The following is a 57,671-nucleotide window of genomic DNA, read 5'->3' on the forward strand; positions in this document are numbered from 1 at the left end:
CACGAAAGGTACTGCTGTAAACCCGGATTCGCTTTGTATCACACAAACAGGCCCCAATTTATTCGTGAATGTAGACGCCATGAATATGACGTCGAAAAACTGGAAACCCAGTACCGACGTTACGCCTTATGTATGTAAATAAGTATTTATTAAAATTTTTTTAGGGAGATGAGGAAGTCTTGCTTATTAGTGGTGTGTTTAATTTTATGGATTGCCTTCACGCAGAGTTGCCAGCAACGCCCGGCACCTGCTGCTGTGGCCGCGATCTTCCAGTTCAAACCGCGTTTATCTGATTATGGTTTTTTCACCGGCGCGCTGAAAGCCTTGCAGCCACGCAAAGGTGTGGTGAATTATGAATTGTCGACACCGTTGTTCACCGATTATGCAGTGAAAGACCGCTTCGTGGTATTGCCCGATGGTAAAACTATCCAGTATACAGATCATGGCGCACTGGATTTTCCGGATTCCACTTTCATCGTGAAAAACTTTGCCTATACCAATACGGCGCATGAAAAAATCATGATTGAAACAAGATTGCTTTTCCGGGATCCGGCCGATCATCAGTGGAAAGTGATGAATTATCTCTGGAACAAGGAGCAACAGGACGCGGAGAAATGGATCCTGGGAAAAAAGGTACCGATAACCTTCCTGGACGACAATGGGAAAGAACATACTACACTGTACCAGGTGCCCAATACGAACGATTGTAAACGTTGTCATATCAATAACAGCGTGCTCACGCCTATTGGTCCGAAGGCGCGTAACCTGAATTTTACCCGCCCCGGGCAAACACAAAATCAGTTGCAGCAATGGGCGGCCAACGGTATGTTAACGGGCCTTCCTTCAGCGGATAAAGTACCCCTGCTGCCCGATTGGAAAGATAGTTTGCATTATACTGTCAATGAACGGGCCCGCGCTTACCTGGATGTAAACTGTGCGCATTGTCATACCAAAGGTGGGGATGCTTTTAATACCGGTTTGTTCCTGGAGTATGAACAAACCAAGCCCGATCATCTAGGATTAATGAAGTCGCCCGTATCTGCCGGCGGTGGCGCCGGTGGCCTGGATTACGACGTGATCCCCGGTGATCCTGCACATTCCATCCTGGCCTACCGGATGAACAGCGTGGAACCCGGTACGGCCATGCCGGAACTGGCGCGCACGGTGGTACATACAGAAGGAGTGGCGCTTATCCGCCAATGGATTAAAGAAATGAACCGGCCCGGTACAATGAAACCGTAAGCCCGGAGGCCGGGAGAAGTTGAATATTTGCTTTTTGAGATAAATTAAGCCGTGGTAGCCGGTTTTGCATTGCTCAGATCCCGATCTGAGCAATGCTTTTTTATGGGGTGATGCGCCGTCCTGATAGCTTTGCAGGTATCAATTTATTTATATGCAAAGGAAATTATTGTTGATGGGGATATGCCTGTTACTGGTCCCTTACCTGTATGCACAAACGAAAATGAGTGATCAGCTGGAGCAGCTGTTATCCCGCAAATGAAGAATGACCACCGCACCCGATTATTGGCAGGCGCCTTCTACCAGGGGCATGGTATCAAATTTCAGGGCCTCGTTTTGTGTGCTGAACACCGGTAGTCCCTGATGATCTATACTATCCGGTAATGCCTCAAAGGCTTCGTGGTCGGATATTTTGAAGATAACCGGCCGGGCGCTTTCTATGCCTTCACTGTAGAACACATATTTTCCACGGACAATCCCCTTACTGATGATGCCATTGAAGGTGCCTTTATTTTTATCTTTCTCAAAAAAATTATAGACGAGGGTGCCGGTGGCTACACTGTCGTGCATGGTAAGCCGGAGTTGGATGGTATCACGGCCCATTACCTTTTCATAGCAATGACTGGTCTTTTCCCTTTCTACCGGTAAAGAATCGGTTACTACAGCGGTTTGCTGCTGGCCTTGCTGATGGCAGGACGTAAAAATAGCTGCTCCCAGTGCCAGTAATAAGTAGGATGTTTTCATGACCTGAAAGTAAGAAAAAGGCTGCAATTGCATTTAACCTGGCCGCGTTTTTATTTCCCCGGAAAAGATTGTAATTATGTGGCATCCCGGTAACATCCGATTAATCAGTAACAACAATGAAAAAGAAATTATACCTGTTGACCATCCTTTTAGCCGGACTGGCAGGCGTTACATATGCGCAGAATGTATTGTCTTCCTGCCGGAAATGTATTGTCATCGCCGAGCAATCGCAACACCGTATCGTGATTGCTGATCTGAGTTCCGGGGCAGTTATCTGGGAGTGGAAGCCGGAGCACTCCAATGTGCAACCGGCGCATGTGAAGTGGTTCAGCAATCCCAGCGATGCCAAAATGGTGTATAACAACGAATATGTATTGATGAATGCCTCCGGTGGCGGCGTGGCACTGATCCGGGTGGCAGACAGGAAGGCCGTTTTTTATGCTTATGCCGGTGGCAATACGCACTCGGCCGAACTCTTACCGGATGGTAATATCGTGAGCGCCTCCAGCACCGGTAATTACCTAATGTTGTTTAAAACGGATACGATCCGTTATCCCGATAGCGTATATACGAAAAAAGTACCTATTGATTTCGGCCATAATGTAGTGTGGGATAAGGAGCAGCAGCTGCTCTGGTCTGCCGCCCGGAATCATATGCATGCGTTCAGGTACAATTTCAACTGCGAAACGCCCGATCTGTTGCCCGATACGGTTTTTGCTTTGCCCGGTACAGAAGCGCATGACCTGTTCCCCGTATATGGTGAAAATAACTTATGGCTGACAAACACCACACATGTATATAAATTTGATGTGGCCACCCGGCAACTCAAAGAAGCAGCGGTATTACAGGCGGATATAAAAAGTATTTCTTCAGCAGGGGCGGGACTTCCCACGATCCTGATCCGGCCAAAGGAGTCGTGGTGGACAGACGAAGTGCTGGATGCAACAGGCAGGCGCCTGTTTATACAAAAGGGCTGGAAGATCTATAAAGCCAGGTGGGTAATCCCGAATACCTTTAGCTATCCGGCAAACGACCAGTTGCATTTGTGCATGTAAAACGCGTTAATCTTCGTACTTTTGCGGCAATGCAAAAAGAAAAATACTCATTAGGTAATATACTTACCAATCTAAAGATCGATTCACTCAATGAAATGCAGCAGGCATCAGTGGACGCAAACAAGCATCACAATGATGTTATCCTGTTGTCGGCTACCGGTTCCGGTAAAACGCTGGCATTCCTGCTGCCCATTCTGGAAAATCTCGATCCTGCCAATAAGCATACACAGGCGCTGATCGTTGTTCCTTCCCGTGAACTGGCGCTGCAGATAGAAAAGGTGTTCAAATTAATGGGCACCGGCTATAAGATCACAGCCTGCTACGGCGGACATCTCAGAGAAACCGAAGAAAACAACCTGATTCAGCCACCAGCAGTGATTGTGGGTACTCCCGGCCGTCTTGGTGATCATATCCGCAGGGAAAATATCACCACCGCCGCCATAGAAACGCTGGTACTCGACGAATTTGATAAAACACTGGAACTCGGTTTCCAGGAGGAAGTGGCGTTCATTATTGAATCACTGCCGAACGTTAAAAAGCGTATCCTGACCTCCGCTACTGATTCCGTAGAAATACCGGAGTTCCTCGCGCTGGAAAAGCCCGAAAAACTGGACTTCCTGCCGGAAGAAGGTACACCCGCTGCCCGTTTAACGATCAAAGAAGTACTTTCTCCTGAAAATGACAAGGTAGATACCCTGTTCCGTCTGATCTGTTACCTGGGGAACCGCTCTACCATTGTGTTCTGCAATCACCGCGAAGCAGTGGAACGTACCAGTAAACTGCTCTCCGAGAAAAGTATCATCAATACCTTCTATCATGGCGCTATGGAACAACAGGAACGCGATGCGGCCCTCTGTAAGTTCCGTAACGGCTCTGTGAACGTACTGGTGACGACCGATCTCGCTGCCCGTGGACTGGATATCCCGAATATCCGTTACATCGTGCATTTCCACCTGCCGCATACAGAAGATAGCTGGACACACCGCAATGGCCGTACCGCCAGAATGGAAGCCAGTGGTACCGCTATCCTGATCCTTGCCCCGGATGAGAAACGTATGCCTTACCTCGCAGACGAAGTGATTGAAGACATTGAACTGCCAGCTACGTCTACCATTCCCGATAAACCAAAATGGACCACCATCTTTATCGGCGCAGGTAAAAAAGATAAGGTAAATAAAGTGGATATCGTTGGATTCCTGTCAAAGCAGGCCCGTTTAAAGCAGGAAGATATCGGCCTGATCGAGGTGAAAGACTTTTTCTCCTTTGTGGCAGTTGTGAAATCCAAAGTGCAGAATGCGCTGGAGATGATCAAGAATGAGAAGATCAAGAATAAGAAAGTGAAGATTGATATCGCGAGATAATCGCGGATGTTTTATATAATACCAGGAGGCCGTCACTTTACAGTGGCGGCTTTTTTAATGTCTCGCTCATAAAACACCTGTGGTTTCACAAAGGGGGCAGTATAAACGGCTGCAAGCAATTTTTGTTCTTTTTCTGATAGCAGCAGCGTAATTATCCTGTAATTAATCCGGTCAGTAGCGCCGCCGTAGGTGGTCCTGATAAAACGTGACCACGGCTTTTTCTTTGGATGAACGTCAAATACCCGTGGGGTGTCCTCAATGGAAATGACCTCGTATCCCATTGATAAGAGCGATTTTTTAAGGATCTTATCGATATCCGTGTGAATAAAATACAGTAAAACGAAAATAAGCGCACCAGCGATGAAGAGGTACAGGAGAAAATCGTAAAGGAAGGATAAGACAATGCTTGTCATTGCGCTTCTTTATAGTAAGATTGTGTTACTTCAATCACACCTATAATCTGATCATTAAACATATCCAGTTCTTCTGCCGGTACCCACAATTCATTATGAATCGCACCACCTACGTTTTCCACCTGGTAACGTTTCAAAAACTCACTACTCAGTGAAAACTTTGTTACAAAGCCTGAACCGTACGCAGGCACATTCCACTCCACAGAGATCTGAATCGCATATGCCTCGTTCATTACCGGGTAAAAAATCGGTTGATCAGGACGCCTCGGAGGAAACCTTTTCCAGCCGGATTGTTCGATCAGCACTAATTCCTCTGGTCCTACGGGACGGTATAAGGTAGTCAGCTCCATTCGTGATATTTGTTTATTTTTAAAAACGAATATAGGGAAACAATGATGAAAACCAAGCTCAACAAACCCGGTATCCCACAATATGTATTAAACGATTTCCGTCACCTGCACCGCCAGGAGGGCGATACGTCCGGTTTTGGATACAGTAACCTGGATGTGTCCAAAAGGATAGCGGGGATCGAGATCTATTCCAGTGAAGGCCTGCGCCCGGCGGTGGGACCACTGAAATCCGATTTTTACCGGGTTAGCATTACCCTGAGTGGGAGCGTGGATGTGCAGCTGGGATTGGAGCAATTCAAACACCGGCCCGGCACCCTGAGTTTTACGTTTCCCGGCCAGGTATTCAGTAAAAGCAATATTGCAGCGGATACCTTTGGTTATTATATTTTATTCAATGGAGATTTCCTGCAGGAACTTATTCCGGGAGATATGATTGCTACGGAGTTTCCATTTTTCGATTATGCAGGCGTACCCTTTATACAGCTGGAACCAGCACCCATTGCTGCGGTGGCGGATTTCTGCGGTAAGATTAATGAAGAACTGCAACAGCACCGGCCGGGTTGTGAAAAAGCTATCCGGATGTACTTGTACCTGTTGTTGCTGGAAGTAAAAAGAAGTTACCTGTCGCAACAGCTGCATTTAACAGCAACGGATACACGCAATACTTACCTCGTACCGCGTTTTAAAAAGTTGGTGAGCCAGCATTTTCTGTCAAAAAAACGCGTGGCCGATTATGCCGCACTACTGGGAGTTACACCGAATCATTTGAACAGAACTGTAAAGGAAATAACAGGGCATACTGCTTCGGATGCTATTTCACAAATGCTGGTGCAGGAAGCAAAAGCGATATTGCGGTATACAGATACGGCGGTATCAGAGATTTCCTTCCAGCTTAATTTCAGCGATCCGGCCGGCTTTAATCGCTTCTTCCGGGAACAAACCGGTCAGACGCCGCTGGCATTCCGCAAAAATGCATAATCGGGTTAATACAATGCATTATTCAGTTAACAACCCACCCACGCAGATGCCCCAACTTTGTGGGTATAAAAATAAACGATATGTCTACCTCATTGGAAAGTAAAAAAGTAATTATTGCCGGTGGTTCCTCAGGCATCGGCCTGGCTACTGCGGTGATACTGGCAAAAGAACAAGCGAATGTAACGATCACAGGCCGCTCTGCCGCGCGACTTGCAGACGCAGTAAAAAACAGGCCGGGCATTCATACCGCTTCGCTGGATAGCAACAACCGGAAAGACCTGGATGCATTTTTCGGCGCACAGGGAAATATCGATCACCTGGTCATTGCGCTCAGCGGCGCAAAAGGAGCAGGTAAGTTTGCGGAACTTTCGCTGAAGGATTTGCGGGAAGGTTTTGAAGGGAAATTCTGGCCACAGCTGAATACATTACAAGCTGCGTTGCCTTACATTAATAAAGGTGGCAGTATTACACTGGTAACGGCGATATCAGCTATATCAAAGGCGCCGGGTACCTCCGGTCTTGCTGCCATCAACGGCGCGCTGGAACTGATGATTCCTTCCATTGCTAAAGAGATACAACCCCTACGGATCAACGCGGTATCACCTGGCGTGGTAAATACACCCTGGTGGGATTTTCTGCCGGCAGATGCAAAAGCTGATACGTTCCATGAGTATGCCGCTCAAATACCAACGGGCAGGGTAGGAGAACCCGATGAGGTAGCAGATACGATCATTTTCCTGATGCGCAATGGGAATATAACGGGAACGATCATACGTTGTGATGGCGGCCTGAGTTTGTAATGTTGTTTATATCCGCAACGATCGCATGGTTTGTTGAAAGGTCAGTTGCAATAAATCATCCGTCAGCGAAAAAGGCAGACCGGACATATTAACATTGTCGATATGGAATTTCACCAGGGTATAAAAAGGACTGTAAGCCAATGCCCAGAACACTTCTACCGGCAATGACACGATCTCGCCTTTTTCGGTGGCGTTTATATAAAAACGTTTCATGGCCATTTTAAAAGCATTTTCTTCCGTACTACGCTGCTTTTTGATCAGCGGAGAATTACGGAATTGCTCATAAAAATGGTAATGCATGGGATACTGACGGATGTAATGAAACCGGTTTCTCCATTGCAGCCACATACCCGCTTCGAAATCCATATCGGGGTCAAACCCTTTCATCGTTTCCTGTACGAAGATCTCCACACCCGCTGTATACAACTGGTTCAGCAGGTCTTCCCGGCTTTTGAAATAGATATAGATGGTAGATACAGATATATTGGCCGCTTTGGCCAGTTTATGCATACTCAAACCATCAAAGCCTTCCTGAACAATCATTTCCATGGCTTTTTCCCGGATGGTCCATTCTTTATTTTCGTCTTTTGTACGCATATGACAAAGATAAAAGAATGATTGTTCTTTTAAAAGATCTGCCCGGATTTTTATTTAAAAGGTCGTTGGAAAGGCATTTTTATAGTCCGAAACAGCATTTACCGCCTATTTCAGTATCACATGGCGCAAATGATCTTCATGATCATCGGCCCATTGGCCTAATTTATCAATCACAGGGATTAACGTCTTACCAAGTTCGGTGAGACTGTATTCTACTTTTGGTGGTACAACAGGGTAAATTTTCTTAACAATCAGTTCGTGTGCTTCCAGTTCATTCAGCTGCATATTCAACACCCTGCGTGAGGCATCAGGGATTTTGCGTTGTAATTCACTCGGGCGTTTGTGGCCCTCGTTGATAAACCACAGCAAACGGATTTTCCATTTGCCGTAAAGTACTTCAGCAATCAGGTCAAGACCACAATTCAGATTTATCGGCATCTTTCTTTTATGCATAGGACAAATTTAAACCTATGCGCCCAAACAGGCAATATGGGATAAAATTCTCCCTATGCCATTCGGTTTTCCGTACTTGTGTAAACCGCCCATGCTACTGAACTTTGCCCTAAAATTTTTCAATAAATGGAACAGGGATTTAATTTTAGTAACGAGTTATCAGGAAAAATAGCTTTGGTAACCGGAGGCACAAAAGGAACCGGTAAATCCATTGCCCAAAGATTATTAAATGCGGGTGCCACCGTTATTATAACGGCGAGAAATGCACCTGAACAGGCAAACAGCCATCTGCATTTCATTGCGGCAGATCTGAGCCAGTCTGCAGGGACACAGGAAGTAGTGAGCAAAGTGCTGGAACAGTTTGGCAGATTGGATATCCTGGTCAACAACATGGGCGGATCAAAAACACCGGGCGGAGGTTTTGCTGTATTGAATGATGAAGACTGGGAAAGCACTTTTCAAACTAATTTATTGGCGCCTGTCCGGTTAGACAGGGGCTTTTTACCGCAAATGTTAGCACGTGGGAATGGCGTGATCATCCACATTGCTTCCATTCAGGCAAGATTACCATTGTTTGATGCGACTTTGCCTTATGCGGCAGCCAAAGCAGCACTGGTCAACTATAGTAAAAGTTTATCGAATGAAGTTTCGCCGAAAGGTGTAAGAGTTTTAACCGTTTCTCCAGGTTGGATTCAAACAGACGGGGCAACGGGTATGATGAAGGAAATTGCAGCACGTACAGGCATTGCCATTGAAGATGCCATACAACAGGTAATGGAGAGTTTAGGCGGAATACCTTACGGCAGGCCTGCACAGCCAGAAGAGGTGGCAGAATTGGTTGGTTTTTTGGTTTCTCCGAGAGCCAATTATCTGACAGGAACAACATTTGTAATTGACGGTGGAACGATCCCCACTATTTAGTCGCCTCAAAATAAAAGGAAGGTGATTATCTTCCATTACCCTGCTCCGGCTTTTAAACGGCATACATTGTTTAAAAGCCGGAGCAATAAGCAGGAGGCGACAGATTTCGCCGGGAAAGATTTATTTTAAATCGATCAGGGAACTTCCTGCCGGTAATTCATAAGGTTCCTTCCCTGCTTCAAAGATCCTGGCGCTCAGGGTGCCTTCGAGCGTCAGGGCGTCTCCATGGGCGTAGATCCAGCTGCCTTCGCGAAGGCCCAGCACGGGTGTAATATTTTGTGTATGATATTCTTTAATGCGGGTTTCCCGGGTTTCTCCCATATGTTGTGAGCCGGGAAGAGGATCCAGGTAATGCGGATTCAGGTTAAAAGCGATCAGTCCCATGGTCTCGAAACTGGGGGGATATACGATAGGCATATCATTGGTGTTTTGCATGGTAACCCCGCCAATATTGCTGCCTGCACTGCATCCCATATAGGGGGCGCCGTTATTCACCGCATCGCGTAATACAGACATCAGTCCCAGTTCATGCAGTTGTTTTACCAGCAGGAAAGTATTGCCACCACCAGTGAAAAAGCCTTTCGCCTGCCGGATAGCGGCGGCCGGGTTGTCAAAAGTATGTAACCCGCGTACGCGGATGCCAATCTGGCTGAAAGCCTCTGCTGCACGGCTGGTATAGTCATCATGTGAAATACCGCCAGGGCGGGCAAAGGGCACAAAAATGATCTCATCTACGCCTGCATACAACGTTTTCATGGCTGGTTGCAGGTATGCCAGGTAGGTTTCTCCAAACAGCGTGGAGGTGCTCGCCAGTATAAAGTGCTTCATAATCAAAAAATTAAGCAAAGGTAGGGGATCTGCTTAAATTTAATGACTATCCGGTTCCTGTTCCCCTTCCATGAAAAACTGGCTGCAACTGGCTGCCAGGCAGGTGTAAACACAGGAATGCTGCTCATTATATAGATAGAAATAGGAGCCTGCATTAATGCGGTAGTTAAAAGTGTCCTTATTTATTAATACCACCCCCTCCATTTCATAAGCCAATGTGCTGTAAATGTCGTGAATAGTCGGGCCGTCGGTTGGCTCTCCGTTCCGGATAATTTTTTCAATGGCCACAGCATTCAGCCGCCATTTCCGGCCACGGGCCGTGTCTGGGGGATATTCTTTGCCGGTGGTCACCGGGGTAAAACTGAGCACCTTTATTTTGGCATCAGCGGGAATGTAAACAGTATCCTCTTCTTTCGAAACATGCAGGGAATCAGGTTGTATCACCATTTGTTCTTCTGTCATAGGCAGAATTGTATCCGTGGATACCACTTGTTTTGGGGGAGATGAAGCCGGAAGGCAGCCCGTAAAAAGCAACAAACATAGGAACCAATGTTCCCGATTGATCAATAGCATATAGTTGGTTTGGAATAAGATGACTCCACAAATATCGTTTTTCCACGGATGTTAAAACGCTGTAAAACAAAAATTAGTATAAGTACGCATCCCCCTTTATCAGTGCATGTTCCAGGCAGAATAAAACACTGCGGTTTTCCCGCATTCATCACCGTAAATATGCTTTCATTTCTCTCCGGAGCAAATTTTTTCCCCGGGAATACAGGCGCATAAGCCTTCCCAAGACATCAAGTGTATTTTTTTATCGTTTTAATTGTAATTGTGACAATTATTTTGTTCTTTTGAATAATTGCAGCAAAATCAGCCCTGTTGCACCGGATTTATAAAACCTCGTTATGAAAAAGCAATTTCGTTACATCCTTACCGGTATCCTCGGCCTGTTATTATATACGCAGGCAATGCAGGCGCAGAATACGGTTACTTTCCGTACAGACGCACCTGCACAGACTATCAATCGCAATATCTACGGACATTTTGCAGAGCATCTTGGCAATTGTATCTATGGAGGATTTTATGTGGGAGATACCTCCCATCTTCCGAATACCAATGGTGTGCGGAAAGATGTGATTGCCGCGCTACGCAAAATGAAGATCCCCAACCTGCGCTGGCCGGGCGGTTGCTTTGCAGATACCTATCACTGGAAGGATGGCATCGGTCCCAAAGAGAAAAGACCGGCTATCGTGAACACCTGGTGGGGAAATGTGACAGAAAATAACAGCTTCGGTACGCACGACTTTCTCAACATGTGCGAAGAGCTGGGTGCTGAGCCTTATCTGTCGGGAAATGTGGGCAGTGGTACGGTTCAGGAACTGGCTGACTGGGTCCAGTATGCCAACTTCCGGGGAACCAGCCCGATGTCTGATCTGCGCAAACAGAATGGTCGCGCCGAACCGTGGAAGGTCCGTTTCTGGGGCATCGGCAACGAAGCCTGGGGATGCGGCGGAAATATGCGCCCGGAATATTACGCTGATCTCTATCGTAAGTTTACCACTTTCATGAACAGTGAATGGAAAAATGAACGCATCTTCAGAATCGCCTCCGGCGCCAGCGACGCAGATTACAACTGGACCGAAACCCTCATGAAAAATATCCCGCAACACCTGCTGGAAGGTATTGCCCTGCATCATTACTCCATCATCAGCTGGGAAAAGAAGGGTGATGCAGTTGATTTCACCGAACAACAATATTTTCTCACCATGAAATCCGCCTTGCTGATCGATTCCCTGATCAGTAAACACGCCGCGATCATGGATAAATATGATCCGCAAAAGAAAGTGGCCCTTGTGGTAGACGAATGGGGTGGATGGTATAACGTGGAAGGGGGTACGAATCCCGGGTTCCTTTTCCAGCAAAATACCATGCGCGATGCCATGATTGCCGGCGCCACACTCAATATCTTCAATAATCACGCTGACCGCCTGCGTATGGCCAACCTCGCCCAGGCCATCAATGTGTTGCAGTCGGTGATTCTTACCAAAGGCGACACCATGATACTAACCCCTACCTATTACGTGATGGAAATGTACAACGTACATCAGGAGGCCACCCTTATCCCGATAGATATTCACTCCAATGCTTATACGCTCAATAACGAACAGCTGCCGGCCGTTTCGGTATCTGCTTCCAAAGATAAAAATGGTGTGACACACATCTCCCTGGTAAATATCGATGCGCATAAAACACAGGAAGTAACGCTGGATACCCGCAGCCAGGCATATAAATCCATCAGTGGTAAAATATTGGCATCGGCCAAACTCCAGGACTATAACAGCTTTAAAAAACCGGATTATATCAAACCGGTAGATTTCAAAGGAGCAACATGGAAGAATAATAAAGTCAGTGTGAAACTGCCTCCTTTTTCGGTAGTCATGCTGGAACTGAAATGAAGAAAGGGGCGTTGTTTAACAACACTGCCTGCGTTTAGAAAGTAATGGTCTTTGGCGGGCTCCCGAATAGCGGGAGCAGCCTGTATTTGAAGGGCAAGGACTTCCTGCTGCCTCACGAAAAACGGCTCGCCGCACAAGTTTGAAAGCCAACGATTTCCCGCTGCCGCCCGCATTTATAAAACGTACTGGCATCTGCAGTTGATATACGATAAACAAGCAGGTGAGTAAATTATAAATTTTTTTACGCTTTTAAATAAGTGTCATTATAACAATAAATATGAATTCATCCTACGTAATAGGGGTAGACTACGGCACGGATTCCGTGCGTTCTATCATAGTAGATGTGAAAGACGGGCAGGAAGTGGCCTCGGCAGTGTTTTATTATCCCCGCTGGAAAGACGGTTTGTATTGCAATGCTGCACAAAGCCGCTTCCGGCAACATCCGGACGATTATGTGGAAGGACTGGAAACTACTATCCGGCAATGTCTCCAACAGGCGGGTGCCACGGTAGCATCCCATATCAGGGCAATTTCTGTAGACACCACCGGCTCCACACCCGTGGCAGTAGATGAAACCGGTACGCCATTGGCGCTCACACCCGGTTTCCGGGATAATCCGAATGCGATGTTTGTGTTGTGGAAAGATCATACCGCTTTGAAGGAAGCCGCTGAAATCAATGCTACGGCCGCTACTTTTGAAGAAAATTACCTCCGCTTTGTAGGGGGCATTTATTCGTCGGAATGGTTCTGGGCAAAATTGCTGCATATTCTTCGTACAGACGAAGCCGTTAGAAATGCCACTTATAGCTGGGTAGAGCACTGCGACTGGATTCCTTTCCTGCTCTGTGGCGGAAAGCATCTCCGGGAATTGAAACGTGGTATCTGTAGTGCCGGGCATAAGGCATTATTTGCCGAAGAATTTGGCGGCCTGCCACCAGACGCTTTCTTTACTGCCATTGATCCTTTATTGAAGGGATTTACACAACGACTTTTTACGCGGACCTATACTTCCGGAGAAGCCGCCGGCCACCTTTGCCCCGAATGGGCAGAACGGCTCGGGCTCCCCACCAGCGTGGTGATCGGCATCGGCGCATTCGATGCGCATATGGGCGCCGTAGGCGGACAAATTGAGCCGTATCATCTCAGCAAGGTAATGGGTACTTCTACCTGTGATATGCTGGTAGCTCCCCTGGACGAAATGAAACATACACTGGTGAAAGGCATCTGCGGACAGGTGCCAGGTTCCGTTATTCCCGGGATGATGGGGATGGAGGCCGGACAATCCGCTTTCGGTGATGCCTATGCCTGGTTCAGCAACGTACTGGCCTGGCCGTTACAACAACTATTGCCTTCCTCCTCCCTCATCGATGCGGCAACCGCTGAGAAACTATGCAAGGAGACTTCCGGCCGACTTCTTACCGAGCTGGCGAGGCAGGCGGCACAAATTGCACCGGAAGAACACAGTGAACTGAGCATCGACTGGCTCAATGGTCGCCGTACGCCGGATGCAGACCAATCGCTCAAAGGCACGCTCACCGGCCTGAACCTGGCCTCAGACGCCCCCCGCATTTTCCGCACTGTGGCAGAATCGACCTGCTTCGGCGCTAAAGCTATTGTAGAGAGATTTGAAAGGGAAGGTGTGCCCGTGAAAGGACTGATCGGTATCGGTGGTGTCGCCAAAAAATCGGCCTTCATCATGCAGATGATGGCCGATGTGATGAACATGCCTATCCGTATTCACCGCTCTGAACAAACCTGCGCACTGGGTGCTGCCATGTTTGCTGCCACCGCAGCAGGATTATTTGCCCGCGTGGAAGACGCGATGGAAACAATGGGGCAGGGTTTTGAAGTGACCTATGAACCGGACATACACCGCGCAGGCATATACGAAAACAGGTACCGGAAGTATAAAGCCCTGGGCGCCTTCACCGCTAAGCTCACCATCGATTAATATTGTATGCAACAGTATCAACATATCCGGCAGGCGGCATATGAAGCCAATATGCAACTGCCCGCACTGGGACTGGTCATGTTTACCTTCGGGAATGTGAGCGCCGCCGATCGCCAACTCGGAGTTTTCGCCATCAAGCCGAGCGGTGTTCCTTATGCGGAATTGTCGCCCGAAAAAATGGTCGTTGTGGATTTCGATGGCCATACGATTGATGGCGAATTACGTCCCTCCTCTGATACACTTACCCATGCGGTACTGTATAAGCACTGGGAACATATCGGCGGCATTGTGCATACCCACTCTACCTATGCTACCGCCTGGGCACAAAGCCAGCGCGATATTCCTATCTATGGCACGACCCACGCCGATCACAATACGGTAGATATTCCCTGCGCGTCACCCATGACGGATACCATGATTGCCGGGGACTATGAATACCAGACGGGCTTCCAGATCATGAATACGCTCACGGAAAGAGGCCTCACCTACCAGGACATAGAAATGATCCTCGTGGGAAATCATGCGCCCTTCACCTGGGGCCATACGCCCGCTAAAGCAGTGTATAACAGCGCCGTCCTGGAATCGGTGGCACAAATGGCATATCTCACGGAGTCTATCAACGGAAACGCACCAAGACTCAAAGATGCGCTGATCAGAAAACATTTTGAACGTAAACATGGTCCCGGTTCCTATTACGGGCAATAAACCAAACAACATGATTCATCTGAAAAATTTCGAGATCTGGTTTGTAACGGGTAGTCAGCACCTGTACGGAGAAGAGACCTTGCAGCAGGTGGCTGTTCACAGCCAGGAGATTGCTGCCGCACTACACCACGATACACGTATGCCCGTTACCGTAGTATACAAACCTACCGTAAAAACACCGGATGAAATTTATGCCGTATGTATGGAGGCGAACGCTACGCCCAACTGTATCGGTATTATCACCTGGATGCATACTTTCTCGCCTGCAAAAATGTGGATCCGTGGACTGAAAGCATTGTCCAAACCCATCTGCCACCTGCATACCCAATATAACCGCGATATTCCCTGGAGCGAAATAGATATGGATTTCATGAACCTGAACCAGAGCGCCCATGGCGACCGTGAGTTTGGATTTATGATGAGCCGTATGCGCATCAACCGGAAGGTGATTACCGGCCACTGGCAGGATCCGGAAGTGCTCCGGGAACTCGGGGCCTGGGCCAGGGTTGCCGCAGGATGGCACGACTGGCAGGGCGCGCGCTTTGTCCGCTTCGGCGACAACATGCGCTTTGTAGCAGTAACAGACGGTGATAAGGTAGCCGCAGAATCCACGCTTGGCTTCTCTTGTAATACCCACGGTATCGGAGATCTGGTAGCAGTGATCAATGGTATCTCCGATGCTGCTGTGACTTCACTGGTGCGGGAATACGCCGACGCATATACGATGTCGTCTGCCCTGCTGCAGGATGTGGCGCTGAAAGATGCCGCCAGAATTGAACTTGGTTTGAAAGCATTCCTGGAAGCAGGTCATTTTAAAGGCTTCTCAGATACCTTTGAAGACCTTCATGGCATGATTCAGTTGCCGGGCATTGCCGTGCAACGCCTCATGAACGCAGGTTACGGTTTTGCGGGGGAAGGTGATTGGAAAACAGCTGCACTGGTACGGGCTATGAAAGTAATGGGCAGCGGACTGCCCGGAGGCAACTCCTTTATGGAAGATTATACCTATCATTTCGATCCAGCTGATCCTATGGTGCTGGGCTCGCATATGCTTGAGATCTGCGAATCTATCGCAGAAGGAAAACCATCCTGTGAAAAACATCCGCTGGGTATTGGCGGAAAGGCCGATCCGGTACGACTGGTATTCAATGCCGCTGCAGGACCGGCTATCAACGCCTCCCTGGTAGATATGGGTAACCGCTTCCGTTTGCTGGTGAATGAGGTAGAAGCTGTGAAACCGCCACAGGCGCTCCCTAAGCTACCGGTAGCCCGTGTGTTGTGGAAGCCTTACCCGGACATGAAAAAGGGCTGCACCGCCTGGATCCTGGCCGGTGGCGCACATCATACCTGCTACAGCCAGAACCTGAACGCCACCCATATGCAGGACTTCGCGGAGATGGCTGGTATAGAACTGGCACTCATTGGCAGGGATACAGATCTGCGTGAATTCCGTAATGAACTCCGCTGGAACGATGTCAGCTATAAGTAGCGCTATCTTTAAGGTCTGCGCAACAGCGATACTGGATAAGACGGGCACATGCCCTGATTAAATAATGGTGCTGACAGCTGCTTGCAGTAACTTGTCAATATGACGATTATCGGGGTGGATAACCACGTTGATGTTAATTATCCCGATAATCATCAGTTGTTTTTGTACTTTCACGCACTAATTTATTTTTATGAAAAGATATTCGCAGCAGACCAGGTTGTTGTTCGCCGTAGATTGTATCATTTTTGGATTTGATGGCCAGGAGATGAAACTGCTGCTGATACAAAGAGGATTTGAACCCTGCAAAGGCCAGTGGAGCCTGGTGGGTGGTTTTGTGCAGGAAAGTGAAAGCGCAGAGGATGCCGCTGCACGTGTACTGAAGAACCTCAGCGGTCTTGATGGCATTTATATGGAACAATTGCATACCTTCAGTTCCCCTTCCCGCGATACGGTAGAACGAACCGTGTCTGTGGCCTACACTGCCCTGATTGATATCCAGAAATATAAACAGCAATTGAACGAAGATTTCCATGCCGTATGGTTTCCGATCAATCATCACCCGGAACTGATCTTTGATCATAAAGCGATGGTAGACCAGGCCAAGGAGAAGCTGCGCTACAAAGCCGCCCTGCATCCACTGTTGCTGGAATTGCTGCCTGGTAAATTTACGATTCCCCAATTGCAGCACCTGTACGAATCCGTTTATAACATATCTTTCGATAAAGGTAATTTTAGCCGCAAAATGCTGTCGACCAAACTATTGGTAAAGCTGGCCGATAAAGATAAACTCAGCTCCAGGAAAGGCGCTTTTTACTATAAGATAGACCGGAAAAAATACCACGCAAATTTTCATGCGTTCCTGAATTTTGTACCCGACCCACATACCACGCAACACAATGGTGGTTTGTAAGGAAATCACCACATTTTAGAGACTATCACCCGTTTTAAAAGACGCAAATATTTGCCTGTAAGACACTAATTAAATTTTTTTAATTGTAAATTATTTGACTTTAGCCGGATTATCCCGATATTTAGTGACTCTTTTTCACTTAATATCAAAATACGTTATGGACATGAATTTAAAGGCGCTGACCGCCCTTATGATCTCCGGTGGTACCCTGCTGGCTTCCTGCAATAACAATACTGCCCCTAAAGAAGAAAGTAAGGATTCCACAACAGCCGCTGTAACTGCCGGCCCAAAAAGCTTTGGGCAGTCGGACGGTCAGGAAGTACTGCAATACACCCTGAAAAATGCCAACGGAATGGAAGTAAAGATCCTCAACTATGGCGGCACTATCACGGATATCATCACTCCTGATAAACAGGGGCAGAAAGGCAATGTTGTGCTGTCGTATGATTCATTATCCGGCTACCAGCAGAAAGGGCAACCTTATTTTGGTGCACTCGTAGGCCGGTACGCCAACCGTATCGCCAACGCGAAATTTACACTGGACGGCAAGGAATATAAACTCGCCGCTAACAATAACGGCAACACGCTCCATGGCGGTCTGAAAGGATTTGATAAAGTGGTATGGGCCGCTACACCTGCGGGCGACAGCAGTCTGCAACTGGTATACAACAGCAAAGACGGAGAAGAAGGTTACCCCGGTAATTTACAGGCTACTGTGGTATATACCCTCACTCCAGACAATGCACTTCATATCAGTTACAAAGCTACCACTGATAAGGCTACGCCTGTTAACCTCACCAACCACGCTTACTTTAACCTCTCTGCAGGGAAAGACAGCACCATCCTGGGCCATGAATTGTCGCTGAAAGCCAGCAAATTTACCCCGGTAAATGACAAGCTGATTCCTACGGGTAAACTTGATCCGGTAAAAGGTACACCGATGGATTTCACGACTGCCAAGAAGATCGGTGCTGATATCGGTAAAGTAAAAGGTGGTTATGATCACAACTGGGTGCTCGACAAAAAAGAAGGCGAACTGGAAACAATCGCTACCCTGTATGATCCTACCAGCGGACGTTTGATGGAAGTAGCCACTACCCAGCCAGGTATCCAGTTCTATACCGGTAACTTCCTGGATGGTACGCTCACGAATACACGCGATGGACAGAAATACGTGCAGAACGCGGCACTTTGCCTGGAAACACAGCATTTCCCTGATTCTCCGAATCAGCCCTCTTTCCCATCAGCCATCCTGAAACCAGGTGAAACATTTTCACAGACAACGGTGTACAAATTCTCCGTGAAATAATATCGTTGAAGGAATTATATAAAAAGCGAAGGGGATGTCTTTTAAAAGACATCCCCTTCGCTTTTTTATGGATCAGTTATTGAAAGTTCGGATTCTGCACCAGGGTACCTTTACTTCTGTCGATTTCCTGCTGAGGCATCGGGAAGTAATAGTTCTTAGGCTTTGCAAACTTACGCGCGGCACCACCACGGGTGATCACAGTGCCATCATACGCCCGTTTAGGCTGGTTGTAGATGGCCGCAATATCTACCAGTTTCACTTTGTCCCAGCGCAACAGGTCCTGGTGACGCTCGTTTTCACCGCATAACTCCACCCTGCGCTCATGCATCAGTTCTTTCATACCGCCATTGGTAACAACAGGTAAGGTGGCAGATGCACGCTGGCGAACGGCCCTGATTTCTGCATCACCGGCGCCTGGCCCGTTCAGGCGGATCTTGGCTTCTGCTACCAGCAGGTAAATATCTGCGGAACGCATCAGTGGTGTTTTAAGTGAATAGTCCAGTCCACCGGAGGGTTTCCATGCACAGAATTTTTTATAGTGATAGCCGCTCCAGGATGTGGATGCTTCATAGGTAGCAATGCCGGTACCAATGTTTACCTGGTCGCCGGGCTGCATGATGCAGATGTTTTTACGCGGATCGCCTGTTTCAAATTCGTCTACCAGTCCTTTGGTAGGGTAGAAGAAGCTCCATCCGTTCCAGTTGCGCGGGGCATGGTAGGTGATGAAGTCGGAATACCCGTTGCCATCCACTGTTTGAACTGCCAGCAGCATTTCTGAATTATTGCCGGTGGCTACGCTGAAGTTGTCGGCATAATTAGGCGCCAGTTTATAGTTGGCATTGCTGACTACCTTACTGCCAAATTCGATGGCTTTATCGAGTTTTTCCCAGTTCATGTACAGTTTGCATAGGAGTCCCCAGGCAGTACCTTTGCTCACGCGGCCTTTGTTTGCATCGTCGTAGGTTTCGGGCAACTGGTCGGCAGCTGCCAGCAGGTCGCTTTCTATCTGGGCGCGCAGTTGATCGGCCGTTACTTTAGGTTTGTTATAGAAAGATTTTATCACATCATCTTCTGTTACCATCGGAGCCTCGCCATAGATGAGCAAAAGGCGCCAGTACGCGAATGCGCGGAAGAAATGTGCTTCACCAAGACAACGGTTTTTGATGGCGTCGTCCATGCCCGCAATTTTGGGAACGTAGATCAGTACGTTGTTGGCGCGGTTAATGGTTTCATATTTCCATCTCCAGCCTACTCTTACACTGTAGGTAGAGGCGTCATAGGTGAAGTCTTCAATGACAGCGTCATAATCATGGTCGCCGCCGCGTACCTGGTCATCCGAGCAGTTATCGAATACAAACTCGTTGAAGCCGGTATAATCTTCTTCGAGTAATACATTATAGATACCGGTTACACCGTCGATGGCATCGCTCTGGTTACGCCAGTAGTTGCCGGTGCTGTACACCCCTTTGGGTTGTACATCCAGTACGCTTTTACAGCCGGCAAAGAGTAACGCCGTGAGCACTAATATATGTTTGATCCGTTGCATAGTAGTTGATTTAAGGTTCCCGTAAATTAAAAGTTGAGCGTAGCGCCAAAAGTAAAGGTCCTGGCCTGTGGATAGGCAGCTACGTCTACACCACGTTGTCTGTTACCATCTGCGGTACCGTTATATCCCAGCATAGGTGTTAAACCGGAATAGTTGGTAAGGATAAACAGGTTTTGTCCGGCTACATACACATGGATATCGGAAATACCGCTGCGGCCCCATACTTTCGACGGGATCGTATAGCCGAGGGAAGCATTTCTCAGGGAGAAGTAATCGCCGTTTTCTACAAAACGATCGGAGGCACGGTTGTTCTGGTTCGCATTGCCCAGGGTCATTCTTGGTACAGAATTACTGGTACCGGCGCCATGCCAGCGGTTCAACGCATCGGCATACATGTTATAGGGATAGTTGGGATCCATGCCCTGCATTTTGTCGGCGTTGTAGAGTTTTACGCCGCTTACACCTGCAAACGAAAGACTCAGGTCAAAGCCTTTGTAGCTGGCGCTGGCCTGGATACCATATACCACTTTAGGATTCGGGCTGCCGAGGTTTACACGGTCTTTGTCATTCACAATATTATCGCCGTTGGTATCCAGGAAGCGCACATCACCGGGTTTGATGTTTTCTTTGTTCGGATCTTTGCTGATGTTCGGATCATTGTTGATTTCTTCCTGCGTCTGGTAGATACCACCGGTTTTCCAGCCATAGTAAGATGCCAGCGGCTGGCCTACATAGGTGCGGGAAATTTCCTGTCCCTGTCTGCCGTAAGGCGTAGAGCCGATATAGGAAGAGGGGTCGTATAATTTTGTTACTTCATTTTTAATAAATGAAGCATTTGCACTGACATTATAACGGAATTTGTCTTTACCGCCCTGGTAGCCTACTTCTATTTCCCAGCCTTTATTATTCAGCTGCCCGATGTTACGGTCGGGAATGGCGGAGGTGCCATGGAGGTCCATTTCAGGTGCTGGCACCAGCATGTCGCGGGTATTTTTGTTAAACCAGGTAATGGTGGTATTCAGTCTGTTTTCGAAGAAACCTGCTTCCAGGCTGATGTTTGTCATTTCTGCTTTCTCCCAGGTAATATCTGGATTCGACAGTCTTGAATTCCATACGCCGGTGTAGCCTGTTTCGCCGAAGTTATAACGGCGGTCTTTATCGATCTGTGCGAGGTATTGGAATTCAGTTACGTTCTGATTACCGAGTTGTCCCCAGCCACCGGTGATTTTCAGGTTACTGATGGCTTTTACGTTGTCTTTAAAGAACGTTTCGTCAGACACGCGCCAGCCTGCGGAGAAGGCTGGGAAATAGCCCCAGCGCTGATCAGGAGCAAAGCGGGAGGAACCATCTGCGCGGAAGGTAACCGTGAGCAGGTATTTGTCTTTAAAGCCGTAGAAACCTCTTACAAAGCCGGAAGCGATAGCATTGGCATTGTAGTAATTACCTTTTGCATCGTGGATATCGTTACCATTACTCAACACCAGCTGGTCTTTCGACTCATCGTTAAAGCCCCAGCGTTCGGCCTGATTCCAGGAACCATTGAAGGTTTGCTGGGAATAACCACCGGTAACAGTGATGTGATGTATCTGGGAGAGCACCTTGTTATAGGTCAGGAAAATTTCACCGAGCTGGTTGTTATAGTTTTCGTTACGGTTTACCAGTTCTGCGTGGTCGCGGGCCCTGGTCTGGTCCAGTACTTTTGGATTGAAAGTAAAGCCATTTACCAGGCTGCCATCGAAACCGTAGTTACCGCGTAGGGTAAGTCCGTCGAGAATTTCCACTTCCGCATAGGCGCTGGCCAGCATGCGGTAAGTTTTAGTCCAGGCATCTGTTGTTTCTGCGGTATACACCGGGTTATTGATATCTCCCAGTTCATTACTGGCTTTGGAGCTGCCATAGCTGCCGTCCGGGTTATGCACGGGAATGGCCGGGTTAAAGCGCAGGGCGCTGAAAATAAGACCGGTCTGGGAGGAGTAGGTATCTGGTCCGGCGTTTTGTTTGTAGGTCAGCTGCAGATTTTCTCCCACTTTCACGCGTTTGCCGAGTTTATGTTCTGAGTTGATACGTACGGAATATCTTTTGAAGTAAGAGTTGGTGATGATGCCGTTTTCATTGTAGTAGCCGGCGCTGAGCATGTAGTTGGAGCTGTTGTTACCACCACGCAGACTCACATCGGCGTTGGTGACGTCGCCGGAGCGCAGGAGAGCGCGCTGCCAGTCGGTACGCTGGGTGGCATAGTACGGGTCCTGCCAGATAGGCTCTATGGCTACTCCATCGTTGGTATAACGTTCCTGTTTCAGTTTCACGAGATCGGGGGCGGTGAGCAGTGGAATATAACGGATGGTATTGGACATACCCCGGTAAATATTCACAGATGTTTTCAGCTTTTCGCCATAGTTTCCTTTTTTGGTGGTGATGATGACCACGCCATTGGCTGCACGCGTACCATAGATGGCCGAAGAGGAGGCGTCTTTGAGTATTTCCATGGAGGCAATGTCATTCGGACTCACGTCTGCCAGGCCACCGGCGGGAACGCCATCAATAATAACCAGTGGTTCTGCATTATTGATGGTACCGGTACCACGGATGCGGATGGATGGCGTGCTGCCGGGGGATGCGTCTGAGCGTACGATGTCCACACCTGTTACGCGGCCCTGGATGGCTTGCGCGGCATCGGATACGGGGAGGTTTTTAATATCGGACCCTTTTACGGAAGCGATGGTGCCTGTCACATCGCGGCGGCTCTGTACACCGTAACCTACCACAACTACTTCGCCCAACCCTTTGCTGGTGGCCGACAAGGATACGTTGATCACTGTTTTGTCGCCTATGGTAATCGATTGCGGTTCATAGCCGATAAAAGAGAACAAAACCGATTTAGCACCTGCGGGTAAAGAAAGGGTGTAGTTTCCTTTGATATCGGTGCTGGCGCCGCTGTTGGTGCCTGGTATGGTAACGTTTACGCCAGGCAGACCAGTGCCGTCTGCCGCTCCGGTAACTTTTCCGGTGAGGGTCTTTTGAGCTAGCGCCGCACTGGTGGCTGCGCATAGAAAGACCATCAGAAAGCATAATTTTCCAGTGAATGAGTACCTCATAATTAATGAATAAGACGTGAATGTGATAGAAACCTGAATGGAACAGATATACGGCCAATATATCTTTTGTTGTTGCTGTTCGTTTTTGGTTGTGATGAAATAATGTTTGCTAAATCGTTATTGCATATTTAACTGTTGTAGGTAAAATTTTCATTTTAATTCACCGGGTTCCAAAAAAGAGATGAAAAAACGTTGGTCTTTCACATGATCTGATATGGCATGTTCTAAATAATTGTCTGGAATATCGATCTGGTATTTCTACATAACATCGGTTACACGGATGGCCCGCAATGCTTACCTCGACTACATTACACCGTTCAATTGGAGGCACTCATTTCGTTTTCATAACACTTGACCAGAAAGATAATGAATTTTGCAAATGTACAAGTATAGTTTTTTCGCATGGCAGGATGATAGATTAATTGTTGGTTAACAATGAGCAGTGTACACCTTACGAAATCGGTTTCGGAAAAAGTTGGCAAATCCTCCGGGAGGATCGTATTTTTAAACGAATATCTGTTGCCTGCTTATGAATTACGGGAAATATCTGCTGACTATTATACTCTGGAACATCCTTTCCACAGGGTTGTTTGCCCAACAAAGACCTTATCTGCCCAACCATGCTGAAATAGTACACCGATATAAAAAAGTACAGTTACTGGATAGCCTTACGCGAAAAACCATTTCCCGTCATAATGTAGATGCCAGCTGGTTACCCGGAGATGCTTCTTTCTGGTACACGATTACCGGGAAAGACAGCAGTCATACGGTGTACCATGTAAATGCAGCAACGGGGAAAAAGACCGTGGTGACGGATACAGGTCAGTTGTCTATGCTTGCCCGGGAAAGTGTAGCGCCCAATCCCGTCCGTCAGCGGGAACCCGGTCGTTGGGAAGGATTTTCTTCCGACAGCATATCTCCGGATAAGAAATGGGTGGCGACCACCATCCACGGGAATGTATATCTGCGCTCCCTCATCGATGGTACGCTGCTGCCGTTTACCACAGATGGGAATGAAAAGGGGGATTATTACAGCGCACTGGCCTGGTCGCCGGATAGTAAATACGTAGTGGGATACCGCATCCATCCCGTGGAAGATCCGGCGGTATATTACATCCAGACCGATGTTGCCGGTACTACACGCGGGCAGCTGCACTCACAACCCTATAAACAGCCGGGAGATCCTTTTACCTCGTATGAAATGTATCTCTTTACACTGGCAGGTAAAACTACCACCAAAGTAAATACGCCTGTCATCGATTACTTTGATGCCCCGGTGTTGCACTGGCGTCATAAAAACCCGCGTTACTTCTGCTATGAAAAAGCCGACCGTGGTAACCAGCGCTTCCGCATCATCGAAGTAGATGCGATGAACGGTAATACCCGCACCTTACTTGATGAACAAGCCGCCACCTTTCTCTACGAATCCAGGATATATACCCACTATCTACCGGAAACCAATGAACTAGTTTGGACCTCGGAAAGAGACGGCTGGCGGCATATCTATCTCCTCAATACCCTCACCGGGCAGATCAAAAACCAGGTAACAAAAGGGGAGTGGGTGGTGAGAAATATCGACAGTATAGATGTTCAAAAAAGAGAGATCTGGTTCCGGGCCAGTGGCAGGAACCCCGGAGAAGATCCCTACTTTATTCATTACTACCGGGCAGATTTCAGCGGAAAGAAGCTGCTGGACCTCACTCCGGCCGCCGGTAACCACCAGGTATTTTTCTCTCCCGAAAAAAAATACTATATAGATAAATATTCACAGGTAAACGTGCCCCCGGTAAATGAACTGCGGCGCACCGCAGATGGAAGGCGGATAGCCCTGCTGGAGAAAGCAGACATCAGCGGATGGCAGGCCACCGGTGTTCCATTTCCTATACCGTTCCACGCCAAAGGCCGCGATGGTACAACCGATATCTGGGGGATCATGTGCCGTCCCGGCGATTACGATTCTACCCAAAGCTATCCCGTAGTGGAAAATATCTATGCCGGACCGCATGATGCTTTTGTCCCAAAAAGTTTCATGAGCTACTACAATGATATGCAGCGCCTGGCCGACCTGGGTTTTATAGTGGTACAGATCGACGGCATGGGTACGGCCAACCGTTCAAAGTCTTTTCATGATGTGTGCTGGAAAAACCTTGCTGATGCAGGTTTCCCCGACCGCATTCTGTGGATCAAAGCACTGGCCGGTAAATATCCGTTTGTGGATACTACACGGGTGGGGATATATGGTACTTCCGCCGGCGGACAAAATGCACTCGGCGGACTCCTCTTTCACCCGGAATTCTATAAGGCCGCCGTGGCCTCCTGCGGTTGTCATGATAACCGTATGGATAAACAATGGTGGAATGAACAATGGATGGGCTACCCTGTGGGTAAGCATTATGAGGAACAGTCCAATGTAACGAACGCCGGGAAGCTACAGGGGCAACTGCTGCTGATAGTAGGAGAGGCCGATACAAATGTGCCACCGGAATCGACCTACCGTGTCATCAACGCATTGATTAAAAATAACAAGACTTTCGAGTTCCTCCCGCTGCCCGGTGTAGGACACAGCGATGGAGGTGCCTACGGCCGCCTCAGACGCGCCGATTTCTTCGTTAAAAACTTATTGCATACCGATGCCCCGGATAGAAATACAAATGAAGAACAAGGCTCCTGGTGATCGTCAGGTACGCGGACGTTTTACCGGCGCATTATGCAGGAACTCAATGGCCTTTTCCAACTGTTCATCCTTCCCGGCTTTGATGCCCTCTATGGTGGGCGCTATATAAATATCCGGGACAATACCGGTCTGTTGTACGGTCCGGGCGCCATCGGGTAAATAATAGATACCGCTGAATTCCATGAATACCTGCATATTGCCCGGTAGGCTGACAGGTGGCAGCGAACAACCATCTGCCCCGGCAGTAGTGCTGCCGATAACCGTAACATCCGGCGCCTGCTGCAGGGAAATGGCATACGACTCCGTTTTACTCTGCGTCCGCTCATTAACGAGTACCACTAGTTTCCCTTTGTAGTAATCCGGGTTTTCTTTGCCACAACTATCACCTGCGTTCATACGGAACAAACCCGGCATGGTCAGATCGGGATGGCTTTGCCGCCAGTAAGGCACGCGATGCGGATAAAAATAAGTATCGTCATAAAGTGCATCATCAAAAGAATAACCTCTCAGATCTATGATCACACCTTTGGCGCCCAATATGTTTTTTGCATATTTTTTAAAAATGTCGCGTTGTGAACTCATGTTCGCTACGTTGATATACACTATATTATTTTTCAGGGAGACATAATCTCCCGGCAGGCCTTCCTGCCTGGACAGATGATTCATGTACTCTTCCAGGCCCGCTTCTCCCTCAAAAAAATCAGTGATTGCTACCGTGAAAATATGCCCGTTCCTGTTTACCCGGTAGTTGATATGGTTATCATTGGTGCCGGTGAGCATCTCTGCAATGCCCCGGTTGGTGGCCGCAGTATTGGACGCCGGTATATAGGAACGGAAGTAGCTATAGTAGTCCGCAAAAGGCATGTCATTGATCTGCTCAATAATATCACCGGGCTGTAAATCAGGCAGCTGCTTATTCAATGTAAAAACCTTTTCTACCACTGCCTGCTGATCAATGATCCTGACCCGGAACGGCGCATGTTTACTGCCAAATATGGCAAAATAAACCTGCAACAGGTAAGGGTTGTCCATGACGTTCAGCGTGGCATGACTTGTTTTCAAGGATGCATAGGATTGCAGATGCGCAGCGTACAAATTGGACAGATCTTCCGCTTCCACGAATCTTTTAATCAATGTTTTCAGCTCCTCCCCCCAGTATCCCGGTATTAAAGTGCGATAGGCATGAAAGTATTGTACCTGGTTCCAGAACCGGAGCGCAGTAAGATAACGGAATCCTGCGTCAGGTACATTGGGGTACGTCATCTGGGGATAGGAACGCTCATGCGCGTACAGTAACAAGGTGGTATCGGGTAATGCGGCATTGTATGTAATGTAATAATTGGAGCGGGGACGCTTTATATACACGATATGCCGGAGTGCAAGGGCAAGACTGTCGCCCAGCAACTCCGGCCGGATCCAGTCCAGATCCGGGAACTGCTTTACATCTGTACTGTCAATGAGAAAAGGTGTCGTCCGGGGAACAGGTCCATACGATTGTACCCAGTTTAAAAACACCTGGTTGGCGGCGACCGTATTTTTGGCGGATATAACGGATGGGAGTATACGAAAAAGTTCATAGTCCCATTGGTAGTTACCGGTGTTGACTACCGGGTAATAGAACTTCAGAAATCCCCATATTTTCCCTAAAGTGGTTAAATGGTCTAATACCAGGCTATCGGCAATGGGCAAACTACTGAAGCCGGAACCATGATCAAAAGCATGATCCTTATCGGCCGGATAAACCGGCAGCGTATCCGTAAAATTGGCCGGCTTTCCATCTACGAGTAAAGTAATGTCTTTTAAGAATACGGAGCCGGTGCCCTGAAAGGCAATGTTGTAGGTAACGCTTTTACAACCCATCAGCAGATAGGACCGGTAATTAAAAGTTGCATCAGACGCAAAGGTGATGGTACGGGTTTCCCATACTTCGTTTTTTGTGGGAAGCGATTGTCCCGCATAGCGGAGCATCCCCAGGTATATGGTGGAGCTATCTGCATCTTTGGGATAACTTTCTGCCGAAAACCTGCCCTTGAAACCCGATAGTTTTATTTTGAAGGTCACTGCCAGCGAATGCTGCCCCTTCAGTGCAGGGAAGGTATTCGATAATATCACTACAGCCGGCGCATCACTTTTCTGTAATTGTAATTGCAGCGTACCATCAGCTATTGTAGTAACTGAACTGTTCTGGGTAAGTGGTTGCCATTTATACTGGGCGCTGAGTGTACCCGTTAAGGTTAGAAACAGTACAACACACAGGCCGTGGATATAAGACATAGAAAGCATCAGTTTATCATGTGGTAATAAAGACAACAGGAAGATAGGTAACGTATATGCCTGGACGTAAGTCAGCGCTATCCTGTTTTGATCAATTTCCGGAAATTTTATGTCTTTTACAACAAATGAAAAAATAACAGGTATCACGGCTGGATAATTATAACTGATACCGGACATCGTCGAAACCAGCTATGGTAAAGGGCTTTAAACGGCTGATTCTTCCGCAGGCGAAATAAAAAACGGAAATATTTATTTATACTTTGTAATACAAAGTGCTTTTTGTTTTATATCTTTGGTGGGTATTCAATTCATTTTGTATGGAAGATAGAATCTTCAAACCCTTTCCGGCATCCTTTGTGCTCGGCCTGATACTGGTATGCGTATCCCTGATCATGTTTGTTGTTTCCTGCATAACAAGCAGCGATTTTAGCAGCGAATTTCCTTTTCTTGTTACACACCTTTTGTTACTCGGTTATTTCTTTGGGTGCTGGTTTGAAGGAAGTCTCCGGCCATGGTATGGCAGGCGAAAAATCATGGCGGCATTTGTGGTATTACTCCTCATCGACGCCTACACCGTGAATAATTCTTTCACCGTATTTCAATCCGCCTCCGTATGGTCAGCTATCATGCTGGTATGCATCTGTGCTAACATGCTCACCTTCGGATTTTTTGAAGTCCTGCCGGAATGGGCGCGCCGCCTGCAATGCGTGGTCCTGGGATTCACTTTCCTGTTGCCCTTCTACCTCGCTATCTACCTCTTGCCGTTATATCTGATCGGAGTAATCGGGTTAATTGCCATCGGCTTATCTATTGTTACTTTTTCACCGGTTTTTATCATCTGGTTTAATCTGCGGATGGTGAGAAAACTGGTATGGCCGGTGCGGGCTTACCGTCTCACTTATTTATGGTCAGGCGCTCTTTCTGTCAGCATAGTTGTGTTTTATTGCGTGATCTACGCGTTAGATAAAAGTGCCCTGGAAGAAGCTTATAATACCGCTAATGAAGAAGAGCTGCCCGCGTGGATCACAGCCTCTCAGCACACGCCCAATGACTTTGTCACGGAACAACTGCTAAAAACTGGTGTGGTATATACCAGTGCCGGCATCCGTTCGGAGTTCACGCTCTGGAACATGCCCCAGAAAGAATACGATCAGAAAATTACGCATGATCCGCTGTTCATGACCGCCAGTGCCTTGCTGGGACCTATCGATATTCCTGTAGAAGACCGGTTCAATATTCTCAGTGTGATGTACGACAAAAGACATTACGCAGCGGATCGTTTATGGACCGGTAAAGACCTCGTTACCACCAGTGTTACCACCAGGGCCGATATCTGGCCACAATACCATCTTTCTTACACCGAAAATACCTATACGGTGAGAAATGATACCCGGCGGCGATGGGCCACTGATGAGGAAGCCATCTATACTTTCCATCTGCCGGAAGGCGCCGTAGTCACCTCGCTCTCCCTATGGATCAACAACGCAGAGGAAAAAGCCGTACTCACCACCCAGGCTAAAGCCGATAGCGCCTACACCACCATTGTAGGTAAACAACGCCGCGACCCGTCTGTGGTGCACTGGCAGGAAGGCAACCGCGTTATTGTGCGCGTATTCCCTGTACCACAGGGCGGTGAACGGAAGTTTAAAATCGGTGTTACTGCACCATTGAAAGCAGCAAAAGGCGCCGTTCTTTACGAGCCCGTATGGTTTGAAGGTCCCCCGCATGAACAGGCCGTTTATAACGCGAAACTCAACATGCAAAATGGTGCCCGTGTAACAAAGTATCCGGCTGGTTTTTTTGCAGACAAAGGAAACACCATAGAGAAGAACGGAAAGTATAACGCAGACTGGCAACTGGAAATACCCGATGACGCCATAGACAATGCCGCATTCAGTTTTAATGGACAACGCTATACGTTGTTGCCCTATAAAGCAGACTACGAATTTTTTACACCGGAGAACTTCTATCTCGACATCAATGCCAGCTGGAGCCATGATGAATACCAGTCTATGCTGACCAGGTTGAAAGGCAACATCTGGGCTTATCATCCGTTGCGTGGCATGATCGCTGTCACCGACGAAAATAAGGAAACCCTCTTTGATGAATTGCATGCACAACGCTTTTCCCTGTTCCCTTTTCACCGGATTACCAATCCCGCCACCGCACTGGTCATCACATCAGCAGATAGCATTTCGCCTCAGCTGAAAGACCTGGATGATTTCAATTTCAGGAAACACCTGCGTCCTTTCTTTACCAGCAATAAAGTCAGGGTATTCAATTTCAGTGATCACCTGTCGCCTTACCTGGCAACCTTGAGGGAGTCACGGTCACTGATATACGAACAGGAATCGCTGCGTTTACTATACGCACATCTGGCTGAAAACCGTTTCCTGAAACGGGAGGAAGACAGCAGCCAGGTAGTCATTGCCGGCGCTGATATGCGTATTGCACGCAGCACAGACAGCACCGCAGCCAAAGGCCCCGATCACCTGGCCCGTCTCTTTGCCTACAACGCCATACTGCAGGAACTGGGACCCAAAGTAACCGGTACTGATCTTACCAATGAAACAGACCTGATCGGCATGGCCAAAGCCGCTTATGTGGTAACGCCGCTTTCCAGCCTGATTGTACTGGAAACACAGGAAGATTACGACCGTTTTAAAATAAAGGAGGATGCCAACAGCCTTCAGAATGCTTCCCTGAAGGGGCATGGCTCCGTGCCGGAACCACATGAGTGGGCCTTGTTTATCCTGGCCATCGCGGTGCTGACTTACGTACGGTTTGAGAAATTATTTAAAAGAAAAAAGCACCTATGCTAACGTTCGTGTATACACGGTTTATAGAAAGAGGGGCAAAACTGCCGGCAACTTTGTTGCTGGCGGTTTATTTTATCGTCGCTATACTACAGCTCCAACATTATTTTTCCTGGCAGAGCGCTTTTTTTGGACTCTCCATTATCACGATGGGCGTGGTGTCTGAAGTGGATCACACACGGCCGGGAAGTATGCGCTGTGGCTGGATAGCCTTGTTGTTCCTGTTGCTGTCCTGGAAAACGCAGGTGTTTACACTCCGGTATGCCACGCTGATCACTGCCGTGTTTTTCGTAATAGAATATTTTTACGGGAGATTATCCCGCCTGAGTTTTATCACTGCTGTACTCATAGCGCCTGCCATTGATTTTGCGGTGAATGTTTTTAGTTTCCCGATCCGCCTGTGGCTTACCGGCATGGCCGGCAAAATGCTGGCCGGTATTAATCCGGCTGTAACCACCACCGGAAATATGATCTTATTGGGTAATCATGAATTCACCGTAGATATTGCTTGTATGGGCTTACAGATGCTACTTACCTCCCTGCTTTGCGGCATCATGATGATAGCGTTGTACCAGCGGCGTTACCATAAGGAATTGCCGGCGCTGGCTACCTTCTTCATATTAGGAGTGATTACAGTATTGAATATCATCGCCAACCTGTTCCGTATTTTGCTGCTGGTGCAGTTTTCGTTACCTCCCGGCACGCTTGCCCACGATGCGGTAGGCATTATTACCCTGTTGGTGTATGTGCTCCTGCCTTTGCTGCTGGGTATTCCATGGATGCTGCACCGCTATGGAAAAGCGCCGGCCGGTAATGCTGTTATGAATCTTGCTCCTGTATATGGCCTTGGACTGCAGCTGCTGCTGGCAGCGGGTATTATTGCCGGCCATTTTATGCTTACGAAAAATATGACCACTACCACGGCCACGACAAAACAGGTGAAGCAGCTGCCCGGATACAGCTATACATCTCTCGATGATAATATTATTAAACAAACAACGGCAGATGCACTGCTGTATGTGAAAGGTATTCCCGGTTTTTATTTTACCGATCATCAGCCAATGATCTGCTGGAAGGGGAGTGGGTTTGAATTTTACAAAGTGCAGGAGGAAAATATCCAGGGAACAAAAGTATACACGGCGGAGCTAAAAAAAGACAGCAGCACCCTGTACACTGCCTGGTGGTATGAAAGCCGTTCCCACCGCAGTACCAGTCAGCTGGAATGGAGATGGAATGCGCTTTGCAGCGGGAACAGCTATTTTCTTGTAAATATTACGGTAGATAAAAAAGCATTGCTGGCGCCTGAAATAAAGCACCTGCTCAGCGCCCACCTTATTCAGTGATCACTTCCGTTTCTTCTTTATGCCTTGGCTGGTAGTAAATGTAGTAATAAGCCAGGATCAGCAGGCCCGTAAAGAAAGGGATCAATGCCAGGTGCTTGTAGGTAACGGCGCCCACAATCACCATCGCATCAAAATGGAAAAATTCACTGATCATCCAGTAGGAGTTGGCCGCAATCCATACAGAAATCGCTACGTTATGGCATAACTCCGACATAAATTGCCGGGTGCGCCACGCAATAACAATGGAGATAATCAGCGTAGGAAAGATCATCGCCACACCCAGCGGCTTCCAGATCATACACCAGCTGATATCTTTCAACAGCCAGAAAACAATATGCAGATTTTCCATCTTACGGTAACTCAAAGGAATACTGTATACCGGAGAGGAGGAGGCTTGTTTGCTCATTTGTGTTATTCAGTTAATTTTATCTGGTTGAAATAGCGCACAAAGATATTCTTTATCTTCGTTTCTGTATCAGCACAACTCCTGCTATGAATGAATTCTACTGGTTTTATCAGCGGACAAAGTTTCACGGTATCAACTGGATCCCCGAAAATTTCCAGCGGGTCATGATCATCGTCCATGGCATCGGGGAACACATGGGGCGCTACGACCATGTGGCGGCATTTTTCATGAAGGAAGGATATGCAGTGATTGGTATTGATCACTACGGACATGGCAAAAGCGATGGCAAAAAAGGTGCTTCCAGGGGCTTCGGCTTCATGTTCGATTACCTGCATAGTTTCCACCGCCATGTAAAGGATACCTATGGCAAGCCCGTTGTTATGTACGGTCACAGCATGGGTGGGGGAGTACTCACCGGCTACCTGCTCAGAAAACAACCTGAGTTGCTGGCCGCCGTTATTTCCGCGCCGGCACTGATTATCGGTACCCGTCCCGGAGGTTTTCTCAAAGGCTTTCTCAAAGTAGCCAGTTCCCTGGTTCCCAATCTCCGGATCAAACAGGGACTCGATATTAATAAAATTTCACATGATAAAGGGGCAGTAGAAAAATTCAGGGAAGATCCCCTGCGTCATGATAAGCTCAGCCTGCGCCTGGCCAATGATATGATTCAGAACGGCGCCTGGTGCCTGGAACACGCAGAAAGATTAAGCGTGCCCGCATTACTGATCCATGGCAACGCCGACGAATTTACCGCTGTGGAAGGCTCCCGCCTGTTCGCAGAAAGAGCCCCTTCCGCCTTGCTCACCTACCGGGAATGGGATGGCCTCTATCACGAAATGCATAATGAGCCCGATGCCCGCGACGTTTTATTGTTTGTGGCCGGTTGGTTGAGTAATGTGAGATAATTAGTAAATTTGGTTTACAATTTATTAACTATGAAATACCAAAGCTCTTTCAAATGGCTCCTGCCTGCTCTCTTGCTCTTTTGTTGCACGCAGGCAAACGCACAGGTAGATCTCGGTGTCCGTGGCGGCATCAGTATACCCAATCTTACTGCCGGCGGCAGCGAAAGCAATCCGCTGAATACCGGCTACAGCTCCCGTCAGGGGCCCGACTTCGGCATCTTCGGCGAGTACCACCTCAGCAAACTCTTCTCTATCGAAGCCATGATCAGCTACTCTTCACAGGGTGGTAAGAAAAACGGCCTCCAGGCATTTCCGCCAGACCCGACTAAGTTTCCTCCAGGTGCGCCACTGCCGACCTACCTGTATGCCGACTTCAAAAGCCAGGCAAAACTGAACTACCTCATGGTACCCATCCTCGCTAAATTTGGCTGGAATCTCGGTCCCACCTCACCATTGCGCCTCTACGTAGACGCAGGCCCGTTCTTTGGCTTCCTGGTCGGCGCCAAACAGGTAACCAGCGGCAACAGCGCTATTTTCCTGGATGAAGCCGGAACGCAACCCGCTGCTCCGCCGGAATCGTTCGACAGAACAACAGATATCAAGAATCAGTTGAATACTTTCAACTTTGGTGTGAGTGGAAACGTAGGACTGGCATACCTCTTCGGTCGTAACCAGATCTTTGTGGAAGGAGGTGGCAACTATGGCTTCCTCAATATTCAGAAAGGCACTGCCAATGGTAAAAATAATACCGGTGCAGGCACGGTATCTCTCGGATATGCTTACCGCATCTGTAACAAGAAATAACAAAAACGCCCCTGCTCAGCAAGAGAACAGGGGCGTCACTTTTTTATGGATTAGTAGACCATAATCCAGCAGACTTCACCAGCACACGCCTGTTCAGCTTCAATTGCGCTACCACAAATTCTGCCAGGTCTTCCGGCTGCAACACTTTATCCGGATTACCATCTGTTAAATTCAGGTCTTTTGCCATATCCGTGGCAATGGTGCTCGGTGTTAAAGCACTTACCCGGATATTATGCTTCCTTACCTCCAGCATCAGCGACTCTGTTAAGCCCAGTAACCCGAACTTAGAGGCGCTGTAGGCGCTCGTTAATGGCGCACCACGCTGTCCTGCTGTAGAGGAAATATTGATGATATCGCCGGTTTTACGTTCAATCATACCTGGCAACACCGCACGGGTCACGTAATACACACCCAGCAGGTTCACGCGGATAATCTGCTCCCATTGTACGGGGTCCAGGTCCATAAACCCGCCAAAAGCAGCAATGCCGGCATTGTTGATCAGGATATCCGGCTGGCCCAGCTCTTTTGTCACCGTAGCTACCGCTTCATTCACCGCCGCTATATCCGCTACATCCGCAGTAGCATAGGCTACTTTTACACCCAGACTGCTCACTTCCTTCGCCACCGCTTCCAGTGGACCCGCATTACGTCCCAACAGGGCTATATCTACGCCTTCCTGTGCCAGCGCTATCGCCAGCGCACGGCCTATGCCTTTACCACCACCTGTGATCAGGGCCTTTTTTCCTTTTAATGATTCCATAATGCCTTCGGTTTTTAAGGATTAAAAATACCCGGCAAAGGTACATGCTTTGTTCCATTTCGGATTATCTTCGCAGGGTCTCATTTAACCGCGTCAGATCATGATACAGATTTCCAACGAAAAACTTACCGTGCAGATTAACCCACAGGGAGCAGAACTGCAAAGCATTGTCCGTAAAGATAACGGCCTCGAATACCTCTGGAGCGGCGATCCGGCTTTCTGGGGTAAGAAAAGCCCCGTACTGTTTCCCATTGTAGGCGGACTAACAGACAATACCTATCACTATAACGGCCAGAACTATACGCTGGGCCGCCATGGATTTGCCAGGGAACAATTGTTTACCGTTACGGAGCAGGCAGAAGAACATGTTATCCTCCGTCTCTCAGATAATGAAACTACCCGGAAAGTATATCCTTTTCATTTCGACTTTACCATTCAGTACCTCCTGCAGGACGATCAGCTGCAGGTTACCTACCAGGTAAAAAACCAGGACGATAAAACCCTGCTGTTCTCCGTTGGCGCCCATCCGGCTTTTAAAGTGCCGCTCACACCGGATACTACCTACGAAGATTATTACCTGTATTTTAATAAGGAAGAAGAAGAGGGAATCTGGCCGTTGACTGCTGGCGGACAAATACAATCAGCGCCCGTGCCGTTCCTGCATCAGACACATGAACTGCCCCTGAAAAAATCTTTGTTCTATAAAGATGCCCTGGTATTTAAAAACCTGGACTCTACTGCCATCAGCATTAAAAGTCACCTTACCCGGCATGGACTCACCCTGGCTTTTGAAGGATTTCCCTACATGGGCATCTGGGCCGCAAAAGATGCGGACTTTGTTTGTATAGAACCCTGGTGTGGTATTGCGGATAGCGTGGATGCTACCGGTGCACTGGAAGAGAAAGAAGGGATTAACCGGCTGGAGCCGGGAAGATTGTTTGAAAGAACATGGACCGCAACGATATTCTAAAAACAAAAAAGCTGGTAGCGATCAACTACCAGCTTTTTATTTTTAGAAATTATATCCGGCTTTCAGGCCAAAGAAACCACGTGTGCCATCCTTGAACCACGCTTCATACTTTCCTTCTACATCCAGACCCAGTATACGTATTCCGATACCCGGAGCTACGAGTCCGCCGATACCGTTATAGTTTTTACCGGTGTACTGTACCGTACCACCTTCTACCTTCACATACAGGATAGAGATCAGGTTGTACCGTAATCCCAGGCGGATAGGAATTACATTGTAATCCGGATACTTCAGGTTGTTGGTCACTGCAGTGCTGTAGTCTTTACCTCCAAAATGGAAATAGCTGACAGAACCTACCGCTGTTAAACCCGCTACCAGTTTTACATCAGCTCCCAAACCAATACCATAACCGGTGTTATGTGTATCACTGAAGTCGCCCACCGGGAAACCCGCTTCTACAAATGGTCCGATACTGAATCGTTTCAATTGCGCCTGTGATGATTGCGTGCTCATACAGATGACAAAGATCATGGTTGCAAATGCCAGGAAGATTTTTTTCATAAGAACTAATTTTCAGAGGATTGGTGACTAGCAAATTAGCCATAAAAGTAACGAATCAATTGCTAATTACCTCATGATGTGCCAATGACACTTCTGCCTCTTTCTGGTCCTTACTGTGATGTGATCCCTGCCCGTTGCTGTTGATGGTGTCTATCCTCGGCGGAATCAGTTTATACACCACCGGTGTTACAATACGCGACAACAGCGTAGAACTGATCAATCCCCCGATCAGTACAATTGCCAGCGGTGCTATCAACGGATTGGTTGATATAGCTACCGGTATCAGTCCTCCGATCGCTGTCAGGGAAGTGAGTACAATTGGGAGGAAGCGTACTTCTCCGGCCTCCCGGATGGCCTCTTCCAGCGGTTTGCCCTGCATCCGCAACTGGTTGGTAAAATCTACCAGCAGGATCGTATTTTTTACTTCAATACCCGCCAGCGCAATCAAACCAATGATGGCGACAAAGGAGAGGGAGTTACCTGTAAGCCACAACGCTACCGCTGCCCCTACAATACCCAATGGTATTACAGATAATACGATCAGCATACTCTTGAACGTTTTAAATTGTAAGATCAGTACTGCTACAAAGAGGAAGATCGTTACAATGATCACACTCATAAAGCCGCCGAAGGAATTTTTCCGGCTTTCTACTTCTCCCCCCATCTCGTAAGTATAGCCTGCAGGCAGTTTCAGGGCATCCATCTGTTTCACCACATCTTCAATCACCTGGTCGGTAAGAAATCCTTTTTTGATAAAGGCGCCTACTGCTACTACGCGGTTTTTCTCCTGGTGATTAATGGTTAAGGGAGATGTTTCCAGCGCCAGTTCTGCCACCTGTGAAAGCGGAATCGCGGTTCCCTGACTGTTGTTTACATACAGGTCTTTGAATACGTCGAGGTCCGGTTTGGCCGTTTTCTGCTTGGTCAGCAGAATATCGTAGTCGTTATCGTTCTGGTCATTATACTGTCCCAGGTTGATACCGGATACGGCTAAACGCACCACCCGGTCGATATTGGCTGTTGGAATGCCCAGCTGCTGCGCCTTTTCCCGGTCTATCCGCACCCGGATATCGGATTTCAGGTTGCTCACCGGATTATTGATGTAGATAGTGCCCTGCGTTTTCTCCAGCATCTTTTCCACATTGCCGGCGAGAGATCGTAAGGTATCCAGATTATCGCCAAATAAGCGTACTTCTACCGGCGCTACCATTGGCGGCCCCTGTTCAAAGTTCTTTACTTCTACTTTTGCACCAGGATAAGGTGTCCATTTTTTACGCAGCGCTTCAATCAGTTTATTCTTGTCTGCCGGGTTGGTATGCGGATCCAGCTGCACAAACAACTGTGCATAATCGCTTCTTTCATTCTCCTGCATCTCGTTGTAATAGATGCGGGGATTGCCTTTACCGATGTTGCTGGCATAGGAACTTACCATCTTTTCCTGTTTCAGTTCTTTCTCTATCTGCTCTACCACGCCGTTGGTATAAGCCAGGTTCGATTGTGGCGGGGTAAAGATATTGATCAGGAACTGCGGCTTTTCTGAAGCCGGAAACAGGCTGAAACCAATCACTTTAAACAAACCGATGGAGGCGCCAAATACTACCAGTGATACCAGTATGGTCAGCACCGGGCGATGTAATGCCTTATCCAGCAATTTCGCGTAGCTGCCGTGGATCATTCTTTTCAGCAAACGCATAAACAGGTTGCCCTCCGGATTACCGGTATGCTCTTTCAGTAAACGGCTGGCCAGGAATGGAATAATGGTCAGCGATACCGCCATAGAAGCCAGTACGCTGAAAATAACCGCCAGCGGGAGGCTACGGATAAAGTCGCCGCTACCTTCCGGCATAAATACCAGCGGCATAAACGAAATGACCAATGCGGCCGTACAACCCACTACTGCCAGCCCAATCTGTGAGGTGGCTTTGAGTGTGGCTTCCATGCGGCTATGTCCTTCCAGCATCCACCGCTCAATATTCTCTACTACCACAATGCTGTCATCTACCAACAGCCCCAATGCCACTACCAGTCCAACAATACTCAGCTGGTTGAGGTTGAAGCCAAACAGCTGCAACAGCACAATTCCGATCGACAACGACAATGGAATGGAGATCATCACAATCAGCGCCGGGCGCTGTCCCAGCGGAAGCAGGGTAAAGGCTACCAGCAGGATGGCAATAATGAAATCTTTTCCCAGTCCACTGAGGCGGTTATTCACGGCATCAGCCTGGTCGAAATACTGCACCAGATCAATGTTGGGAGGCAGGGTCTTTTTGAATTTCTCAATCACCGGTTTATAGGCAATCTGTGTTTTGGTGATATTCTCACCGGATTTCTGCGCGGCAGATACTACTACGCAACGGTGACTGTTTAATCTTACAAAGTATTTTTCATCTTCAAAGCCATAGTATACACGGGCAATATCTTTCAGGAAAACATTTTTACCGTTACCCGCAGATACAATCGTATTGCTGATTTCATCAATGTTCTGGTAGTTGCCGCTGGTTTTGATGTTAAAGCTTTTTTCACCCGCATCGATACTACCACCGGGGATATTGGCCATTTCACTCTGAATGGCGGCCATCACGGTATTTACCGGTAAATGCAACTGGGCCATTTTATCCAGCTGTAATTCTACGCGTACCTGTTGTTCCGGTAAGCCATGCAGTTTTACATTTTTAAGGGAGGGTACTTTCTCCAGTTCATCCTGCAGTTTGTCGGCATAGTAACGGAGTTTGTCGCGGGAAGCATTTTCGGAGATCAGCGCTATCTGCATGATGTTTACATCCGAAGGTTCCTGCTTACGCACTTCTATGCTGTAAATGTCGGCCGGCAGGTCTTTCCGCTTGTTGTTCACTTCGCGTACCAGCTCCTGGTATTTCTGGTCTACGTTGGAGCTGTATTTATATTCCACCCGCATCACGGCTACGCCGTCGCTGATGGAGGTCCGTACCCGCTTGATATCATCGAGGCCATAGATTTCTTTCTCCATGGGGTCCACTACCAGGTCTTCCATGTCTTTCGGGCTGGTGCCGGGATATACCACGATAACGGTGTATTGCGGCGCCCTCATTTCGGGATCTTCCGAGCGGGGCATATTGAGGATGGTAGTGATGCCCAGCACAATGATCATTATAAATATCACCAGTGTGAACTGGTAATTTTTGACGGCATAATTAGCTATTTTCATGATCGTAGTGGTTATTGGATAATACGGATAGGTGATTGATCCTTCAGGTAGGCGCTACCGGAAATAATGAGTGCCTTTGCCTGTTCCATGCCGGTGCTGATCAGCACATTTTCTTTTTCCATGCCTGCAATAGTGACGGGGATTTTCCTGGCGGTTTTGTTATCGTTGGTGACGAATACAAACCCACTGCTGCCGTTGCCGTCCAGCAGCGAGGCGTAGGGAATACTCCAGGCCGTGCTGCCGCTGATGGCGCCGGCTTCTATATGACAACGGCCAAACATGCCGGCCGCGATAGCGGCGGGCTTGTTGCCGGTAATTTGTACGTCGATGAGGAAGGTGCCGCTCTGTGCATCTATGCCTTCAGATTTACGTGTAACCATTCCGGTGAGCGGATCGCCTGTTACACCGGATACTTCGATGCTGGCTTTATCTCCGTTCTTTACCTGTGCCCATTCCCGGTCGCTTACGCCTACACGCAGCAGCCAGTGCGCACTGTTGGCGCCATTGGTTTGCAGTACGGGGGTACCTGCATTGACCATTTGTCCGCTGCTCACCAGTTTGTGTAATACATATCCGTCCTGTGTGGCATGAATGGCAGAATAGCTGCGGTTAAACTGGGTGGTGCTGAGTTGCTGCCGTGCCTGGTCCATGGTGGTTTTGCTGTTTTCCAGCTGTTCCTGCGTGGCTACACTGTCGTTGTGCAGGCGTACAATACGCTGGTAATCGCGTTGTGCTTTTTCAAAGGCCAGCTGGTCTTTCTGTACCTGTGCATCTATTTCAGTGAGATTGAGCGTGGCGAGCAGTTGTCCTTTGCTAACTCTATCGCCTTCTTTTACCAGGATGCTATTTACAATGCCGTTGGTTTTGAAGGAAAGATATACTTCATCGTCGGTGGTAAACTGGCCGGAGGCGTTGATGGTGACTGCCGTGCCTTGTTTTGCCAGTGGCATTATTTTCACCGGGATCGTATCTGAAACAGTAGCAGTAGCTGCCGGTTTGCTGCCGCAGGAAAACAGGAGCAGGGAGAGTGGCAGCAGGAGCAATGTATTTTTCATATGAGTAAGTTTAAGGAGTTTTATTGTTTGTTGGTGATATCGTAAGATGCCTGTGCACGTTCTACTCCGGCGTAGGCCGTTTGTACCGCCGCCTGTGCTACAGCGGTTTGCAGCCGTGCCTGGGTGAGTTGGTTCTGTGCATCCAGCAGTTCTATATAGAGTAGCTGACCTTCTTTGTATACTTTCATCTGGTCGCGGTAATATCTTTCGGCAAATGACAGCTGGCTTTGTGCGGTCTTGAAATTGAGCACGGCAGTCTGGTAGTTGTTCATCGTTTGGTAGAGCTGCAAGCGTAACTGTTCGGCTGTTTGATCGGCTGCATTGGAGATGGTGGCTACGTCGTTCGCCGCCTGTTTGATCTTGTATTTGTATTTATGGGAAGCAAACAGATTCCATTCCAGGTTCACGCCGAACAGGTAGTAGCGGGTATCCTTATCGAACTTTGCGCCCATACCCTGTGAGCCAAGATCCAGGAAGGTGCTGAGTTTAGGAACGAGATAGGAGCGTTGCAGTTGTTCGTTTAACCGGTATACGTTGGTGGCACTTTTATACTGGGCCAGTTCTTCCCGGTCGTTGATATCTTTTCCCGGTAGTTGCTGTGGCATGTTCAGCAGGGTGCTGTCCAGTGTAATGTCTTCATCCAGGGAGCGGTTCAGCAGGAAGTTGAAATAGGCTTTTGAATTCTGCCGCGAGTTGATCGCTTTGTTGATATCGGCATCCGTTTTTTCTTTCTCCGTTTGTGCGCGGTATAAGGCGGTGTTGTTGCGCATGCCGTTACGCACCATGCTTTCGTTGATACGGATATTTTCATTGATCAGCGACAGCGCATTGTTGTAGATGGCCACGGACTGTGCTGCCTGGTAATACTGGTAATAGGCGGTTTTTATATCGCGCACCAGTTCCCGTTTGTACACATTCATAGCCGCCTGTTGCTGTGTGATCTGTTCTCGTTTGATCTTCTGGTTATAGTAGATTTCTGCATTGATCAGCGGCAGACTGGCACGTACTTTTGCATCATAAAAATTATCGGGATTCAGTTGCACCGATACGTTGTCGAGGTTTTTAAAATTGTGACTGTTGGTCAGCTGATTCAGACTGGCATACACCGGGTTCATAATATCTCCGATAGGGAAGTCGATGGTACGGCCACCGGACGATTTCGTATAACTCCCCAGCACAGATACATTCGGACCAAACAGCGTTTTGGCTTCCTGTAACGCCAGCATGGATTTACTCAGCTGGAAGCTCTGGTCTTTCAATCCTTTGTTGTTATTGAAAGCGGATTGTATGTATTGATCCAGCACAGTACTTTGTGAGAAGGCGCTCAAACCTGCGCTGAGCAGGCCTATTAACAATGCTCCTTTTGTGATTAATGTGTACATAATGAACGGTGTTTATTAATACCGAAAAAAATAAAGCCAGGCAAGGCTTTTATTATCGTCGTTGATATACTGAACAGTGTTTAATGATGCTGTTTAAAAAAAGCCGTATAGGCTTTTAGTATAGATGCCGATGGCACATTTCACTTTCACAGATTACGTTCTACGCTTTGATCATCCGCAGGTATTCTTTTATCGCTTCATTCATGATCGCCGGCATTTCTTCATCTGATACCCCTGATACTTTGGAACATCTGCCCCGCAGATGGAGGCTTACAAAGCCATGCGCAAAGGCCCATACAGACAATGTTCCGATAGTGGCATCCTTGAACTTTACCACTTTCTTGTCAATACACTCCTGCATCAGGTGATACAATCCATCATAAGCCGGATCTCCGTTCTCCCATTTCTCTTTCTCTACCAGCGCATTCATCGGGGCTTTGATGATAAACATCAGATCATACAGCTCCGGATGATTCCGGGAAAAATCTAAATACGCATGCGCCAGTTGCTCCAGTCGTTTAAACGGATCGGTATGTGTTACCTTCTGCAGAAAGTCCTTGGCCAGTGTGGCAAAAGCTTCCGTTTGCACGTCATACAGCAACTGGTCCTTATCTTTATAATAAAGATAGATAGTTGCAGGACTGTACTCAATTTTATCAGCGATATTGCGGATAGATACCTTTTCATATCCTTCTTCCACAATCATTTTAACGGCTACATCTACAATACGTCTGCGCATTTCAGCCTTTTCACGCTCTTTTCTTTCTATAATGCCCACATTGTATAGTTTACAGTGCAAATATACTGAACAGTGTTTATTTTCCAAATTTATTTCCAGGAAACCTTAAATAAGCGGGTGGAAATCTACTCTACGGTTATCTCATCGCAGCACAGCGATGGCTTCTTACCCGCCACCAGCCGCCAGTCAGGAAGTGTAGCCGGGCATTTGGCCGTTACCCGGATATACCGGGCCGCTGTGCCAGGCACCGCAAAGGAGTAAGGGTTGATATGCACGGCGTAATCCTCCTCCGGCACCGGGATATCTTTCGTCCCGGCCACCGTGAAGTGGGTACCATCTACAGATGTTTCCACGACCACCTGCGTAGGATTGAAAATATAATGCCTTGCATCCTGCAGGAAATTCATCTGTACCTGGCGGATGGTTTTACTGCTGCCCATATCAATAGTGGCAATCATGTCTTTACCATAGGTAAAGAGCCAGTTGTAGCTGAAATCATTACCGCCGGTAAGTCCGTCGGTGAGCGTACGTTCCTTTTTAGGTGTATACTCCGGTGTATAAGGATTCACCAGTGTCACCGAAGCACCCTGCGCCAGGCTTTTTATCCATTTGCGGGAGAAGATCGCCTGCCATTCCTGCGCATACGCATCAGGTGATAAGCCCCCCTCAGAGAGTTCCTGCACGCCCGCCGTTTTACATGCGGCTACAAATTTTTGCACCCGCTGCGGCCACCGTGGATTTACAGTGCCATCGGGTTGCAGGTAACCATATTTATCAAATCCGTAAAACCGGGATTGCTGTAATACCACATACTCCAGGAACAAACGTGTACGATAAATCCTTTGCAGGAATACTGTATTATTCGCGGCAGCCACTTCTGCTTTATCCAGCAACCCGGAATACTGATCAATCAGCACCGGCGACAGGTAATCTTTGGTATTATAGATCGGGTTACCATAAATATCCAGCACGCTATGGGTGCTTTTTACCGCGTCGCTGAGTGCATCCAGGTATTGCCCCATTACATTGGCGGCAGGCCCGTAATAGCCCGTTAAAAAGTCGTTGTTGATCTTTTTCAGATCGGCATCCGGCTGCCATAACAAACACGCCTGTACGTAGCTGTTGTATTCGGCCATATCGCCATACGTTTCTCCACTGCCCTGCGAGAATACGCCTTTCACATGATGTGCGGCAAAATATTGCAGGTTGGGTTGGAGGTTGGTATAATCCGGAAATGGATTCAGGTAATTGGTAAACTGCGTGGTATAATCCCAGATGAACAGGTTACCGGTGGTTGCTTCCCAGCCCTGGAGATTTTTCCGGAAACCGGCTGCTGATGCCGTTTGCGCCAGCGGCTCCTGCCGGAATGCATCGATGGTACTCAGCATAATGAATACATTGGCGGCCGGTTTCGTTTTCAACGGCGCTTTGGCAGTATAGCCATAGGCCAGCGTGGTAAAATGCTGTTGGGGGAACTGCCCCGCTACCCGGTTCACAAAACGGATCAGGGATCCCTGTGGTCCCCCTTCTTCTGCATCCGTTTTTTTGCAAAGGTCGCAGGTACAGGCGCCGCCACCGTCCTGTGGCGCAATAGACCAGTACATCGCATCCGGGTTGGCCGCTATGGCTTTTTTAAACCACGCTACCGTAAGTGCATATACGTTTTCATTACTCAGACATAATTGGAGAGGCTGCCTTTTGCCATTTACCAGTGAATAGTATTCGGGATGATCTTTGAAATAGGTATCCGGTGGCACCAGTTTGAAAAACGAATGTCCCCATAACCCCCATAGATCTTCAAACCGGTGAAGTCCATGCCAGGCCAGGTATTCCGCATCCATGGAAGGAGGGTAGTAGGTTTCGCGGTACTGAAACGCCGGTTCACGTAAATCGGAAATGGGCCCTTTTAAGCGTATATCCTTTGCCGTTGGTACCTGTGCGGGGCCTGCATCGTCCTTACGGCAACCCATATACGTCTGCAACGTGTAATACACACCATACACCACGCCCTGCCCGCTGCCGCCACGGATAAACAATTGCTTGTCTTTGACCCCCGCAAAATAACCTTCACTTTTTATACTCGGAGGTCCTGCGGTATGCGAGGTATTACCGATAAATACCGCCGGTTGTGCTTTATATTGTGATTCGGGTATAACGGGTAGCTTAGCCCCGGATATCCGCTGAACATAATCCTGGAAAATACCGGCGGCCCTGCTTTCTGCTTTGGTGGCCTGCTCCGGCAACACGATCACATATCCGCTGCGCCCTTGCTGTACCAGCGTAAGATCCTCCGCCTGTGGTGTACAGGCACTGTATAGTAACGTCGTGATCATTAACAAAAGGCTGCTCATAATTCTGCACATTGTAATTCCATTAAAATTTCCGCTGAAGCGACAGGTAAATATCGTACTGATTCTGGAACCCGGTATCGCTGATCTTCTGATTGATCCAGGTACCATACAATCCCAGGGTGGTGCGGTAATGTACCACTTTCTGATAACCCGCGCTGATGCTGCGTGTCAGCAAACCAGAGAGGTTGGGGAAATTCACCAGCCTGCTCTTGTCATCCGGAGAAGTACCCAGTCCTGCTACCAGTTGCAGATAGTCCTGCTGTTTGTTCATATAATAACGGGTGGTCAGGTTAAACGATGTATAAAAGCTGGATGTTTCACTGATGGCAAACCCACGCAGGTTAATCCAGAAATCCCCGAATGGTTTGGCGATGGAAAGTACGCCGGAAATACTGGTGGTACTGTCCACGTTCAGGTAACGGCCACCCAGTTCCACTTCTATATCTTTCTTAAAGGTCTTGAAAATAGAGTAGGCCGCACGCACCTGGGGGAATACTGATTTGTTGGAAAACGCCATCATACCATAGGAGTACAGCTTCGGGTTATGCTTGTAATACATCTCCGCCAGTCCTTGTAACCCGTTGCCATTCTTTCTGCCGGCGTAGTTCAATTGTACGGCATAAGAACCGCGCTTAATAAAACGCCGGTATTCTACCGTTGCAATGTTGAACTTGTCGGAAGTATAATCGTAGCTGGAATTATTGAAGTATAGCCCAAACTGATTCTTCAGTGTTTTGCTCAGCAGGTAATCCCGGTAATCGGTATTGGCGGCTGTTGGCTGCAGCTTCACAATAGAATCTGCTACAAGTGCTGCAGCGGTAAAGTCCTGCTTGTTCTCCAGGGTAATAGCCCGTTTCATCAGAAAAGCTTCGTTGCCGGGATAGTATTTCATTCCCTGTGCGGTATATACCAGGGCACTGTCGTACCGTTGTTGTCCGTTCAGGATATTGATGCTGTATAACAACGCCATGGAATCTTTCGGTTGCAGTGCGAGTACCTGGTTAAACATCGCCAGTGCGCTGTCGGGTTGCTGATTCCGTTGATAGTCGGTGCCTGCCGACATGAGGCTGCTTACATACGCTTGTTTGTATTTGATCGTATAAGGATACCGCGTCATCAGGTCGGATGTAATAGCGGCCGACTCGTTATACGCGTGCATTTCCTGTAATACAGACGCTTTTTTCAGTAAAAAATCGCGGTTATCCGGATAATACCCCAGGGCTGTATTGGCGTAATACAATGCGCTGTCGGGCTTACCGGTAGCGGTTTGCATATTGATCATATAATCCAGCGCTTCGCTGTTGGAAGGCGCGGCTGCCAATACCAGTGCCAGCTGTTGTTTTGCCAGGTCATATTCATCGGCTTTCATCAGTGCACGGGCAGACGTTAAGCGCATATCTGCGAGGTTGCTGCTGAACCGTTCATCGGTAGGATACCGCGCTGCCAGTTGTGCCGTGATCACCGCAGCTTCTTCATACCTGCCGGCATCTGCCAGTACGCTGGATTTTTTCAGCAGAAAAGTGGCATTATCCGGGTAATAGGTCAGTGCCTGATCCAGTGTTTTTAAAGCAGCGGGTGTATTTTTTTGAGAGATGTAGGTATTGGTCAGCAGGTTTAATACGGAAGAATCACCCGGACTGATCCTGCCGGCAGTTTCAAACGCTGCCAGGGCCAGATCGTATTGCTGTTGTGCCAGGTACTCGCGGCCGGTAGCGGTTTGCAGCTGTACCAGTCTTTCTTTTAATTCGGGATTGGGCGCGCGCTGGTACAGCGTCATCGCCAGTGCTGCCGCACTGCCGTATTTACGGTCGCCTTCCAGTACATCCATTTTCAGACCGAGTAAGCGGGTATCGTTAGGAGTGGCTTTCAGGCCACGGTTAATCCATGCCAGTGCTTCTGCATAAGCGCCCCTGGCCATGCTGTAGCCAATCAGTTTGTCCAGCGCTTCGCGGTTGCCGGGATTTTTTTCCAGCACACCCTGATACAACGTATAGGGGTCCATGTTAGCATAGTAGGTAGCGGCTTCCATGCGCAGCGATGTTTCCAGGGTACGTGCCTTTGCATCACCCGGGAACCGGCGCAACACTTCCTGTAAAGTACTCAGCGCTTCTACATAGGCGTGCATTTCCTGCAGGATGCCGAGCTTGCGCATCAACAGATCGTAGCTGCCAGGGTGAGCGAGCAACTCATCATTTACCTGTTCCAGGGCGGATTGATAGTTGCCTCCTTTCAGGGCCACACCCAGACTTGCTTCCCGGGCCTCCTGGTTGCGTGGTTCTACCAGTAAAACACGGTCGTAGCTCTGACGCGCCATGCCACTGTTGCCCAGCTGCTGATAATATTTGCCGCTCAATAAGTAGTGCTCTACATAGGCATTACGTACGGTGGTGTCTTCCGGGTATTTATTCAATACCGTTTCGGCCAGTTCGTTTCCGCGATATACTTTATGTTGCATATCCAGGATGCCAAGCTTCTTCAGCATAAATTCCCGGCTACCCGGAAATTGGCTCAGGGCTTCATCTGCATAGCATTCTGCTTCCGCATATTTGCCGGTAGTCAGTTCCACGTTGATCGCATAATAATACGCATCCCGGTATTGCGGATTTTTCGCAAGTACTTCCTTTACATATTTTCTGGAGAGATCATATTGTTTGGTGAGCATATAAAGACGTGCCAGTAACAGCTGCTGATCGATGAAATCAGGCTGTGCTTTCAGCGCCTGTTGCGACAGGGCAATGGCTTTGTCGTAATGCTGTTGTTTCGTTTCCTGAAGGGCCTGTTCATACAGGGCTTCTGCATTATTCTTCTGTTTAAAGATCTGTGCCTGCGTTTGCATCGCCAAACACACCAATATACCCGTTAACAGATGTTTTAATACAGCCATTTGCTTTTCTTTTATAAGTTTATTTCTTTTTACCAAAACCTTGTCGTTGCATATTTCCCCAGGATGTTTTCTTTCCGGTGAGGAAGAACCAGTAACCCCGCAACGCAAAAAATACAATCAGTGGATGGTAGATCAGTGGTTCAAAAAATGCCATGAGCGATAAGGCAATCACCTCCCGCCAGGTTTTGTAATAACCGTAGGTAAGCTGGTCCCAGCAGATCGCCAGTGTGGTGATCATCACGGAAAACAGGTATACAAACAGCAGTAATATCAGGGCGTAAGGCCAGTTTACCTGGTCGGTCACCGCCAGGTAGATGTAATAGATGATACCCGCGAATTCAATGATAGGCGCCAGGAACTCAAAAAAGAGGTTATAAGGCAACACCACCAGTCCCAGTTTTTTATACCGGGGATTGAAAATGATTTTCTTGTGCAACGTCATGATCTCTGCCAGCCCGCGCCCCCAGCGGGTACGCTGACGGCTGAATACTTTCATATTCGGTGGGCCTTCCGTCCAGCACTGTGTGGTAGGAATATAACGTACCGCATATTTCAGTTTGTTATCGATCATAAAAGCGCACATACGCGTTACAATATCCATGTCTTCCGCAAAGGAGCTATGGTCATATCCACCCGCCTTGATGGCTACTTCTTTATCGAATAAACCTAATCCGCCGGATACATTGGGTACGCTGTTCATCACGCTCCAACCCATTTTACCAAGTACATATGCCCGGATATATTCCATTTCCTGGAAGCGGGGCAGTATTTTTTCGGGGGGGCGTACCCGTATGATCACTCCTTCATCGATTTCGGTGGAGTTGGCGATACGCAGTGTAGCACCGGTGGCAATTACCTGCCGGCTATCTTCCACTACATGAACATATCCGCACTGGGGGCAGGGTTCACCGATCTCTTTTGTTTTTTTATGCTCTTCATCCATGAAGGGCTTGATCATGCGGAGCAAGGTATCTTTTTCAATGATACAATCCACATCCGTATTCAGGAAATAATCAAAAGAAGCGGCATTGATACCGGCATTGGCGGCATCAGCCTTACTTTTACCATTCACTTTATCTACCACCAGCAGTTTATCATAAGCGGTGTTGGTAGATTTATATAATTGTCTGACTGGTTGCGTCACAATACGCTCATTGTAGGCAAAATCTACCGGTACCAGTTCAAATTCACGGATCAGCTTTTCCAGCGTATCGTCTGTACTCCCATCATTCACAATGATCACCTCAAAACGTGTATAGTTCAGCGTTAGTAGGGAACGCACGTTCATAATAATGGTCACGCTTTCATTATAGGCAGGCGCTATCACGGAAATGCCCGGTGTAAGCGGGGAATCCAGGAGATGGTCGTAGTTGGTGAAGCTGTTTTTTTTACGGAACATAATGATACCACGGAAAGACATGTAAGCCAGCAAAGCATACATGAACAGCAGCACAATACCGTAAATAAATACGCCCCCTTCAAAAATTGTTCTGATCATAGCACGCTGTTTTCTTTATTTTTTCTTCTTTCCAAAACCTTGTCGTTGCATATTTCCCCAGGTACTCTTCTTGCCGGTCAGGAAATAGTAGTATCCCCGCAGCGAGAAAAACACGATGAGGGGGTGATACAACAGAAATTCCATAAAAGGAGTGAGACACAGATACGCCACTTCCCACCACTTTTTATAATACCGGAACGATAGCTGATCCCATAATATCGCAATGGTGGTGATCATCACCGCATACGTATATACGAAAAGCAACAGCATCGATGCGTAGGGCCAGTTCACCTGACCGGTAACCGCGAGGTATATATAAATAAGGATACCGCTGAACTCCACCAATGGCGCCAGCAGTTCAAAAAAGAAGTTAAACGGAAATACGATCATACCCATCTTCCCGTAACGGGGATTGAGGAACATGCTGAAATGCGCATACATCAGCTGGGCAAGCCCTCTGGCCCAGCGGGTACGTTGGCGGCTGAAGATTTTCACTGTGGAAGGACCTTCTGTCCAGCACAAGGTTCTTGGTATATAACGCACCGCGTAGGAAATTTCGTTGTCATGCGCGTACCGGCACATCCTGGTCAGCAGTTCCATATCTTCCCCGAAGGAGCTGTGGTCATATCCGCCGCAACGCGTGGCTACTTCTGTGTCGAAGAGGCCCAGGCCGCCGGATACATTGGGTACACAGTTGATGTAGCTCCAGCCCATTTTGCCCAATACAAAGGAGCGGATGTACTCCACTTCCTGGAAGCGGGGGAGGAGCTGTCGGGGCGGCCGCATACGGATCAATACGCCTTCGTCGAAGTCGGAGGAATTGGCGATACGCAACGTGGCGCCAACAGCGATCACGCGCTTCTTCTCTTCCTGCATCACCGGTAAAATCAGCTCCAGCAAAGTATTTTTATGAAGGATACAATCCACATCGGTACACACGAAATAGTCGAACGTAGCTACGTTCATGCCTGCATTCACCGCATCTGCCTTACTTTTTCCATTCACTTTATCAATCACCATCAGGGCAGAGTAAGCAGGGTCGGTGGATTTATAGATCTTTCTGACTGGCTGCGTGAGGATCCTGGCGTTATAGGCAAAGTCCACCGCCACCATTTTAAATTCTTCCACCAGCTGTTCCATGGTATTATCCGTACTTCCATCATTGATAATGATGATTTCATAGCGCGGATAGTTCAGGGTGAGCAGCGATCTTACGTTGGAAATAATGGTCAGGCCTTCATTAAAGGCAGGCGCCAGGATAGTGATGCCGGGCGCCATCGGTGAACTGGCCAGCGTTTCCAGCTGATGTTGGGTATTCTTGCGGGTATAATACCGGATCGCGAGCATCGACAATAAAGCGAGCAGGGCATACACCAGTAGTAAAATCAACCCATATACGAAAAGCGTATTTTCATAGGCCTTGCCCAGCACTGAAATAATGCCCTCCATTAGTACTTGATTAAAGGGTTCATACAATGCTTCAGGATCAGCAGACTTTCCCGGTCGGCTGTATCCAGCAGTTCCTGTAATACCTGGCTGGCTACCCAGTCGTTTTTAACGAGCGATTTGGCTGCCGCCTTACGCAGGTCGAAATTGGTGGAGTGCAGGAATTCCTGTTTCAGGAAATCTACCTGGCGTCCGCTGCTGATGCGGCCGATGGCCTTCAGGATCTCAATCTGGCATTGCAGCGGCTGACTGGTGAACATGGATACCAGTCTGTCTTCCACATCCGGTACCCGGAGTTTGCCCAGGCAGTTGATGGCATCTGCACGCAGATAGTGATCTTTCGTATCCAGCAGTTTGATCACTGCCGGTACGGCCGGTAACTGGTTGTAATGCACAATCAGTTTCAGGCAGAAGGATACCACGCTCTTGTTGGAAGAGTAGGTGATCCAGCGGGCGAAATTGGGTATCGAAATATCTTCTGTAGTGGTAATGATCCGGAATAATTCCACCTGGTCCCACATCAGCAGTGGATCGGTTACTACATCGAAAAATTTGAAGGGTTCGTTTTTACTGAGTTTGATGTAGGCATGCCTGGCAGCAGCCCTCAACTCACGGTTACGGCTATTCGTTAATGGCAGGATGGTTACATCGGCCACCGGGATGTCCATGTCGATGAACTCAGTCAGGGCCCGCACTTTCCGCGCCCATTTCGACGATTTCATCTGTTTCATGGTGTCCTTGCTCAGTTCCAGTTGTATATAAAGACTACGGAGCAACTGACCCGCATTCCCCCGCACGTTCCGGCGGAAGTGAATGATACGGTTGGTGGTAGCCTGCCTGGCCCATTTCTTATGTAAGGGTAATTCCTGGAATCCGTCGAGGTTCAGTTGTATCCTGTCGGCCGGCGTACCAGCAGCTACTTCCGGATTAGCCAGGATTTCATCAATGATCAGGTTATCTATTTTAGGGAGCAGGTAATCCAGTCGTTTTTTACGCTGGTGTCCACGGAAACGGCTTCTCAAAATAGAAAAATACGCCAGGAGCGTAATGGAAATGGCTATTATGATAAAAATCATCGCCAGCCTTATGGCCAGCGGCGCCTCCCGGAAGGTGCTGAAAACAGGATCCAGGAAGGCAGGAGTTGGAATATCGAACATCAGCTATTTATTCTTCATTAACAATCTTTTTACCCTGATCAGTAATTCGGCAGGTATGATCGGTTTTTTCAGAAAATCGTCCGCACCCAGCTTGAAGCCTTCCATGATCATATCTTCATTGCCTGCATTGGAAACAATAATCACCGGAATCGGCCTTGGCTGACTTTTTACCCTGCTCAGAATTTCAAATCCATTGGCATAAGGCATCATGATGTCCGTAATGATCAGATCATAGCCATAGTTGGTACTCTCCAGTTTTTCAAATGCTTCCTTTCCGTTTGATACATGGTCCAGCTCATACTCGGAGGTGGGGAGAATTCTTGCCACTATTTTAGGCATGATCTCATCATCTTCTACTAACAAAATTTTACTCATCGTGGCTGAATTTAGTCTGCTAAACAAATCGCAATATTTAATTGTTTAGCAGGATGTTATTTTATTGTGAATCTTAATAGGTACGCTTCATAATGCGCAGGATTTGCGCATTATACAGGTATATACTTGAAAAATAAATGAATAGTTTTCCATGGATAAAAAAAACGGATAAGGCATTGCTACAAAAATAGATCTGTTATTGTGCACAAAGATATTGAATATGAAGGCATTTAGGTACTTTTATACCTGATTAAGGAATTAATATTATATGAGAATTTCATTAATTAACAGACTGTACCTCGGCTTTTCCGTTGTAGTATTACTTGTCATCCTCGGCGCTTTTCTAACCTGGCAAACTTTTTCTTCGCAAACAGAAGAAGCCGGATGGGTACAGCACACTTACCGCGTATTAAACAATTCTGAAAGGATCCAACGCTTACTTTTCGATATGGAGGCCTCCCGCAGAGGCTATCGCAGCACGTTAAACGAAAGTTTCCTGCATCCCTATGAACTCGCGCTGCCTAAAGTGTCGCCCGCTGTCAATGACCTGCGCACCATGGTGATCGATAATCCTACACAGGTAAAAAATGTGGATTCCCTGGAAGATAGCATCAATTCCCTGCTCAGCTTCTGGAATGAACTGGATCATATTATCGGGCAGCAACGTTTTGAGCAGAACGGCGCTATTACAGAAAAGGAAACCGCGCTGATGGATAAGGTCCGTGCTAAAATAGGACTGGTAAATACAGAAGAACGCCGCCTGCTGGGCATACGGGAAGAATTTAAAAGTAATTCCTTTACGAAGGCGGTGAGAACGCTTCTGATCAATAACGCCTTCATTTTATTGGTAGGATTCATACTGATGAGGATCACCTACGCCGAATTCAGACGCCGCCTCAGAGCACAACATGCCCTGAACGCCAAACTGGCGGAAGTGGTGGAACTCAATACCACCGCCAATGAAAAAAACTGGTTGCTCACAGGAGTAAACGATATGAACGACAGCCTGCAGGGCGTGAATAACCGCGATGAACTGATGCGTAAATGCCTGCATACCCTTACTAACTTCGCAGATTTTGCCGCCGGCGCATTTTATTGCTACGACGAAACCCACGATGATCTTCGTTTGTACGCGGCCGTTAGCATGCCTGCCGGGATTCCCAACGCCATTTCCCTCCATGAAGGCTTTACAGGCACCGCAGTGGCCGGAAAAGAAATCCTGGTTATCCGGGACGTGCCTGCCACCTACTGGCAATTGCACTCCGCCAGCGGTAGTATGCAGCCGGGCTCCCTGGTACTGATCCCGCTGTGGATTGAAACGGAACTACTGGGCGTCATTGAACTGGCCTCCTTCCGCGATGTGACGGATACCCAGCTCCGGTTGCTGGAAGTACTGTCGAAAGATATATCCGTTGCCGTTAATGCCGCCAACGCCCGTGAAAAAATACTGCGACTGCTGCAACAGGTGCAGGAACAAAAGGAAATTCTTATCAGTCAGCAGGAAGAACTGCGGCAGTCAAACGAAGAACTGAGCCGGCAATCGGAAATACTCCAGGCTTCTGAGGAAGAACTGAAAGTACAGGAAGAAGAACTCCGCCAGGTAAATGCGGAAATCACTGAAAAGAATAAAGACCTGGAAACCGCCAGGGGCGCACTTTCTATAAAAGCCACCGAACTGGAGGCCAGCAGCCGCTACAAATCTGAATTCCTCGCCAATATGTCGCACGAACTGAGAACACCACTCAACAGTGTACTCATCCTGGCAAAAATGCTGCAGGAAAATAAAGATAAAAACCTCACGGATAAACAGATGGAATACGCCGGTATCATCTATAAATCCGGCTCCGATCTGCTCCACCTGATCAATGATGTACTGGATCTCTCTAAAATAGAAGCCGGTAAAGTGGAAATGAATTTTGAAGAGGTATCCGTACGGGGCATTATCGATGATATTTCCGATCTTTTTGGCGTAGTATCACAGGAAAAAAATATTCAGTTTATTAAAAACGTGGCGCCCGAAGTACCGGCAGAAATCCATACCGATAAACTACGGCTGGAACAGGTGATCCGTAACCTGCTCTCCAACTCCTTTAAATTTACGCCTCCCGGTGGCGTGATCAGTCTTTCCTGGTATATGAACGCACCAGATGTACTCAGCATCAGCGTTACAGACACCGGACCCGGAATTCCGGAAGATAAGCAAAGCCTTATCTTCAATGCTTTTCACCAGGGCGACGGCGCCACCAACCGTAAATATGGCGGTACCGGCCTCGGACTGAGCATCAGCCGGGAACTGATGTTGCTGCTGAATGGAGAAATCCGCCTCGATAGCAGCACCGCCTCCGGTAGTACTTTTACAATCCAGCTGCCGGTGAGCGCGAATGCCACGCCACTGAGCATTCCGGTAACACCGGCTGCTGCACCCATGAACATGCCGTTGATCCAGCCCGCAATGGTGGTGAACGACGACCGCGATAATCTTTCGAAGCAGGACAAACTGATCCTGATTATTGAAGACGATATTTATTTTGCCGATATCCTGCGCGACTTCGCCCGTAACAAAGGATTTAAAACCATCGTGGCACACAACGGGCAGGAAGGACTGGCCTACGCCCGCAAATTCCTGCCGGTAGCCATTATCCTGGATATGAACCTCCCGGTAATCGACGGCAGCAGCATCCTCAAAATCCTGAAAAGCAGCGAGGAACTGAGCAAAATCCTGGTACATGTGGTTACCGCCGCCGATATACAGGGCATCCGGGAAGATAACATCCATGGCTATACGAGAAAGCCGCTGGAATTACAGGATCTGGAAGAAGTGTTCACCAGTATCAGCACCCAGATCCAGGCCGGACTGAAAAAAGTATTGCTTGTGTCTGTAGGACCATTGAGCGCCAATGCCACACTGGAAGCCATGAGCGAAGAGCGCAACCTCGGCACCCATTATGATATTGCCGCTGGTGTTCCGGAAGCACGGCAACTACTGGGTGGCAAAAAGTATGATGCCGTGATCGTGGAAATAGGAGAAGAACTGGAAGCCGGCATCACCCAGCTGGCAGCACTCACCACCATCCCCGAAGCCGGCAGCACACCCCTGATCGTATACCTCGACCAGGATATTACGGTGCAGGAAGAACAACAGCTGAAGAAATATGCTTCTGCTATTGTACGTAATTCCTCCCATGCTTCCGACCGGCTTATGGATGAACTGGAACTGTTCCTTTATAAACTACAGAAGAAAGTAGAAGTACCCGATATGACTGCTTCCTGGACGGAAGAGCAGTTGTCCGGTAAAACGGTATTGCTGGCAGATGATGACATGCGGAATGTATTTTCGATCAGCGCACTGCTGGAAGAACAGGGTATTTCCGTACTCACTGCCGCCGACGGGAAGGAGGCGCTGGCGGTACTGGATCAGCAGCCGTCGATAGACCTGGTGCTGATGGACATCATGATGCCCGAAATGGACGGCTACGAAGCTATGAAAAGAATACGTGCCGATGGCCGCTTCCAGCAACTGCCGGTAATTGCCCTCACCGCAAAGGCGATGGCAGGCGACCGGCAAAAATGTATGGAAGCCGGTGCATCCGATTATATTGCAAAACCCGTAGATAATATTAAATTGTTATCATTGTTAAGGGTATGGTTGTCTTAATAGAATTATGGTAGAAGAAATCAGCAACGCGGATTTTACAGACCTGGTGAAAATCATTCAGCAGCGATATGGCTATGACTTTACAGACTACGCTTCCGCCTCGCTGAAACGTCGCTTCAGCAGGTTTACCGGCTACACTGGCATCGATAATATCTTTGACCTGAAACACCGGTTGCTGAATGAAACAGATTTTTTCCGGGAGATGATCCGGTACATTACGGTGAATGTTACCGAAATGTTCCGGGATCCTTCGTTCTATAAAGTGCTGCGGGAGCAGGTAATACCACGGCTGGCATCTTACCCCAGTATTAAGATATGGCATGCCGGCTGTGCTACCGGGGAAGAAGTATATTCTATGGCTATTTTACTGCAGGAAGCCGGTCTGCTGGACCGTTGCCGTATCTATGCCACCGATCTCAATGAAGCCAACCTGGAGAAAGCAGAAAGCGGTATCATTGCGTTGAAGGATATGAAAGACTATACGCAAAACTATATGCAGTCCGGGGGGATTCATGATTTTTCCAATTATTACACCGCCCGTTACGACAACGCCATTATTCACCCGTCTTTATTAAGGAACGTTATTTTCTTTCAGCACAACCTGGTCACCGACCAGGTATTCAATGAATTTCAACTCATCTGTTGCCGGAATGTTTTTATATATTTTAACAGAACACTCCAGGAACGGGTGGTGAAGTTGTTTTATGAAAGCTTAACTTCGTTAGGGTACCTGGCATTGGGTATTAAAGAGTCACTGTTATATAATGAAGAAAGAATAAAATTTGAACCTGTGAATCTGGCGAATAAAATATTCAGACGTAAAGTATAAATTTGACAGTCCCCCATTCATACCGTATCCTCGTTATTGGTGGCTCCGCCGGCAGTATGCCGGTATTATCCGCATTGATGGAAGCCTGGCCGGTTCCTTTCCACATACCGGTGGTACTGGTAATCCATCGTTTAAAAAACGTGAAGAGCGAACTGGGTGTGCTGTTATCAGACCATATACAGATCACAGAACCGGAAGATAAAGAGCAACTGCTGCCAGGACATATCTACCTGGCACCGCAAAATTATCACCTGTTGATCGAAGCCGATGGCACCATTTCCCTGGACTATTCAGAACTGATCAACTTCAGCCGGCCATCGATAGACCTGAGCTTTGAAAGCGCTGCTACCGCTTTTGGATCCGCTGTCATCGGTATTTTACTGAGCGGCGCCAACAA

General features: G+C 48.0%; 45 protein-coding genes (2 of these 45 cut by a window edge). 22 read left to right on the forward strand and 23 right to left on the reverse strand.

What is annotated here, in order from left to right; translation table 11 throughout:
• On the forward strand, positions 1-142 hold the end of the coding sequence (locus tag BMW79_RS14215; RefSeq protein WP_089895805.1) for a parallel beta-helix domain-containing protein. The gene continues 1,130 nt to the left of window position 1, outside the view; 142 of the gene's 1,272 nt are visible here — the last part of the coding sequence; its start codon lies beyond the left edge, outside the window; it ends in the stop codon at positions 140-142.
• Between the two features lie 26 nt (positions 143-168).
• Positions 169-1,242, forward strand: coding sequence for an SO2930 family diheme c-type cytochrome (locus BMW79_RS14220; protein ID WP_089895807.1), 1,074 nt, complete (start codon positions 169-171; stop codon positions 1,240-1,242).
• A 279-nt stretch (positions 1,243-1,521) separates the two neighbouring features.
• On the opposite strand, the gene BMW79_RS14225 is transcribed toward BMW79_RS14220, so the two are convergent.
• Entirely contained in the window at positions 1,522-1,983 is a 462-nt protein-coding gene (locus BMW79_RS14225) for a hypothetical protein (RefSeq protein ID WP_143059159.1), read from the reverse strand.
• Positions 1,984-2,099: 116 nt separating this feature from the next.
• Here BMW79_RS14225 and BMW79_RS14230 point away from each other — a divergent pair, with 116 nt between their 5' ends.
• Positions 2,100-3,038 (forward strand): DUF6528 family protein, encoded by a 939-nt coding sequence (locus BMW79_RS14230; protein WP_089895810.1) that lies wholly within the window; start codon positions 2,100-2,102, stop codon positions 3,036-3,038.
• A 29-nt stretch (positions 3,039-3,067) separates the two neighbouring features.
• Positions 3,068-4,399, forward strand: a complete 1,332-nt coding sequence (locus BMW79_RS14235) for a DEAD/DEAH box helicase (protein WP_089895812.1) — start codon at positions 3,068-3,070, stop codon at positions 4,397-4,399.
• Positions 4,400-4,431: 32 nt separating this feature from the next.
• On the opposite strand, the gene BMW79_RS14240 is transcribed toward BMW79_RS14235, so the two are convergent.
• Positions 4,432-4,812, reverse strand: coding sequence for a hypothetical protein (locus BMW79_RS14240; RefSeq protein ID WP_089895814.1), 381 nt, complete (start codon positions 4,810-4,812; stop codon positions 4,432-4,434).
• Positions 4,809-5,162 carry a hypothetical protein gene (locus BMW79_RS14245; protein WP_089895816.1) on the reverse strand — a complete coding sequence of 118 codons (354 nt, stop codon included), beginning with the start codon at positions 5,160-5,162 and terminating at the stop codon, positions 4,809-4,811. Before BMW79_RS14245 ends, BMW79_RS14240 begins: the two co-directional genes overlap by 4 nt.
• A 42-nt stretch (positions 5,163-5,204) precedes the next feature.
• Here BMW79_RS14245 and BMW79_RS14250 point away from each other — a divergent pair, with 42 nt between their 5' ends.
• Positions 5,205-6,140, forward strand: coding sequence for a helix-turn-helix domain-containing protein (locus tag BMW79_RS14250; RefSeq protein ID WP_089895818.1), 936 nt, complete (start codon positions 5,205-5,207; stop codon positions 6,138-6,140).
• Positions 6,141-6,199: 59 nt separating this feature from the next.
• Positions 6,200-6,940, forward strand: a complete 741-nt coding sequence (locus BMW79_RS14255) for an SDR family oxidoreductase (RefSeq protein WP_245752483.1) — start codon at positions 6,200-6,202, stop codon at positions 6,938-6,940.
• A 6-nt stretch (positions 6,941-6,946) separates the two neighbouring features.
• On the opposite strand, the gene BMW79_RS14260 is transcribed toward BMW79_RS14255, so the two are convergent.
• A complete protein-coding gene (locus tag BMW79_RS14260) occupies positions 6,947-7,537 on the reverse strand; it encodes a TetR/AcrR family transcriptional regulator (protein WP_089895822.1) in 591 nt (196 codons plus the stop codon).
• 105 nt (positions 7,538-7,642) lie between these two features.
• Complete coding sequence (locus tag BMW79_RS14265; RefSeq protein WP_089895824.1) at positions 7,643-7,990, reverse strand: winged helix-turn-helix transcriptional regulator; 348 nt, start codon at positions 7,988-7,990, stop codon at positions 7,643-7,645.
• Positions 7,991-8,116: 126 nt separating this feature from the next.
• Between BMW79_RS14265 and BMW79_RS14270 the strand changes: the two genes are divergently transcribed.
• Positions 8,117-8,911, forward strand: a complete 795-nt coding sequence (locus tag BMW79_RS14270; protein WP_089895826.1) for an SDR family oxidoreductase — start codon at positions 8,117-8,119, stop codon at positions 8,909-8,911.
• A gap of 120 nt (positions 8,912-9,031) precedes the next feature.
• On the opposite strand, the gene pepE is transcribed toward BMW79_RS14270, so the two are convergent.
• Both pepE and BMW79_RS14280 read right to left on the reverse strand, forming a co-directional pair.
• Positions 9,032-9,739 (reverse strand): dipeptidase PepE, encoded by a 708-nt coding sequence (pepE, locus tag BMW79_RS14275; RefSeq protein WP_089895828.1) that lies wholly within the window; start codon positions 9,737-9,739, stop codon positions 9,032-9,034.
• A 39-nt stretch (positions 9,740-9,778) separates the two neighbouring features.
• Complete coding sequence (locus BMW79_RS14280) at positions 9,779-10,201, reverse strand: hypothetical protein (RefSeq protein ID WP_089895830.1); 423 nt, start codon at positions 10,199-10,201, stop codon at positions 9,779-9,781.
• Between the two features lie 446 nt (positions 10,202-10,647).
• On the opposite strand from BMW79_RS14280, the gene BMW79_RS14285 reads away from it, so the two are divergent.
• From BMW79_RS14285 to BMW79_RS14310, 6 genes are all read left to right on the forward strand, one after another.
• Entirely contained in the window at positions 10,648-12,198 is a 1,551-nt protein-coding gene (locus BMW79_RS14285; protein WP_089895832.1) for an alpha-N-arabinofuranosidase, read from the forward strand.
• A gap of 277 nt (positions 12,199-12,475) precedes the next feature.
• Positions 12,476-14,149 (forward strand): ribulokinase, encoded by a 1,674-nt coding sequence (locus BMW79_RS14290; protein WP_089895834.1) that lies wholly within the window; start codon positions 12,476-12,478, stop codon positions 14,147-14,149.
• 6 nt (positions 14,150-14,155) lie between these two features.
• A complete protein-coding gene (gene araD / locus BMW79_RS14295; protein ID WP_089895836.1) occupies positions 14,156-14,854 on the forward strand; it encodes an L-ribulose-5-phosphate 4-epimerase AraD in 699 nt (232 codons plus the stop codon).
• Positions 14,855-14,864: 10 nt separating this feature from the next.
• Positions 14,865-16,343 carry an L-arabinose isomerase gene (araA, locus tag BMW79_RS14300; RefSeq protein WP_089895838.1) on the forward strand — a complete coding sequence of 493 codons (1,479 nt, stop codon included), beginning with the start codon at positions 14,865-14,867 and terminating at the stop codon, positions 16,341-16,343.
• Positions 16,344-16,533: 190 nt separating this feature from the next.
• Positions 16,534-17,253 (forward strand): NUDIX hydrolase, encoded by a 720-nt coding sequence (locus BMW79_RS14305; RefSeq protein ID WP_089895841.1) that lies wholly within the window; start codon positions 16,534-16,536, stop codon positions 17,251-17,253.
• A gap of 157 nt (positions 17,254-17,410) precedes the next feature.
• Complete coding sequence (locus tag BMW79_RS14310) at positions 17,411-18,562, forward strand: aldose epimerase family protein (protein WP_089895842.1); 1,152 nt, start codon at positions 17,411-17,413, stop codon at positions 18,560-18,562.
• Positions 18,563-18,638: 76 nt separating this feature from the next.
• Here the strand turns inward: BMW79_RS14310 and BMW79_RS14315 are convergent, their stop codons facing one another.
• Positions 18,639-20,108 carry a RagB/SusD family nutrient uptake outer membrane protein gene (locus BMW79_RS14315; RefSeq protein WP_089895844.1) on the reverse strand — a complete coding sequence of 490 codons (1,470 nt, stop codon included), beginning with the start codon at positions 20,106-20,108 and terminating at the stop codon, positions 18,639-18,641.
• Positions 20,109-20,134: 26 nt separating this feature from the next.
• Positions 20,135-23,167 (reverse strand): SusC/RagA family TonB-linked outer membrane protein, encoded by a 3,033-nt coding sequence (locus BMW79_RS14320; RefSeq protein ID WP_177192168.1) that lies wholly within the window; start codon positions 23,165-23,167, stop codon positions 20,135-20,137.
• Between the two features lie 565 nt (positions 23,168-23,732).
• On the opposite strand from BMW79_RS14320, the gene BMW79_RS14325 reads away from it, so the two are divergent.
• A complete protein-coding gene (locus BMW79_RS14325; protein WP_089895848.1) occupies positions 23,733-25,877 on the forward strand; it encodes a S9 family peptidase in 2,145 nt (714 codons plus the stop codon).
• 3 nt (positions 25,878-25,880) lie between these two features.
• Here the strand turns inward: BMW79_RS14325 and BMW79_RS14330 are convergent, their stop codons facing one another.
• A complete protein-coding gene (locus BMW79_RS14330) occupies positions 25,881-28,151 on the reverse strand; it encodes a S41 family peptidase (protein ID WP_177192169.1) in 2,271 nt (756 codons plus the stop codon).
• A gap of 317 nt (positions 28,152-28,468) precedes the next feature.
• On the opposite strand from BMW79_RS14330, the gene BMW79_RS14335 reads away from it, so the two are divergent.
• Positions 28,469-30,973, forward strand: coding sequence for an XrtN system VIT domain-containing protein (locus BMW79_RS14335; protein ID WP_089895852.1), 2,505 nt, complete (start codon positions 28,469-28,471; stop codon positions 30,971-30,973).
• On the forward strand, positions 30,967-32,310 hold the full coding sequence (gene xrtN, locus BMW79_RS14340) for an exosortase N (RefSeq protein ID WP_089895854.1): 1,344 nt from the start codon (positions 30,967-30,969) through the stop codon (positions 32,308-32,310). Before BMW79_RS14335 ends, xrtN begins: the two co-directional genes overlap by 7 nt.
• Here xrtN and BMW79_RS14345 read toward each other — a convergent pair.
• Entirely contained in the window at positions 32,300-32,716 is a 417-nt protein-coding gene (locus tag BMW79_RS14345; protein WP_245752485.1) for a hypothetical protein, read from the reverse strand. The genes xrtN and BMW79_RS14345 overlap by 11 nt on opposite strands.
• Before the next feature lie 86 nt (positions 32,717-32,802).
• Between BMW79_RS14345 and BMW79_RS14350 the strand changes: the two genes are divergently transcribed.
• Together BMW79_RS14350 and BMW79_RS14355 are read left to right on the forward strand one after the other, a co-directional pair.
• On the forward strand, positions 32,803-33,621 hold the full coding sequence (locus BMW79_RS14350; protein ID WP_089895856.1) for an alpha/beta hydrolase: 819 nt from the start codon (positions 32,803-32,805) through the stop codon (positions 33,619-33,621).
• A gap of 30 nt (positions 33,622-33,651) precedes the next feature.
• On the forward strand, positions 33,652-34,425 hold the full coding sequence (locus BMW79_RS14355) for a porin family protein (RefSeq protein ID WP_089895857.1): 774 nt from the start codon (positions 33,652-33,654) through the stop codon (positions 34,423-34,425).
• A gap of 43 nt (positions 34,426-34,468) precedes the next feature.
• On the opposite strand, the gene BMW79_RS14360 is transcribed toward BMW79_RS14355, so the two are convergent.
• Positions 34,469-35,185, reverse strand: coding sequence for a 3-ketoacyl-ACP reductase (locus tag BMW79_RS14360; RefSeq protein WP_089895859.1), 717 nt, complete (start codon positions 35,183-35,185; stop codon positions 34,469-34,471).
• Positions 35,186-35,285: 100 nt separating this feature from the next.
• Between BMW79_RS14360 and BMW79_RS14365 the strand changes: the two genes are divergently transcribed.
• A complete protein-coding gene (locus BMW79_RS14365) occupies positions 35,286-36,155 on the forward strand; it encodes an aldose 1-epimerase family protein (RefSeq protein ID WP_089895861.1) in 870 nt (289 codons plus the stop codon).
• 42 nt (positions 36,156-36,197) lie between these two features.
• Here BMW79_RS14365 and BMW79_RS14370 read toward each other — a convergent pair whose 3' ends face one another.
• The 11 genes from BMW79_RS14370 to BMW79_RS14420 all read right to left on the reverse strand — a co-directional run bounded on the left by BMW79_RS14370 (position 36,198) and on the right by BMW79_RS14420 (position 52,790).
• Positions 36,198-36,716 (reverse strand): hypothetical protein, encoded by a 519-nt coding sequence (locus BMW79_RS14370; protein WP_089895863.1) that lies wholly within the window; start codon positions 36,714-36,716, stop codon positions 36,198-36,200.
• Positions 36,717-36,771: 55 nt separating this feature from the next.
• Positions 36,772-39,903, reverse strand: a complete 3,132-nt coding sequence (locus tag BMW79_RS14375) for an efflux RND transporter permease subunit (protein ID WP_089895865.1) — start codon at positions 39,901-39,903, stop codon at positions 36,772-36,774.
• Positions 39,904-39,914: 11 nt separating this feature from the next.
• The gene (locus tag BMW79_RS14380; protein WP_089895868.1) at positions 39,915-40,958 is read right to left on the reverse strand and encodes an efflux RND transporter periplasmic adaptor subunit; all 1,044 of its coding nucleotides are present in this window, start codon (positions 40,956-40,958) and stop codon (positions 39,915-39,917) included.
• Between the two features lie 20 nt (positions 40,959-40,978).
• A complete protein-coding gene (locus BMW79_RS14385) occupies positions 40,979-42,340 on the reverse strand; it encodes a TolC family protein (RefSeq protein WP_089895870.1) in 1,362 nt (453 codons plus the stop codon).
• Positions 42,341-42,500: 160 nt separating this feature from the next.
• Complete coding sequence (locus BMW79_RS14390; protein WP_143059160.1) at positions 42,501-43,079, reverse strand: TetR/AcrR family transcriptional regulator; 579 nt, start codon at positions 43,077-43,079, stop codon at positions 42,501-42,503.
• A 125-nt stretch (positions 43,080-43,204) separates the two neighbouring features.
• A complete protein-coding gene (locus BMW79_RS14395; protein WP_177192170.1) occupies positions 43,205-45,430 on the reverse strand; it encodes a DUF4838 domain-containing protein in 2,226 nt (741 codons plus the stop codon).
• 22 nt (positions 45,431-45,452) lie between these two features.
• Positions 45,453-48,314 (reverse strand): tetratricopeptide repeat protein, encoded by a 2,862-nt coding sequence (locus BMW79_RS14400; protein ID WP_143059161.1) that lies wholly within the window; start codon positions 48,312-48,314, stop codon positions 45,453-45,455.
• 19 nt (positions 48,315-48,333) lie between these two features.
• Positions 48,334-49,812: a glycosyltransferase family 2 protein gene (locus BMW79_RS14405; RefSeq protein ID WP_089895876.1), complete on the reverse strand. Its 1,479-nt coding sequence runs from the start codon at positions 49,810-49,812 to the stop codon at positions 48,334-48,336.
• A gap of 15 nt (positions 49,813-49,827) precedes the next feature.
• Entirely contained in the window at positions 49,828-51,261 is a 1,434-nt protein-coding gene (locus tag BMW79_RS14410; RefSeq protein WP_089895878.1) for a glycosyltransferase family 2 protein, read from the reverse strand.
• Positions 51,261-52,415, reverse strand: coding sequence for a HEAT repeat domain-containing protein (locus BMW79_RS14415; RefSeq protein WP_089895879.1), 1,155 nt, complete (start codon positions 52,413-52,415; stop codon positions 51,261-51,263). Before BMW79_RS14415 ends, BMW79_RS14410 begins: the two co-directional genes overlap by 1 nt.
• A gap of 3 nt (positions 52,416-52,418) precedes the next feature.
• The gene (locus tag BMW79_RS14420) at positions 52,419-52,790 is read right to left on the reverse strand and encodes a response regulator transcription factor (RefSeq protein WP_089895881.1); all 372 of its coding nucleotides are present in this window, start codon (positions 52,788-52,790) and stop codon (positions 52,419-52,421) included.
• Positions 52,791-53,058: 268 nt separating this feature from the next.
• Between BMW79_RS14420 and BMW79_RS14425 the strand changes: the two genes are divergently transcribed.
• The 3 genes in view from BMW79_RS14425 to BMW79_RS14435 are tightly spaced (at most 7 nt apart) and all read left to right on the forward strand, a layout consistent with a single transcriptional unit that may run on beyond the window.
• On the forward strand, positions 53,059-56,445 hold the full coding sequence (locus tag BMW79_RS14425; protein WP_089895883.1) for a response regulator: 3,387 nt from the start codon (positions 53,059-53,061) through the stop codon (positions 56,443-56,445).
• A gap of 7 nt (positions 56,446-56,452) precedes the next feature.
• Positions 56,453-57,274 carry a CheR family methyltransferase gene (locus BMW79_RS14430; RefSeq protein WP_089895884.1) on the forward strand — a complete coding sequence of 274 codons (822 nt, stop codon included), beginning with the start codon at positions 56,453-56,455 and terminating at the stop codon, positions 57,272-57,274.
• Positions 57,275-57,276: 2 nt separating this feature from the next.
• Positions 57,277-57,671, forward strand: the 5' portion of a protein-coding gene (locus BMW79_RS14435) for a chemotaxis protein CheB (RefSeq protein WP_245752487.1). 187 nt of this gene lie beyond the right edge of the window; the window shows 395 of its 582 coding nt (coding positions 1-395); its start codon is at positions 57,277-57,279; its stop codon lies beyond the right edge, outside the window.

The organism is Chitinophaga arvensicola, from assembly GCF_900110835.1.
Lineage (GTDB): Bacteria > Bacteroidota > Bacteroidia > Chitinophagales > Chitinophagaceae > Chitinophaga > Chitinophaga arvensicola.

What these genes read in the sequence shown, in the direction of transcription:
- BMW79_RS14270 (WP_089895826.1), top strand. Translation starts at nt 8,117, where the DNA reads ATGGAACAGGGATTTAATTTTAGTAACGAGTTATCAGGAAAAATAGCT.
- BMW79_RS14225 (WP_143059159.1), bottom strand. Translation starts at nt 1,983, where the DNA reads ATGAAAACATCCTACTTATTACTGGCACTGGGAGCAGCTATTTTTACG.
- BMW79_RS14220 (WP_089895807.1), top strand. Translation starts at nt 169, where the DNA reads ATGAGGAAGTCTTGCTTATTAGTGGTGTGTTTAATTTTATGGATTGCC.
- BMW79_RS14410 (WP_089895878.1), bottom strand. Translation starts at nt 51,261, where the DNA reads ATGGAGGGCATTATTTCAGTGCTGGGCAAGGCCTATGAAAATACGCTT.
- BMW79_RS14405 (WP_089895876.1), bottom strand. Translation starts at nt 49,812, where the DNA reads ATGATCAGAACAATTTTTGAAGGGGGCGTATTTATTTACGGTATTGTG.
- BMW79_RS14370 (WP_089895863.1), bottom strand. Translation starts at nt 36,716, where the DNA reads ATGAAAAAAATCTTCCTGGCATTTGCAACCATGATCTTTGTCATCTGT.
- BMW79_RS14420 (WP_089895881.1), bottom strand. Translation starts at nt 52,790, where the DNA reads ATGAGTAAAATTTTGTTAGTAGAAGATGATGAGATCATGCCTAAAATA.
- BMW79_RS14390 (WP_143059160.1), bottom strand. Translation starts at nt 43,079, where the DNA reads ATGCGCAGACGTATTGTAGATGTAGCCGTTAAAATGATTGTGGAAGAA.
- BMW79_RS14240 (WP_089895814.1), bottom strand. Translation starts at nt 4,812, where the DNA reads ATGACAAGCATTGTCTTATCCTTCCTTTACGATTTTCTCCTGTACCTC.
- BMW79_RS14310 (WP_089895842.1), top strand. Translation starts at nt 17,411, where the DNA reads ATGGACATGAATTTAAAGGCGCTGACCGCCCTTATGATCTCCGGTGGT.
- BMW79_RS14320 (WP_177192168.1), bottom strand. Translation starts at nt 23,167, where the DNA reads ATGGTCTTTCTATGCGCAGCCACCAGTGCGGCGCTAGCTCAAAAGACC.
- BMW79_RS14350 (WP_089895856.1), top strand. Translation starts at nt 32,803, where the DNA reads ATGAATGAATTCTACTGGTTTTATCAGCGGACAAAGTTTCACGGTATC.
- BMW79_RS14305 (WP_089895841.1), top strand. Translation starts at nt 16,534, where the DNA reads ATGAAAAGATATTCGCAGCAGACCAGGTTGTTGTTCGCCGTAGATTGT.
- BMW79_RS14380 (WP_089895868.1), bottom strand. Translation starts at nt 40,958, where the DNA reads ATGAAAAATACATTGCTCCTGCTGCCACTCTCCCTGCTCCTGTTTTCC.
- BMW79_RS14290 (WP_089895834.1), top strand. Translation starts at nt 12,476, where the DNA reads ATGAATTCATCCTACGTAATAGGGGTAGACTACGGCACGGATTCCGTG.
- araA (WP_089895838.1), top strand. Translation starts at nt 14,865, where the DNA reads ATGATTCATCTGAAAAATTTCGAGATCTGGTTTGTAACGGGTAGTCAG.
- BMW79_RS14280 (WP_089895830.1), bottom strand. Translation starts at nt 10,201, where the DNA reads ATGACAGAAGAACAAATGGTGATACAACCTGATTCCCTGCATGTTTCG.
- BMW79_RS14335 (WP_089895852.1), top strand. Translation starts at nt 28,469, where the DNA reads ATGGAAGATAGAATCTTCAAACCCTTTCCGGCATCCTTTGTGCTCGGC.
- BMW79_RS14245 (WP_089895816.1), bottom strand. Translation starts at nt 5,162, where the DNA reads ATGGAGCTGACTACCTTATACCGTCCCGTAGGACCAGAGGAATTAGTG.
- pepE (WP_089895828.1), bottom strand. Translation starts at nt 9,739, where the DNA reads ATGAAGCACTTTATACTGGCGAGCACCTCCACGCTGTTTGGAGAAACC.
- BMW79_RS14325 (WP_089895848.1), top strand. Translation starts at nt 23,733, where the DNA reads ATGAATTACGGGAAATATCTGCTGACTATTATACTCTGGAACATCCTT.
- BMW79_RS14400 (WP_143059161.1), bottom strand. Translation starts at nt 48,314, where the DNA reads ATGGCTGTATTAAAACATCTGTTAACGGGTATATTGGTGTGTTTGGCG.
- BMW79_RS14375 (WP_089895865.1), bottom strand. Translation starts at nt 39,903, where the DNA reads ATGAAAATAGCTAATTATGCCGTCAAAAATTACCAGTTCACACTGGTG.
- BMW79_RS14430 (WP_089895884.1), top strand. Translation starts at nt 56,453, where the DNA reads ATGGTAGAAGAAATCAGCAACGCGGATTTTACAGACCTGGTGAAAATC.
- araD (WP_089895836.1), top strand. Translation starts at nt 14,156, where the DNA reads ATGCAACAGTATCAACATATCCGGCAGGCGGCATATGAAGCCAATATG.
- BMW79_RS14230 (WP_089895810.1), top strand. Translation starts at nt 2,100, where the DNA reads ATGAAAAAGAAATTATACCTGTTGACCATCCTTTTAGCCGGACTGGCA.
- BMW79_RS14395 (WP_177192170.1), bottom strand. Translation starts at nt 45,430, where the DNA reads ATGAGCAGCCTTTTGTTAATGATCACGACGTTACTATACAGTGCCTGT.
- BMW79_RS14260 (WP_089895822.1), bottom strand. Translation starts at nt 7,537, where the DNA reads ATGCGTACAAAAGACGAAAATAAAGAATGGACCATCCGGGAAAAAGCC.
- BMW79_RS14365 (WP_089895861.1), top strand. Translation starts at nt 35,286, where the DNA reads ATGATACAGATTTCCAACGAAAAACTTACCGTGCAGATTAACCCACAG.
- BMW79_RS14425 (WP_089895883.1), top strand. Translation starts at nt 53,059, where the DNA reads ATGAGAATTTCATTAATTAACAGACTGTACCTCGGCTTTTCCGTTGTA.
- BMW79_RS14415 (WP_089895879.1), bottom strand. Translation starts at nt 52,415, where the DNA reads ATGTTCGATATTCCAACTCCTGCCTTCCTGGATCCTGTTTTCAGCACC.
- BMW79_RS14345 (WP_245752485.1), bottom strand. Translation starts at nt 32,716, where the DNA reads ATGAGCAAACAAGCCTCCTCCTCTCCGGTATACAGTATTCCTTTGAGT.
- BMW79_RS14385 (WP_089895870.1), bottom strand. Translation starts at nt 42,340, where the DNA reads ATGTACACATTAATCACAAAAGGAGCATTGTTAATAGGCCTGCTCAGC.
- BMW79_RS14235 (WP_089895812.1), top strand. Translation starts at nt 3,068, where the DNA reads ATGCAAAAAGAAAAATACTCATTAGGTAATATACTTACCAATCTAAAG.
- BMW79_RS14355 (WP_089895857.1), top strand. Translation starts at nt 33,652, where the DNA reads ATGAAATACCAAAGCTCTTTCAAATGGCTCCTGCCTGCTCTCTTGCTC.
- BMW79_RS14330 (WP_177192169.1), bottom strand. Translation starts at nt 28,151, where the DNA reads ATGTCTTATATCCACGGCCTGTGTGTTGTACTGTTTCTAACCTTAACG.
- BMW79_RS14285 (WP_089895832.1), top strand. Translation starts at nt 10,648, where the DNA reads ATGAAAAAGCAATTTCGTTACATCCTTACCGGTATCCTCGGCCTGTTA.
- BMW79_RS14250 (WP_089895818.1), top strand. Translation starts at nt 5,205, where the DNA reads ATGATGAAAACCAAGCTCAACAAACCCGGTATCCCACAATATGTATTA.
- xrtN (WP_089895854.1), top strand. Translation starts at nt 30,967, where the DNA reads ATGCTAACGTTCGTGTATACACGGTTTATAGAAAGAGGGGCAAAACTG.
- BMW79_RS14360 (WP_089895859.1), bottom strand. Translation starts at nt 35,185, where the DNA reads ATGGAATCATTAAAAGGAAAAAAGGCCCTGATCACAGGTGGTGGTAAA.
- BMW79_RS14315 (WP_089895844.1), bottom strand. Translation starts at nt 20,108, where the DNA reads ATGCAACGGATCAAACATATATTAGTGCTCACGGCGTTACTCTTTGCC.
- BMW79_RS14265 (WP_089895824.1), bottom strand. Translation starts at nt 7,990, where the DNA reads ATGCATAAAAGAAAGATGCCGATAAATCTGAATTGTGGTCTTGACCTG.